Origin of the sequence: Nonomuraea sp. 3N208, from assembly GCF_052245935.1 — a bacterium.
Lineage (GTDB): Bacteria > Actinomycetota > Actinomycetes > Streptosporangiales > Streptosporangiaceae > Nonomuraea.
The window spans coordinates 1-55874 of sequence record NZ_JBQQBR010000003.1 but is presented as its reverse complement, the minus strand read 5'-3'; the positions used below and the strand labels follow the sequence as shown (position 1 = coordinate 55874).

At 70.0% G+C, this 55874-nt stretch carries 56 protein-coding genes and 1 pseudogene (1 of these 57 running past the window's edge); 30 read left to right on the top strand and 27 right to left on the bottom strand.

The window, feature by feature from the left end:
* The 3 genes in view from ACTWPT_RS04780 to ACTWPT_RS04770 are tightly spaced (at most 8 nt apart) and all read right to left on the bottom strand, a layout consistent with a single transcriptional unit that may run on beyond the window.
* Nucleotides 1-685: the 5' portion of an N-acyl-D-amino-acid deacylase family protein gene (locus tag ACTWPT_RS04780; protein ID WP_443176000.1), read on the bottom strand. The gene continues 890 nt to the left of window position 1, outside the view; the window shows 685 of its 1575 coding nt (coding positions 1-685); the start codon lies at nt 683-685; its stop codon lies beyond the left edge, outside the window.
* 8 nt (nt 686-693) lie between these two features.
* Nucleotides 694-4263: a DUF4153 domain-containing protein gene (locus tag ACTWPT_RS04775; protein ID WP_443175999.1), complete on the bottom strand. Its 3570-nt coding sequence runs from the start codon at nt 4261-4263 to the stop codon at nt 694-696.
* Nucleotides 4260-4943, bottom strand: coding sequence for a response regulator transcription factor (locus ACTWPT_RS04770; protein ID WP_443175998.1), 684 nt, complete (start codon nt 4941-4943; stop codon nt 4260-4262). Before ACTWPT_RS04770 ends, ACTWPT_RS04775 begins: the two co-directional genes overlap by 4 nt.
* A gap of 72 nt (nt 4944-5015) precedes the next feature.
* On the opposite strand from ACTWPT_RS04770, the gene ACTWPT_RS04765 reads away from it, so the two are divergent.
* The 3 genes from ACTWPT_RS04765 to ACTWPT_RS04755 all read left to right on the top strand — a co-directional run bounded on the left by ACTWPT_RS04765 (nt 5016) and on the right by ACTWPT_RS04755 (nt 7381).
* Nucleotides 5016-5900, top strand: coding sequence for an arylamine N-acetyltransferase family protein (locus tag ACTWPT_RS04765; protein WP_443175997.1), 885 nt, complete (start codon nt 5016-5018; stop codon nt 5898-5900).
* Nucleotides 5901-6004: 104 nt separating this feature from the next.
* On the top strand, nt 6005-7072 hold the full coding sequence (locus ACTWPT_RS04760) for a protein kinase domain-containing protein (RefSeq protein WP_443175996.1): 1068 nt from the start codon (nt 6005-6007) through the stop codon (nt 7070-7072).
* A 114-nt stretch (nt 7073-7186) separates the two neighbouring features.
* Nucleotides 7187-7381, top strand: a complete 195-nt coding sequence (locus tag ACTWPT_RS04755; protein WP_443175995.1) for a hypothetical protein — start codon at nt 7187-7189, stop codon at nt 7379-7381.
* A gap of 21 nt (nt 7382-7402) precedes the next feature.
* Here ACTWPT_RS04755 and ACTWPT_RS04750 read toward each other — a convergent pair whose 3' ends face one another.
* Together ACTWPT_RS04750 and ACTWPT_RS04745 are read right to left on the bottom strand one after the other, a co-directional pair.
* The gene (locus ACTWPT_RS04750; protein ID WP_443175994.1) at nt 7403-7714 is read right to left on the bottom strand and encodes a DUF3817 domain-containing protein; all 312 of its coding nucleotides are present in this window, start codon (nt 7712-7714) and stop codon (nt 7403-7405) included.
* A 3-nt stretch (nt 7715-7717) separates the two neighbouring features.
* Entirely contained in the window at nt 7718-8500 is a 783-nt protein-coding gene (locus tag ACTWPT_RS04745; RefSeq protein WP_443175993.1) for an SURF1 family protein, read from the bottom strand.
* A gap of 105 nt (nt 8501-8605) precedes the next feature.
* Between ACTWPT_RS04745 and ACTWPT_RS04740 the strand changes: the two genes are divergently transcribed.
* Entirely contained in the window at nt 8606-8779 is a 174-nt protein-coding gene (locus tag ACTWPT_RS04740) for a hypothetical protein (RefSeq protein WP_443175992.1), read from the top strand.
* Between the two features lie 96 nt (nt 8780-8875).
* Complete coding sequence (locus ACTWPT_RS04735) at nt 8876-10330, top strand: flavin-containing monooxygenase (protein ID WP_443175991.1); 1455 nt, start codon at nt 8876-8878, stop codon at nt 10328-10330.
* A 1-nt stretch (nt 10331) separates the two neighbouring features.
* On the opposite strand, the gene ACTWPT_RS04730 is transcribed toward ACTWPT_RS04735, so the two are convergent.
* Nucleotides 10332-10871 (bottom strand): TetR/AcrR family transcriptional regulator, encoded by a 540-nt coding sequence (locus ACTWPT_RS04730; RefSeq protein ID WP_443175990.1) that lies wholly within the window; start codon nt 10869-10871, stop codon nt 10332-10334.
* 5 nt (nt 10872-10876) lie between these two features.
* Nucleotides 10877-11491, bottom strand: coding sequence for a LysE family translocator (locus tag ACTWPT_RS04725; protein WP_443175989.1), 615 nt, complete (start codon nt 11489-11491; stop codon nt 10877-10879).
* A 102-nt stretch (nt 11492-11593) separates the two neighbouring features.
* On the opposite strand from ACTWPT_RS04725, the gene ACTWPT_RS04720 reads away from it, so the two are divergent.
* Both ACTWPT_RS04720 and ACTWPT_RS04715 read left to right on the top strand, forming a co-directional pair.
* On the top strand, nt 11594-14353 hold the full coding sequence (locus ACTWPT_RS04720) for an AAA family ATPase (protein WP_443175988.1): 2760 nt from the start codon (nt 11594-11596) through the stop codon (nt 14351-14353).
* A gap of 92 nt (nt 14354-14445) precedes the next feature.
* Nucleotides 14446-15390, top strand: coding sequence for a helix-turn-helix domain-containing protein (locus ACTWPT_RS04715; RefSeq protein ID WP_443175987.1), 945 nt, complete (start codon nt 14446-14448; stop codon nt 15388-15390).
* On the opposite strand, the gene ACTWPT_RS04710 is transcribed toward ACTWPT_RS04715, so the two are convergent.
* Nucleotides 15387-16499, bottom strand: a complete 1113-nt coding sequence (locus ACTWPT_RS04710) for a hypothetical protein (RefSeq protein WP_443175986.1) — start codon at nt 16497-16499, stop codon at nt 15387-15389. The genes ACTWPT_RS04715 and ACTWPT_RS04710 overlap by 4 nt on opposite strands.
* A 278-nt stretch (nt 16500-16777) precedes the next feature.
* On the opposite strand from ACTWPT_RS04710, the gene ACTWPT_RS04705 reads away from it, so the two are divergent.
* Nucleotides 16778-18058 carry a BtrH N-terminal domain-containing protein gene (locus tag ACTWPT_RS04705; RefSeq protein ID WP_443175985.1) on the top strand — a complete coding sequence of 427 codons (1281 nt, stop codon included), beginning with the start codon at nt 16778-16780 and terminating at the stop codon, nt 18056-18058.
* A 177-nt stretch (nt 18059-18235) separates the two neighbouring features.
* Nucleotides 18236-18973: a methyltransferase domain-containing protein gene (locus ACTWPT_RS04700; RefSeq protein ID WP_443175984.1), complete on the top strand. Its 738-nt coding sequence runs from the start codon at nt 18236-18238 to the stop codon at nt 18971-18973.
* 17 nt (nt 18974-18990) lie between these two features.
* On the opposite strand, the gene ACTWPT_RS04695 is transcribed toward ACTWPT_RS04700, so the two are convergent.
* The 4 genes from ACTWPT_RS04695 to ACTWPT_RS04680 all read right to left on the bottom strand — a co-directional run bounded on the left by ACTWPT_RS04695 (nt 18991) and on the right by ACTWPT_RS04680 (nt 21678).
* The gene (locus ACTWPT_RS04695; RefSeq protein ID WP_443175983.1) at nt 18991-19371 is read right to left on the bottom strand and encodes a BlaI/MecI/CopY family transcriptional regulator; all 381 of its coding nucleotides are present in this window, start codon (nt 19369-19371) and stop codon (nt 18991-18993) included.
* Nucleotides 19372-19523: 152 nt separating this feature from the next.
* Nucleotides 19524-19742, bottom strand: a complete 219-nt coding sequence (locus tag ACTWPT_RS04690; RefSeq protein ID WP_443175982.1) for a hypothetical protein — start codon at nt 19740-19742, stop codon at nt 19524-19526.
* 44 nt (nt 19743-19786) lie between these two features.
* Entirely contained in the window at nt 19787-20938 is a 1152-nt protein-coding gene (locus tag ACTWPT_RS04685; RefSeq protein WP_443175981.1) for an alginate lyase family protein, read from the bottom strand.
* Nucleotides 20939-21279: 341 nt separating this feature from the next.
* Complete coding sequence (locus ACTWPT_RS04680; RefSeq protein WP_443175980.1) at nt 21280-21678, bottom strand: hypothetical protein; 399 nt, start codon at nt 21676-21678, stop codon at nt 21280-21282.
* Nucleotides 21679-21929: 251 nt separating this feature from the next.
* Here ACTWPT_RS04680 and ACTWPT_RS04675 point away from each other — a divergent pair, with 251 nt between their 5' ends.
* From ACTWPT_RS04675 to argG, 3 genes are all read left to right on the top strand, one after another.
* Nucleotides 21930-22757: a class I SAM-dependent methyltransferase gene (locus ACTWPT_RS04675; RefSeq protein WP_443175979.1), complete on the top strand. Its 828-nt coding sequence runs from the start codon at nt 21930-21932 to the stop codon at nt 22755-22757.
* Between the two features lie 438 nt (nt 22758-23195).
* The gene (locus ACTWPT_RS04670) at nt 23196-24218 is read left to right on the top strand and encodes a LacI family DNA-binding transcriptional regulator (RefSeq protein ID WP_443175978.1); all 1023 of its coding nucleotides are present in this window, start codon (nt 23196-23198) and stop codon (nt 24216-24218) included.
* Between the two features lie 80 nt (nt 24219-24298).
* Nucleotides 24299-25744 (top strand): argininosuccinate synthase, encoded by a 1446-nt coding sequence (argG, locus tag ACTWPT_RS04665; protein ID WP_443175977.1) that lies wholly within the window; start codon nt 24299-24301, stop codon nt 25742-25744.
* A gap of 73 nt (nt 25745-25817) precedes the next feature.
* Here argG and ACTWPT_RS04660 read toward each other — a convergent pair whose 3' ends face one another.
* The gene (locus ACTWPT_RS04660; protein ID WP_443176294.1) at nt 25818-25997 is read right to left on the bottom strand and encodes a hypothetical protein; all 180 of its coding nucleotides are present in this window, start codon (nt 25995-25997) and stop codon (nt 25818-25820) included.
* Between the two features lie 16 nt (nt 25998-26013).
* Nucleotides 26014-26187: pseudogene (locus ACTWPT_RS04655) on the bottom strand (HTH domain-containing protein); the annotation flags it as partial.
* 7 nt (nt 26188-26194) lie between these two features.
* On the opposite strand from ACTWPT_RS04655, the gene ACTWPT_RS04650 reads away from it, so the two are divergent.
* Both ACTWPT_RS04650 and ACTWPT_RS04645 read left to right on the top strand, forming a co-directional pair.
* Nucleotides 26195-26884: a GNAT family N-acetyltransferase gene (locus tag ACTWPT_RS04650; protein ID WP_443175976.1), complete on the top strand. Its 690-nt coding sequence runs from the start codon at nt 26195-26197 to the stop codon at nt 26882-26884.
* Nucleotides 26885-26962: 78 nt separating this feature from the next.
* Nucleotides 26963-27580: a protein-L-isoaspartate(D-aspartate) O-methyltransferase gene (locus ACTWPT_RS04645; protein WP_443175975.1), complete on the top strand. Its 618-nt coding sequence runs from the start codon at nt 26963-26965 to the stop codon at nt 27578-27580.
* A 24-nt stretch (nt 27581-27604) separates the two neighbouring features.
* On the opposite strand, the gene ACTWPT_RS04640 is transcribed toward ACTWPT_RS04645, so the two are convergent.
* The 5 genes from ACTWPT_RS04640 to ACTWPT_RS04620 all read right to left on the bottom strand — a co-directional run bounded on the left by ACTWPT_RS04640 (nt 27605) and on the right by ACTWPT_RS04620 (nt 32556).
* Nucleotides 27605-28324 carry a hypothetical protein gene (locus ACTWPT_RS04640; RefSeq protein ID WP_443175974.1) on the bottom strand — a complete coding sequence of 240 codons (720 nt, stop codon included), beginning with the start codon at nt 28322-28324 and terminating at the stop codon, nt 27605-27607.
* Complete coding sequence (locus tag ACTWPT_RS04635; RefSeq protein WP_443175973.1) at nt 28321-29220, bottom strand: carbohydrate ABC transporter permease; 900 nt, start codon at nt 29218-29220, stop codon at nt 28321-28323. Before ACTWPT_RS04635 ends, ACTWPT_RS04640 begins: the two co-directional genes overlap by 4 nt.
* On the bottom strand, nt 29217-30137 hold the full coding sequence (locus tag ACTWPT_RS04630) for a carbohydrate ABC transporter permease (RefSeq protein ID WP_443175972.1): 921 nt from the start codon (nt 30135-30137) through the stop codon (nt 29217-29219). Before ACTWPT_RS04630 ends, ACTWPT_RS04635 begins: the two co-directional genes overlap by 4 nt.
* Before the next feature lie 75 nt (nt 30138-30212).
* Complete coding sequence (locus ACTWPT_RS04625; RefSeq protein WP_443175971.1) at nt 30213-31511, bottom strand: ABC transporter substrate-binding protein; 1299 nt, start codon at nt 31509-31511, stop codon at nt 30213-30215.
* 37 nt (nt 31512-31548) lie between these two features.
* The gene (locus tag ACTWPT_RS04620) at nt 31549-32556 is read right to left on the bottom strand and encodes a hydroxyacid dehydrogenase (RefSeq protein ID WP_443175970.1); all 1008 of its coding nucleotides are present in this window, start codon (nt 32554-32556) and stop codon (nt 31549-31551) included.
* A 188-nt stretch (nt 32557-32744) separates the two neighbouring features.
* Here ACTWPT_RS04620 and ACTWPT_RS04615 point away from each other — a divergent pair, with 188 nt between their 5' ends.
* The gene (locus ACTWPT_RS04615) at nt 32745-34688 is read left to right on the top strand and encodes a DUF2264 domain-containing protein (protein WP_443175969.1); all 1944 of its coding nucleotides are present in this window, start codon (nt 32745-32747) and stop codon (nt 34686-34688) included.
* Between the two features lie 3 nt (nt 34689-34691).
* Here the strand turns inward: ACTWPT_RS04615 and ACTWPT_RS04610 are convergent, their stop codons facing one another.
* The 3 genes from ACTWPT_RS04610 to ACTWPT_RS04600 all read right to left on the bottom strand — a co-directional run bounded on the left by ACTWPT_RS04610 (nt 34692) and on the right by ACTWPT_RS04600 (nt 38410).
* Complete coding sequence (locus tag ACTWPT_RS04610) at nt 34692-35822, bottom strand: substrate-binding domain-containing protein (protein WP_443175968.1); 1131 nt, start codon at nt 35820-35822, stop codon at nt 34692-34694.
* Nucleotides 35819-37759 (bottom strand): heparinase II/III domain-containing protein, encoded by a 1941-nt coding sequence (locus tag ACTWPT_RS04605; RefSeq protein ID WP_443175967.1) that lies wholly within the window; start codon nt 37757-37759, stop codon nt 35819-35821. The genes ACTWPT_RS04610 and ACTWPT_RS04605 overlap by 4 nt, the downstream gene beginning before the upstream one ends.
* A gap of 177 nt (nt 37760-37936) precedes the next feature.
* Nucleotides 37937-38410, bottom strand: coding sequence for a MarR family winged helix-turn-helix transcriptional regulator (locus ACTWPT_RS04600; protein WP_443175966.1), 474 nt, complete (start codon nt 38408-38410; stop codon nt 37937-37939).
* 227 nt (nt 38411-38637) lie between these two features.
* On the opposite strand from ACTWPT_RS04600, the gene ACTWPT_RS04595 reads away from it, so the two are divergent.
* The 8 genes from ACTWPT_RS04595 to ACTWPT_RS04560 all read left to right on the top strand — a co-directional run bounded on the left by ACTWPT_RS04595 (nt 38638) and on the right by ACTWPT_RS04560 (nt 45986).
* Complete coding sequence (locus tag ACTWPT_RS04595; protein ID WP_443175965.1) at nt 38638-38892, top strand: dsRBD fold-containing protein; 255 nt, start codon at nt 38638-38640, stop codon at nt 38890-38892.
* A 111-nt stretch (nt 38893-39003) separates the two neighbouring features.
* The gene (locus tag ACTWPT_RS04590; RefSeq protein ID WP_443175964.1) at nt 39004-39567 is read left to right on the top strand and encodes a hemerythrin domain-containing protein; all 564 of its coding nucleotides are present in this window, start codon (nt 39004-39006) and stop codon (nt 39565-39567) included.
* Between the two features lie 56 nt (nt 39568-39623).
* The gene (locus ACTWPT_RS04585; protein ID WP_443175963.1) at nt 39624-40562 is read left to right on the top strand and encodes a sigma-70 family RNA polymerase sigma factor; all 939 of its coding nucleotides are present in this window, start codon (nt 39624-39626) and stop codon (nt 40560-40562) included.
* Nucleotides 40563-40619: 57 nt separating this feature from the next.
* Nucleotides 40620-41198 carry a dihydrofolate reductase family protein gene (locus ACTWPT_RS04580; RefSeq protein WP_443175962.1) on the top strand — a complete coding sequence of 193 codons (579 nt, stop codon included), beginning with the start codon at nt 40620-40622 and terminating at the stop codon, nt 41196-41198.
* A 298-nt stretch (nt 41199-41496) separates the two neighbouring features.
* On the top strand, nt 41497-42774 hold the full coding sequence (locus ACTWPT_RS04575; RefSeq protein WP_443175961.1) for a pectate lyase: 1278 nt from the start codon (nt 41497-41499) through the stop codon (nt 42772-42774).
* Nucleotides 42775-42882: 108 nt separating this feature from the next.
* A complete protein-coding gene (locus ACTWPT_RS04570; RefSeq protein WP_443175960.1) occupies nt 42883-44466 on the top strand; it encodes a right-handed parallel beta-helix repeat-containing protein in 1584 nt (527 codons plus the stop codon).
* 208 nt (nt 44467-44674) lie between these two features.
* Nucleotides 44675-45190 (top strand): methylated-DNA--[protein]-cysteine S-methyltransferase, encoded by a 516-nt coding sequence (locus tag ACTWPT_RS04565; RefSeq protein WP_443175959.1) that lies wholly within the window; start codon nt 44675-44677, stop codon nt 45188-45190.
* A gap of 67 nt (nt 45191-45257) precedes the next feature.
* Nucleotides 45258-45986 (top strand): 2OG-Fe(II) oxygenase, encoded by a 729-nt coding sequence (locus ACTWPT_RS04560; RefSeq protein ID WP_443175958.1) that lies wholly within the window; start codon nt 45258-45260, stop codon nt 45984-45986.
* A gap of 120 nt (nt 45987-46106) precedes the next feature.
* Here ACTWPT_RS04560 and rpsR read toward each other — a convergent pair whose 3' ends face one another.
* Nucleotides 46107-46334 (bottom strand): 30S ribosomal protein S18, encoded by a 228-nt coding sequence (rpsR, locus tag ACTWPT_RS04555; protein WP_443175957.1) that lies wholly within the window; start codon nt 46332-46334, stop codon nt 46107-46109.
* A complete protein-coding gene (locus tag ACTWPT_RS04550) occupies nt 46331-47473 on the bottom strand; it encodes a CobW family GTP-binding protein (protein ID WP_443175956.1) in 1143 nt (380 codons plus the stop codon). Before ACTWPT_RS04550 ends, rpsR begins: the two co-directional genes overlap by 4 nt.
* 73 nt (nt 47474-47546) lie before the next feature.
* On the opposite strand from ACTWPT_RS04550, the gene rpmG reads away from it, so the two are divergent.
* The 5 genes from rpmG to rpmF are packed head-to-tail and all read left to right on the top strand — an operon-like array spanning nt 47547 to nt 48658.
* Complete coding sequence (rpmG, locus tag ACTWPT_RS04545; RefSeq protein ID WP_433002009.1) at nt 47547-47711, top strand: 50S ribosomal protein L33; 165 nt, start codon at nt 47547-47549, stop codon at nt 47709-47711.
* Entirely contained in the window at nt 47708-47953 is a 246-nt protein-coding gene (locus ACTWPT_RS04540) for a type B 50S ribosomal protein L31 (RefSeq protein ID WP_443175955.1), read from the top strand. The genes rpmG and ACTWPT_RS04540 overlap by 4 nt, the downstream gene beginning before the upstream one ends.
* Entirely contained in the window at nt 47953-48189 is a 237-nt protein-coding gene (gene rpmB, locus ACTWPT_RS04535; protein ID WP_327588338.1) for a 50S ribosomal protein L28, read from the top strand. Before ACTWPT_RS04540 ends, rpmB begins: the two co-directional genes overlap by 1 nt.
* On the top strand, nt 48189-48488 hold the full coding sequence (rpsN, locus tag ACTWPT_RS04530; RefSeq protein ID WP_443175954.1) for a 30S ribosomal protein S14: 300 nt from the start codon (nt 48189-48191) through the stop codon (nt 48486-48488). Before rpmB ends, rpsN begins: the two co-directional genes overlap by 1 nt.
* Before the next feature lie 2 nt (nt 48489-48490).
* Entirely contained in the window at nt 48491-48658 is a 168-nt protein-coding gene (gene rpmF / locus ACTWPT_RS04525; RefSeq protein WP_443175953.1) for a 50S ribosomal protein L32, read from the top strand.
* 77 nt (nt 48659-48735) lie between these two features.
* On the opposite strand, the gene ACTWPT_RS04520 is transcribed toward rpmF, so the two are convergent.
* The 3 genes from ACTWPT_RS04520 to arsM form a co-directional block, all read right to left on the bottom strand.
* Complete coding sequence (locus ACTWPT_RS04520; protein WP_443175952.1) at nt 48736-52074, bottom strand: S8 family serine peptidase; 3339 nt, start codon at nt 52072-52074, stop codon at nt 48736-48738.
* A 319-nt stretch (nt 52075-52393) separates the two neighbouring features.
* Complete coding sequence (locus tag ACTWPT_RS04515) at nt 52394-53083, bottom strand: TetR/AcrR family transcriptional regulator C-terminal domain-containing protein (RefSeq protein WP_443175951.1); 690 nt, start codon at nt 53081-53083, stop codon at nt 52394-52396.
* A gap of 86 nt (nt 53084-53169) precedes the next feature.
* A complete protein-coding gene (arsM, locus tag ACTWPT_RS04510; RefSeq protein WP_443175950.1) occupies nt 53170-54090 on the bottom strand; it encodes an arsenite methyltransferase in 921 nt (306 codons plus the stop codon).
* A 254-nt stretch (nt 54091-54344) separates the two neighbouring features.
* On the opposite strand from arsM, the gene ACTWPT_RS04505 reads away from it, so the two are divergent.
* Complete coding sequence (locus ACTWPT_RS04505; protein ID WP_443175949.1) at nt 54345-54785, top strand: ArsR/SmtB family transcription factor; 441 nt, start codon at nt 54345-54347, stop codon at nt 54783-54785.
* Nucleotides 54782-55507, top strand: coding sequence for a cation transporter (locus ACTWPT_RS04500; RefSeq protein WP_443175948.1), 726 nt, complete (start codon nt 54782-54784; stop codon nt 55505-55507). The genes ACTWPT_RS04505 and ACTWPT_RS04500 overlap by 4 nt, the downstream gene beginning before the upstream one ends.
* Nucleotides 55508-55874: the final 367 nt, after the last annotated feature.

Below are 55874 nucleotides of genomic sequence, written 5' to 3'. Positions count from 1 at the left end.
CGTACGGGAGACCGCCGAGCGGCTCGCACAACGCGGCCAGCTCCTCGGCGGTGGCGTAGCGGCCCGGCAGGTATTCGAGCCCGCTGGACAGCCCGGCCGCGCCCTCCGACAGGCCGCGCTCGACGTGCCGGAGCATCTTCGCCAGGTCGTCCGGCGCGGCCGGATCCGGGGACGGGCCCATGACGTCGTAGCGGATGGTGCCGTGGGGGAGCAGGTAGGCGGTGTTGAGCGCCACCGCGCGGTCGTAGGAGGCGAGCAACTCGCCGACGCTCAAGGGTCCGTCGAACGGCAGCATGCGCTCATCCGATCCGGCGCCCGACGGGGGGCGTTCGGCGGGCGGTCCGTTGACGGCGGCGAAGTAGCGTGACGCGTACGCGACGGTCTCGGCCGACCCGGGCGCGAAGGACAGCCCGTCCTGCCCGAGCACGAACGTCGTCACCCCCTGCCGCAGCGCCGCCTGCTGCACCGCCGGGTCGAAGACGGCCGCGTCGCCGTGGGCGTGGCAGTCCACGAAACCCGGCGCGACGAACCGTCCCGCCGCGTCGATCACGGTCTCCGCCTGCGCACCGTCCAGCCGGCCGACCGCCGCGATCCGATCGCCGCTGATCGCCACGTCCGCCCGGTACGGCGGGCCGCCCGTCCCGTCGAGCACCCGCCCACCGCTGATGACTACGTCGAACCTCACCTCAAGATTCAATCAGAGCGCGACGACACCCCCGCGCAGACGGCCGACTTGTCGATCGGCTTGGCGGCCAGCAGATCGCGGGCTTGGGCGCGGGCCACGTTCCAGCCGTTCCACGGGTCGGGCCGATCCAGCCCGTTGGCCCTGACGACGTCGGCCAGCACGCAGCTGCGCTGCGGCTCCGGCAGCCGGTCCAGGGCCGGTACCGCCTCCGCGCCGAGGTCCCCCAGGTAGTCGGAGTCCATCTTGGCGACGCCGCGCTCCTCCACCTGCGTATACGCGACTCGCAGGTCGGGGTTCACGATCGCGAACGCGCCCAGGCCGATCCCGGTGACCAGGACGATCGTCCGCGGCAGCCAGCCGGAGCCGCGGCCCGCGAGGCGTACCGCCCCGGCCAGCAGCACCAGCGCGAACACCGCGCCGAGCCACCAGACCGTGGCCTGCACGCTGATCCGCAGCCTGGACAGGCCGTAGGCCTCGGTGTAGAGGTTCATGCGGTGCAGGGCCGAGGCCAGCACCACCATCGTCAGCCCGCAGAGCACGCCGAGCAGGCAGGCCAGCATCCAGCGCTCGCGGCGTTCGGTCCTGAGCAGCCCGCCGGCCACCGCGACGATGCCGAGCACGAACATGCTGACCACCACGAGCTGGAAGAACCCCTCCCTGGCGTACTCCGCGTAGGTCAACCCCGCCGTCTTCAGCACCCACGTGTTGCCGCCGAACAGCGCCGTGATCTGCACGGCCACGAACGACGCGAACAGCAGGTTCACCGCCGTGAGCGGGACCATCCAGACGCTCTTGCTCACCGTGAACTTGGTTTCCGGGCCCACGGGGTCGACCACCGGCCGGAGCGCGACCAGCACCACGGCCGCCAGCAGCACGGCGAAGACCGCGAACAGGAAGATCCGCACCGGCGCCGACTCCGCCCAGTCCGGCGCCGCGGTCAGCCGCTCCACGTAGGAGGCGAACACCGCGTCCGCCGAGCTGAACAGCAGCCCGAACACCAGCAGCAGCACCGCCGTGATGCCCAGTGCGGCGAGCATCGGCATGATGCGCCGCCTGGCCGTCAGCTTCTTCATCGGGACGGCCAGGAACCACGGCACGGGGCCCAGCGCCAGCAGCACGGACACGCCGCCCCTGATCACGCCCAGCCACCCGCCACCCGCCCCCGACACGGCCAGCGCGCCCAGCCCGGCTCCCGCCACGAGCAGGATCGCCACCAGCCAGTCGGCGTCGCGCACCGCCGCCATGGCGATCAGCCAGTACGCCATCAGTCCGAACGCCACCGTCCACGGCGTCATCCGCCGTGCCACCGCCGGCAGTGCCGCCGCGCCCAGCACCATGGACACCAGCACGATGCCCAGCCCGACCTGCGCCTCGGGCAACGCGACCGCCGCGAACACCCCGGCACCGGCCGCGGCGGGCAACAACCATCGGGGCGGCTCGGGCAACTCGGGCCTCGGGAACAACGGCGGCGGCACGTACGGCGGCGGTGGCGCCTGCCCCCGGTACGGCTCGGTCGGCTGGCCCCGGTACGGGTCGCCCGCCTGCCTCGCGTGCACTGCCCTTTGGCCCACGGGCTGCCCTGCTCCTTGGCCGGTTACCTGTCCGGCCGTCTGCCTGATGGGCTCGCCGCTCGCCTGCGCCACCAACCGGCCTCCCGCCTGGGTCTCTGTCCGGCCCGCCACTTGTCCTGCCGCCTGGATGCCTGGCCGGCTCGCCACCTGCCCTGTCCCCTGACCGGCCTGGATGCCTGGGCGACTCGCCACCTGCCCTGCCGCCTGGATGCCTGGCTGACCCGCCATCTGGCCTGCCGCCTGACCCGGCACCGGCGCCATCGCATGGCCTGCCTGTGCCATGGGCTGGGTGGCCGCATGGTAGGCCGATTGGTAGGCCGTAGCCGCCGCCCGGCGTGCCGAGCCGGCGCCCATGGCCGCGCCGATCGCCCCCATGATCGCGGTGCTCATGACGAGCGTGACCAACGCCATCCCATCCCCGACGGTCAGGCTGACCAGCACGGCGGCGAACATGCCGACCAGGAAGCCGATCAGCACCCCGATCACGCCACCACCGATCATCCTGGCCAACGCGTTGCCCGGCGACAGCGGCATCGGCGTGACCAGCGCCGCCCCGGCGAATGCACGACGATCGGCCGTGCCTGCGGCGTGACCTTCCGCCATCGCGGTGGCCGCGACGAGACCGGCCTCGACGGCGCCGTCGTTCGGGGCGCTCGGGTCGTTCGAGGCGCCTGCGACGTTCGCAGCACGCCCGGCGTTCGCGGCCCCGCCGTCCGCCACCGCGACCCCCTGCGGACGGGCGCCCGCCGCCGCGCCCTCGTCCGAGCCGGCGCCTGCCGCCGCGTCCCGGTCCGCGCCGGCGCCTGCCATCGAGAGTCCGTCCGGGCCGGCGCCTGCCACCGTGAGCCTGTCCGGATCCGCCCCCGCGGTCATCGGGCGGGGCGCTGATGCGACGAGCCCGGCAGCCGAAGCACCGGACCCCGTCACGGCGTCCCCCTCGCGAGGCACCGCGGCCGGATCCGGCCGCGTGTCCTGCGCCGGCTGCTGCTGCTCCGCCTCTAACGGCGCGTCAGCCATCGTCGTCCTCCCTGGTAAATCGACGACCATGCGGCACCCCGCACCATCGTCGATGCGAATGGAACCCCCGTGCAGTTCGACGATCTCCTTCACGATGGCGAGCCCCAGCCCCGCACCCCCGGAGTCGGCCGCCCGCCCCGCGTCCAGCCGGGAGAAGCGCTCGAAGACGCGCCCTCTGGCCGAGACCGGGATCCCCGGCCCCAGGTCGGCGACGATCATCCGCACCCCGGACCCCTCCGCCGCCCCGTTCACGGTCACCACCCCGTTCGGGGGGCTGTGCCGTACCGCGTTGTCGAGGAGGTTGGCGAGGACCTGCGCGAGCAGGTCGGGATCGGCCCTCACCGCCAGATCGCCCGGCACCTCGGCCCGGATCACGACGTCCTCGCGGGCCAGCGCCGCCTCGCGCACGGCCTGCTCGATCAGCGGCGCCACCTCGATGGCCTCGGCCTCGATGAGCCGTGCCCCCGAGTCCAGCCGCGACAGGTCCAGCAGCTGCGCCACGAGCCGCCCGAGGCGCTCGGTCTGGGCGAGCGCGGTCCGCATGGTGACGGGGTCGGGCGCGGAGACGCCGTCCACGACGTTCTCCAGTACGGCACGCAGCCCGGTGATCGGGGTGCGCAGCTCGTGGCTGACGTTCGCGACGAGCTCGCGGCGCTGTCTGTCCACCTCGCCGAGGTCGGCCGCCATCGCGTTGAACGCCCTGGCCAGCTCGCCCACCTCATCCCGCGAGGTGGCGCTGACCCGCAGCCCGTAGCGGCCCTTGGCGATCGTCTGCGCGGCGCTGGCCATCTGGCGCAGCGGCTTGGTCATGCCCATGGCCAGGACCTGCACCATGATCAACGCCAGGACGACGGCGACCGCGATGCGTACCTCGCGGGACAGCCCGGAGTTGAGGCCGACCTCGTTCACGACGAAGGCCGTCCCCACGGCCAGCACGATCACGATGCCGAGCTTGACCTTGATCCGGCCGAGGAAGTCGAGCGGCCTCATTGCCGCACCAGCGCGTAGCCGACGCCGTGCACGGTCCGCACCACGTCGGAGCCCAGCTTGCGGCGTAACGCCCGGACGTGGCTGTCCACGGTCCTGGTCGCGGCGGCCTCGGAGAAGCCCCATACATCGGCCAGCAGCCGGTCGCGCTCGAAGACCTGCCCGGGCCGCTCGGCCAGGCGGCGCAGCAGGTCGAACTCGGTCCTGGTGAGCTGCGCCTCGATCCCGCGCACGAACACCCGGCGGGCGGCGGTGTCGATCTCCACCTCGCCCACTCTGATCACGGTGTCCTCGACGGCGAGCTGGGCCGCCCGCTCCACCCTGCGCAGCAACGCGTGGATCCGGGCCACCAGCTCACGCATGCTGAACGGCTTCGCCAGGTAGTCATCGGCCCCCACCCCGAGTCCGACCAGCACGTCGGTCTCCTCGCCGAGCGCGGTCAGCATGAGCACCGGCACCGGCCTGGCCGCCTGCATCCGGCGGCACACCTCCAGCCCGTCGATGCCCGGCAGCAGCCGGTCGAGGATCACCAGGTCGGGGTCCGCCTTGCCGTACTGGATGAGGGCGTCCTGCCCATCGCCGGCCACTCTGACGTCGAAGCCCTCGGCGGCCAGCCGATTCCGTACGGCAAGCGCGATCGTCTCATCGTCCTCGACCACGAGGATGCGTCGCTGCTCTGCCACGTACGAAAGACTAGAAGCGCCCTGTGCAGGCGACTACCTCCTTAGTGTGCACATACGGTGCAGACTTGGGCGGTGAACACTGCCGGATACCTCCGCCGAATCGGCCTGCCCAGCCTCCTCAACGCCCCCGTCAGCGCAGAGAACCTGCGCGCGCTGCACATCGCGCACATCGAGAAGGTCTCGTACGAGGCCCTGGAGATCTGGCTGGGCCGCCCCACCACCGTCGATCCCCTCGAATCCGCCGAGCGCATCATCAGGGGCCGGGGCGGCTACTGCTTCCACCTCAACGGCGCCTTCTCCGCGCTCGCGATGGCGCTCGGCTACGACGTGACCAGGCACGTCGGCGGCGTGCAGAACCGGGGCGGCGAGCCCGGCATCACCGCCAACCACCTGGTGCTCACCGTGCGCGGCCTGCCGTCCGGCGACAATCCTGGCGGCGAGTGGCTGGTGGACCTCGGTCTCGGTGACGCGCTGCACGAGCCGCTGCCGCTGGTAGCGGGCACGTACCGGCAGGGACCCTTCGAGTACGTCCTGCGCCCGTCGGAGATCGCGCCCGGCGGCTGGCGGTTCGACCACGATCCGAGTGGTTCGTTCCAAGGCATGGATTTCGATCCGGCCCCGACGGACATGTCCGCGTTCGTGGAGATGCACCGCGATCTGACCACGTCCCCGACGTCCGGATTCGTCCGGGTGGCCGCGGTTCAGCGGCGGGACGCCTGGGGTGTGGACAGCCTGCGCGGGCTCGTCCTGTCCCGCATCGGCGTCGGCGCCAACTCGGTCACGCTGAGCACGGCACGCGACTATTACGCGGCGCTGGCGGACGTGTTCGCACTGCCGCTGGACGACGTGAGCGCCGAGGAGAAGGACAAACTCTGGCGCAGGTTGCACGACGCGCACGAAGCCTGGCTGGCCGGCGGTGAGGGAGTGCCGTCGCCTGGAGGAGCGGCGGGAGCGTAGCGACCAGAGCGGGGGAAGGCGGCGGCGTCTGGCGACCGAACCCGCCTCACGAAGTGAGGCCATGAACAGGGCGTGATGGCCAGGGGGTGCGGACGGAGGCTATCGTGCACCTCGAAATGGGAGAGACCAGGAAGCTAGCCGGAAGATACCGGCTGCTCAACCCCTTGGGCGCGGGCTCTGTGCGCCTGGCCTTCGACGAGCAGGGACACCGCGACGTCGCGGTCAGGCAGCTGCGGATCCCCCCCGAGCTACGTGACGCGGCGCTGCACCGGGCGCGCCGAGCGATGGAGCTCCGGCACGGCTCGATCGTGCGGGTGCTCGACGTGGTGGTCGAGGACGATGCGCCGTGGGTGGTCATGGAGTTCGTCTCGGGGTCGTCGCTGGAGCAGACCGTGCGCTCGCGCCGCCCCCTCCCCGTCATGCAGGCGGCCAGGGTCGGCGCCGGCGTGTTGTCCGCGCTCACGGCCGCGCACGCGGCGGCGATCGTGCACGGGCACGTCGAACCCAGCAATGTGCTGCTCACCAGGACAGGCCGGGCGGTGCTGACCGGGTTCGGGTTGCCGAGCCGCAGCACGTGGCCGTCGGCCGACCTGTGGTCGCTGGGCGCCACGCTGCACTTCGCGGTCGAGGGCAGGCCGCCGGGCCAGGCGCCTGCCGAAGGCCCGGACCCGCTCAGGTCGCTGGTCAGGGCGACGCTGCACCCCACGGGACCGCCACCGGTCGAGGTGATCCGCGACACGCTCGAACGGCTGGCCCTGGACCAGCCGCTGGATTCGCTCATCGAGTCACTGGGGCCGCTGCCGCCCGCCGAGGTGGCCGCGATCGGCCTGGCCGCGCTGGACCGGCTCCAGCGCGGGATCCACGGAGGTGTGCAGCCAGGGAACGTTCTAATGGACGCGCATGGCCGGGCGACCTTGCTCCCGTCGCTGAGGTCGGGCACCCTGCCCGCGTACACGCCTCCCGAGGGCGTCCAGAGCCCGGCGGCTGACCTGTGGTCGCTCGGGGCCACGCTCTTCGCCGCCGTCGAGGGCACGCCGCCCGCTCCGGGCGCCTCGCTGGGCAGGGCGGGTCCACTGGCCCCGATCCTGGTCAGGCTGTTGTCGGGCAACCCGGCCGACCGCCCGTCACTCGACGAGCTGCGCCGCGAGCTGGAAACCGTGGCACGCCATTGAGATACATCGCGAGTGGGAACCAAGACATAGGCTCACTCGTTGGATCCACGACGCAGAATGTGAAAGAGGCGGGGCGCGCGCTCCGTGCTCGGAGAAGCTCGGAGGAAGTTGACTATGTCGCCAATCCAGAAGTACGCCATTGGCGCGGGCGCCGCGGTTCTGCTCTCACTGATCATCTTCGGGTGGGGGACGATCACGCTGCTGGTCGTCCTCGGCGTGATCGCCGCCCCGGTGGTCGGCTATCTCATGCTCGACCCGTCGCAGCGCGAGCGGCTCAAGAGGGCCCGCAGGCGTGGCCTTGGCCGCTGATTCCCGGCCGGCGGGGGCCGTTCAGGCCTCCGCCGCGGCCAGCGCCGACTGCACGCGCTGGGTCACCCTGCGCTCGATGTAGAACGACAGGAACGGCACCGTGCCGCCGAGCATGACGCCGAGCATGTACGGCCACGTCCAGCGTGCCTTCATGCCCAGATTCATGACCGTGATCAAATAGATCATGTAGAACCCGCCGTGGATCGGCGCGGTGATCTTCGACATGGCCGGGTTGCCGAAGCCGTAACGCAGCACCATGGCGACGCAGAGCACGAGCAGCATGACGCCGACCACATAGGCGAGCACCCGGAAGGGCTTCAGTGCCGATTCCACGATTTAACCTTCCAGAGCCATCTGAGGGGACTTGGCGCGGTCCCGATCCGCCCGTACGGCGTCGCGGACGAAGTGGAACCACATGAAAACGGCGAATCCAGCAAAGATCCACCAGTTGGCGGCATATGCCAGATTACGCCAGGTCAGCGTGCCACCGACCTCCGGCGGCGCCACCTTGACCTGGGTCAGCGAACCGGACGGCGGCTGCGCCACCACATAACCGGTGCGTACCTTCTGCCCGGTCCACAGGTTGATCAGCTCGCCCGTGGACACCGTCTGGACCTGACCGGCCGGCAGGCCCTCGGAGCGCCGCTGCACGCTGTCGGTGCCCTGTTGCGGCCGTAGCCGTCCGTCCACCGCGACCCTGCCCGGCGGCACGGCCGACACCGCCGGGTCGTCGCTCTTGGCGGCCCAGCCCCGCACCACCGGCATCAGCGTGCCGTCGTCGAGCCTGAGCGGGGTGAGCACCCAGTAGCCGTCGTCCTGCGAGGCCTTGCCGCCGGGGGCGTCGACGTCGGCCCGCCGGTCGGCCACCAGCAGCTGGCGATCCGCCTCGTAAACGCCCTCCGCCGTGACCCTGCGGCCGACGACCTCTCCGTTCATCTGCGCGCCCACCGGAGCGAGCGCGGCGACCGTGACGGGCTGCGGATCCGCGGCGGCGCGAGGCTTTCCCGAATCTTGGAAAACGCCGAGCTGCCAGCGTCCCAGCAGGATGAACGCGATCAGGACCCCGATCGTGAGCAGGTGCAACCCCATCACGCGGGGTGAGAGAAGGGTCCTGAGCATGCTTCAAAACTATCCGCCGAATGGGGTGGTCTCCTCATCAGGGGTTGTCTACAGATCCCGCCAAACAGCACAAACGGCGCAGCCGATCACGCTAGGCTGCTGGCCATGTCTGACCAGCACATCGACCCCGCGGGCAACACCCAGGCCTTCCGAGCGTTCGCGCACGCGCGTGAGCAAGAGGCCGCGGCGAAGCCCAAGAAGTCGCCCCTGCTGCCCATCATCGCGATCGTCGCGGCGATCGTGGTCATCGGCGTCGCCGCCTTCCTCTTCCTCCGGTAGGCCCGAGCCCAGGACGACCCGCCACGACGCCGTGGCGGGTTTTCGTGGTTGCCCCGCATGGCCTACATTGGACAGAGAGTCCAATAGGAGGTCCTCGTGGGCGACCCAGGGTTAGTGATCATCGGTTCCGGCTTCGCCGGGATCTGCATGGCCATCAAGCTGAAGGAAGCCGGCTACCACGACTTCGTCATCCTGGAGAAGGCCGCGGAACTGGGCGGCACCTGGCGTGACAACACCTATCCCGGCTGCGCGTGCGACGTGCCGTCGCACCTGTACTCCTTCTCGTTCGAGCTCAACCCCGGCTGGTCCCGGATGTTCGCCCCGCGGCAGGAGATCCAGGCCTACCTGCGCTCGTGTGCGGACAAGTACGGTGTGACCCCACACATCCGGTACGGCAAGAAGGTCGCCGCCCTCGAGTACGACGACGGCCGCCGTGGCTGGTCGGTCACTACAGATGACGGCGACACCCTGCGGACGAACGCGGTGGTCTCCGCCATTGGCGCCCTCCACATCCCCAAATTTCCCGAAATTTTGGGACGGGAGTCGTTCGCCGGGCCCGCCTTCCACTCCGCCGAATGGGACCACTCGGCGGACCTGACCGGCAAGCGCGTCGCCGTCATCGGCACCGGCGCGTCCGCCGTCCAGTTCGTCCCCCAGATCGCCCCGGCGGCGGCCCACGTGACCGTCTTCCAGCGCACGCCTCCATGGCTCATCCCCAAGCCCGACTTCGCCTTCCCGCCCGGCGCACGCAGGCTCCTCCGCCTGCCTGGCGCGACCAGGACCCTGCGCAACGCCCTTTACTGGGCCCTGGAGACCAGGGCCCTCGGCTTCGCCGTGCACCCGCGCCTGATGAAGCCCCACGAGAAGCTGGCGCTCAGACATCTGGAAGCGCAGGTCCCCGACCCGGAGCTTCGCCGCGCCCTCACCCCCGGCTATCTGATCGGCTGCAAGCGCATCCTTGTCTCCAGCGACTATTACCCGGCCCTGACCAGGGACGACGTCTCACTCGTCACCGACGGGATCACTGAGATCCGCGAGCGCTCGATCGTGGACGCCGCAGGCGTCGAACACGAGGTGGACGTGATCATCTATGGCACGGGCTTCAAGGTGGTGGACGCGCTGGCCGACCGGCACATCGCCGGCCGCGGCGGGCTGACGATCCAGGAGGCATGGAAGGAGGGCGTCGAGGCCTACTACGGCATCGCCACCGCCGGTTTCCCGAACCTGTTCTTCCTGCTCGGCCCCAACACCGGCCTCGGGCACACCTCCGTCGTGTTCATGATCGAATCGCAGGTCCGCTACGTCGTCGAATGCCTGCGGCTGCTCTCCAGGACCCAGGCCAGGGCCCTCGACGTCCGCCCGGAGGCGCAGCGGGCGTTCAACCGGCGGCTGCGCGCGCGGCTCGACCCGCTGGTGTGGAACGCGGGCGGCTGCCATTCCTGGTATCTGGACGAGCATGGAGTGAACCGGACGATCTGGCCGGGCTTCACGTTCGAGTACTGGGCGCGTACCAGGCGGGTGCGGCCGGACGCGTACGAGCTCGTCTACTGACTCAGACGCCGTCGAGGAGCGCCGCCACCGCCTCGTCGGCGAAGTCGTCCGTCATGCGCAGGCCGCGGAACACCGCACGCATCCACACGGCTCCTGCCAGCAGGTCGACGATCAGCATCGGGTCGACCGACTCCTTCAGCTCGCCCCGCCGTACCGCACGTTCGAAGATCTCCCGTTCGCGGGCGAACCGGTCGGCGAAGAAGCGTCGGGCGTCCAGCTCCGGGTGGCGGACGGCGGCGGCCAGCGCGGCGACGGCGATGTCGCTGGCCGGAGGCTCGGTGAGCAGCCGTTTGACGGACTCGACCAGCGCCACCAGGTCGCCGCGCAGGCTGCCCGTGTCCGGGGTGTCGAACCCCAGCACGTCCGCCTCCACCAGAGCCGCCCCCAGCAGCGCCGCCTTCGACGGCCACCACCGGTAGATCGTCGTCTTGTTGACGCCGGAGTGCTCGGCGACCCCCTCCACGGTCAGCCCGTAGTAGCCCTTCTCTGCGACCAGCCGCAACGTCGCATCGAAGATCTCCTGCTGCTTCCTCGGCGCCATACGGGTCATTTTCTCCCGGTGAACGCCGTGGCCACGCCCAGGCCGAGGTACACGACGCCGCTGACGTACCGCAGGGCCCTGGTCCGCGTGCTGAGGCGGGTGCCGAGGGCGCCGGCCGTGCACGCGTACACGATGTCCGACAGCAGGCCCAGGAGCAGCAGCGTCAGGCCGAACACCACCACCTGCAGCGCGGGGGAGCCCGCGCCGGGATCCACGAACTGCGGCACGAACGCCAGGAAGAACAGCGCCACCTTGGGGTTCAGCACGTTGACCAGCACACCTTCGAGGAAGACCTTGCGCAGCGGCTGCGGGGGCGGCGTCCGGCCTTCCTCCTGCCGGCCGGTGAACGCGCGGATCCCCAGGTAGACCAGATAGGCGACGCCGGCCCACTTGACGACGGCGAACAGCGTGGCCGACCGCGAGATCACGTACGACAGACCCGCCGCGGCGGCGGCGATGTGCACGAGCGTGCCGGCCTCCACGCCGAAGGCGCTGGCCAGGCCCGCCGCCCGTCCCTGAGCGAGCCCTCTGGCCGTGATGTAGAGGTGGTTCGGGCCGGGGATGATAACCAGGGCGAGCGAGGCGCTGACGAATAAGACGTACGTCGTGGGAGAGATCACGAAATCACAGCTTAGAGCGGCTTTGGTACGCCTACGAGAGCCAATGAAAGGCTAATCTTCTGGACCAATCGCCTGTCGGTGCGGCGTGGCATAGTTGCACGCGTGAACGGTCTTCTCGTCGGGCGCTCAGCTGAGCTGGCCAGACTCGTGCGGGTGCTCCAGTCCGCCATCGAGGGCACGGCCGGCGTCGCGCTCGTCGGCGGGGACGCGGGCATAGGCAAGACCCGGCTGGTCTCCGAGCTGGTCGAGCAGGCCCGCGAGCGGGGCGTCCACGTGCTGGTCGGCCAGTGCGCCGAGCTGGGTGACGCGCTGCCCTACCTGCCGCTGGCCGACGCCCTGCGCGGCGCGCAGCCGCCCGTGCGCGAGGCCGCCGCCGCGCATCCCATGCTGGGCCAGCTGCTGCCCGGCACGGAGAGCGCGCCCTCGACCGGGCTCACCCAGCAGCGGCTGTTCGGCTCGCTGCTCGGGCTGCTGGCCGACGTCCAGCCGGTGCTGTTCGTGATCGAGGACCTGCACTGGGCCGACCGCTCCACCCGCGACCTGCTGGTCTTCCTCAGCCGCATGGTGCAGACCGAGCAGGTCTGCGTCGTGGGCACCTACCGCACCGACGACATCCACCGCCGTCACCCGCTGCGGTCCGTGCTGGCCGAGCTCAAGCGCCTGCCCACGGTGACGAGCGTCGAGCTGGGGCCGCTCGGGACGGGCGACCTGTCGGACTACGTCGCCACGCTGGGCGAGGTCGACGCCCGCGAGCTGGGGGAGATCGTCACGCGGGCCGACGGCAACCCGTTCTACGCCGAGGAGCTGTTCGCGGCTGTGGCGGAGGGCGACAATCTGCCCGACGGGCTGGCCAGCCTGCTGATGTCCCGGGTCGAGGTCCTTCCCGAGCCCGGCCAGCAGGTGCTGCGGGCCGCCGCCGTGGCCGGGCGGCGGGTGGAGGACGAGCTGCTGCGGGAGGTCTCCGGGCTGCCGCTGGCCGAGTTCGAGGAGGCGGTCAGGGAGATCGTCTCGCGCGGCCTGCTCAGAGTCGACGGCGTCGGCTACACCTTCCGCCACGCGTTGCTGCAGGAAGCCGTCTACACCGATCTGCTGCCCGGCGAGCGCACCCGGCTGCACGCCGCCTTCGCCCGCCTGCTGACGTCGCCGGCCGAGCTGGCGCACCACCACCTCGCGGGCCACGACCTGCCCGGCGCGCTTGCCGCCTGCGCCGCGGCCGGCCGGCTGGCCGAGCGGCTGGGCGCTCCCGCCGAGGCGCACAACCACTACGACCAGGCGCTGAGCCTGTGGGACCGGGTGGAAGGCGCGGAGGAGCTGACAGGGGAGAGCCGGATGGCGTTGGCGTTCCGCAGTGCCGTGATGGCGGCCGACAGCGGCGACAACCACCGGGCGGTCGTCCAGCTCCGTGCCCTGCCGCAGACGTCCGAGGTCAGCGAGCGCCTGGCCTACTACCTCTACGAGTCCGACGATCAGCCGGGCGCCGTGGCGGCGGCCCAGCACGCGGTGGAGAGCGCCGAGGACCAGGCCGCCCTCGCCCGCGCGCTGGCCACCCATGCCCGCACGCTGATGTGGAGCTCTCGCCACCGGGAGGTGGAGTCCCTCGCCACCAGGGCGCTGGAGACCGCCCGCGCGGCCGGAGCGAAGGACGCCGAGGCGGGCGCGCTGATCGCACTGGCCTCCTACCTCGAGCTCCAGGGCGACGTGGACAAGGCCCACGACCTGCTCGAGCTCGCCTCCGGGGAGAGCTCCGGCGATCTGGCCATGGACCTGCGGGCCCGCTTCCATCACGCCCGGATCCACTACGAGCAAGGGCTGCTGGCCGCGGCCGCCGAGATGGCCGACGAGGGCATCCACATGGCCTTCGAGACAGGGCTCAAGTGGAGCATGTACGGCACAGATCTCCGGTTCCTGCGATTCCTCATTCACTACGTGGCGGGCGAATGGGACCAGGCGGAGACCGTGGCCGGCGGTTTCCCCGTGCGGGTCGGCACGATTCGTGAGGCGACCCTGTCGTCGTTCGCGCTGTTCGTCGAGGTGGGGCGGGATCTGCCCGCGGTCGAGAGCCGGCTCGGCTGGCTGCGGCCGTTCTGGTCCGACGAGCTGGTCGGCTATATGTCCAGGGGTCTGGCGGCCGAGCATGCCCTGTGGCACGGCGATCCCGCCGCGGCGCTGGAGCACGTGCGGGAGGTCCTGGCGACGCTGGTCCGGGGTGACAACGGCGTGGTGCGGGTGGCCGCCGTCGGGCTGTGGGCGCTCGCCGAGCTCGGCACCACGGAGGGCGCCGACGACCTGGTGGAGCGCGTCCGCTTCGCCGTCGAGCGCGGCCCCACCGGCGAACGCGGGCATCTGGGGCCCGAGGGGATCGCGTGGGCGCTGCGGGCCGAGGCGGAGTGGCACCGCGTGCACGGGCGCCACGACGTGGAGTTGTGGCGGAAGGTCGTCTCGGCGTTCGACTTCGGCTTCGTGTACGAGGTGGCCCGGGCGCGCTGGCGCCTGGCCGAGGCGCTGCTCGCGACCGGTGACCGGGCCGCCGCGCAGGAGGAGTGGGAGCTGGCGAGGGAGGCGGCGGGCAAGCTCCGGGCCGCGCCGTTGGAGAGTGCGCTACTGGAGTTCGGGCGGCGGGCCCGGTTCGGCGGCGGTCAGGGCGACGGCGGCCCGCGGCAGGGCGACGGCGGATTGACGGCTCGGGAGGTCGAGGTGCTGCGGCTGGTCGCCGAGGGCCTCACCAACCGGGAGATCGCGGAGCGGCTGTTCATCGCCCAGAAGACGGTGAGCGTGCACGTGTCCAACATCCTGGGCAAGCTGGAGGTCTCCACCCGCACCCAGGCAGCCGCGGCAGCACGCCAGCGGGGCCTGCTGACATAGTGCGGCCTCTGTGCATCAGTGCACAGACACGACCCGCGACGGGGCGGACAATCGCGGAGATGTACGCGAACTCTTCGGGGGAGGGAGCGAGCATGCGCGTGCACTATCGCGCGGAGGACGCGCCGGTGTCCTCACGCGTCGACTACTGGCAGGAGATCGTCAATCGGTCCGTCGCCCCGATGGACCTGCGTTACGCCTGCGAACCCGCCTTCAGCGGCGAGCTCGTGCAAGGCCGGCTCGGCCGGGTGAACGTGACGGAGTTACGCGAGCGCAGCCCGGGCGAGGCCCGTGGCGGGCCGTGCGAGCGGCTCGCCGGCTCGTACAGAGTGTTCATGACGACACACGGGCACACCATCGCCTACCGGGGCGGCAAGGAGATCCAGCTGTCGCCGGGGGAGTTCGTCCTGACGGAGTTCTCTCGGCCGTACCGGTGTGTGTTCCAGCCTAGGCGGGCCATCTGTGTGTCGTTCCCGAAGGAGCTGCTGCCGCTGCCCGAGCACGAGGTGGCGGAGCTGCTCGACGTGCCGATCCCCGGGGATGAGGGAGTGCCCGCGCTGGTCACGTCGCTCATCGAGCGGCTGCCCGGCTGCCTCGACGACGTGGCGGGGGCCGCCGACGGGGTACGCCTCAGCATGGCGATGCTCGACCTGCTCGGCATCGCACTGGCCGCTCGCATGGACCGTGCAGCCCCGCCGGCGGGCCGCACGCGGGCGCTGCTGATCCGCATCCAGGCCTTCGTGGAAGAACGGCTCGGCGACCCCGGCCTGTCCCCGGCGGCCGTCGCCGACGCCCACCACATCTCGCTCCGCTACCTGTACAAGCTCTTCGAGGCGGAAGGGTGCGGCGTGGCGGACTGGATCAGGCGTCGCAGGCTGGAGCACTGCCGCCGCGACCTGCTCGACCCCGTCCTGGCGGAGCGGCCGGTACGCGCCACGGGAGCACGCTGGGGCTTTCCCGACGCGGCACAGTTCACCAAGTTGTTCCGCGCCGCGTACGGGCAGCCGCCGGCCGAGTTCCGCCGGGCGTCGGGCCGTTAGCTGGTGATCGTCAGGTCGCGCAACAGGAAGTAACTCGCGTGGTCGGTCTGCAGGTACGCGTGGAACTTCTCGGCCCGCGCCTTGGCCGACCTGTCCGCGGTGACGATCGTGATGATCACGTACTTCTTGGACGCCCCCGACCGGATCTTCCCGTACGCATACCTGGCGTGCGACTTGTCCTGGCGCCACGTCACCGCGTCCGAGGTGAGCTTGGCCAGCCGGGTGGCGGTGTTCTTGGCGGCCTTCTCGTTCGGGAACGACATCATGAGCTGCACCGCCTTGAGGTGCCCGCCGTACGCCGAGTACGCGACCTCGATGGCGCGCTCGCAGTCGTACTTGGCCAGCACGCCCTCGCCGTCCACCGGGTCGCAGGAGTCGTACGTCCAGCCGCCGACCTTGTTGGCGTTGAACTTGACGCCGCCCAGACCGAAATTCCAGTCGTCGAATTCGCTGTGCGTGAGCGGTGAGCCCGGTTGGGCCCGGTTCGACGTGGGCGTGGGGTCGGTGGGGGTCGTGCTGGGCTCGGACGTAGGCGGGTCCGACGGCGTGGCCGACGGCGGGTCCGACTGCTGGGGCGGCGTCGCGGAGGCGGACGGCGCGGCGCTCTGCAGGGCCACGGTGGTCCCCGGGCCGGGGGAGTTGAGGAAGACGATCGCGCCGATCGCGCCGCCGCCGAGGAGGAGCGCGCCGAGGGCAACGGACAACCCGATGATCAGTCCGTTGTTGCGCTTGGGCGGGGGGCCGAACTGCTGGCCGGGGCCGTACGGATTGGGCTGCGGGTAAGGGTTCTGGGGGTACTGGCTTTGGGGGTACTGGCCCTGCTGGCCCTGCTGTCCCTGCTGGCCCTGTGGGCCCTGCGGGCCGTAGGGGTTCTGCTGGCCCTGCGGGTTCTGCTGGCCGTAGGGGTTTTGGGGCCCATACGGCGTGCCGCCACCGTCTTGGCCGTACCCGGCCTGCGGGACCGTTTGCCCTGGCTGGGGGCCGTAGCCTGGTTGCGAGGGCGGCGGGCCGTACCCCGGTTGGCCAGGTCCCTGCGGTGCTCCCTGTGCCTGCGGGCCCCACGGTCCTTGTGGCTGGTGGGGCTGCGGAGGCTGTGGAGGGTATGCCATCCCCCCATTCTGGTGCAGTCCATAACCTTGTGCCCCAATTACCCCACCAAACATATGCGGGCTGGCCGGGCGCGGAGGGCTGTACTAGGATCCGGTTCGTGGCGGTGCTCTCCCGCCAAACCCCCTGAGCGCGTCCCCACGCGACGCGCCGACCGCGGGGGCAAAGGGGACGCAAGGAGCCTCGGGAGCGGTGGTCTGACCGGCAGGCGATGCTTTCGCGGCCGCCACGGGCCGCGGGCGTGGGCCGGGTCCTGGCGATGGCCGCAGGGAGAGCCGTCATGACCAGCAAGAAGCAACTCAAGGCACGCATCCGCGCGCGGATGGCCAAGACCGGCGAGAGCTACACCACAGCCCGCGACCATGTGCTGGGCCGGGCCGAGACGCACTCCGACGCGGGCTGGCGGTTCGCCGGCGGCCGGGACCCGTCCAGCGCGGCGATCACCGTTGTCCTGGTCAACCAGGGCGCCTCCGTGAGCGAGCCGCTGGTGTTCCTGGCCGGCGGGGGCATCGGCGCGGGCTACATCCTGTGGGAGTTCAAGCACGACCAGTCCCGCCATGTGACCCTGGGCTTCCGCAACCAGTGGCAGTACCACGACCGGTGGATGGCCAAGACGCTCGGCCGGCTCGGGGTGCCGTACGAGGAGCACCGCACGGCCGGGGCCCGGGCCGCCAGTGACAGGCTGGCCGCGGAGCTGGAAGCCGGGCGGCCGTGCGTGATCCTGCCCGACCGCTACCACCTTGGCTATTGGCAGCTGCCCGCCGCGCTCAACGGGCATGGCGGCGGTCCTGTGGTGGCCTATCGGCGCGACGAGAGCGGCGTGTATCTCGACGACCGGGGTCAGGCGCCGATCCGCATCCCGAAGGAGCGGCTCGACGCCGCGCGGGCGCGCGTGCCGTCGTACAAGAACGTCCTGCACGTGCTCGGCGAGGCCAAACTGGACGAGGCGACGCTGGCGGACGCGGCCCGCGAGGGGCTGCGGGACTGCGCCGCCCACCTGTCGGCGGCCTCGGACTCGTTCTCGCTGCCTGCCTGGCGGAAGTGGGCGCGGCTGCTGACCGACACCCGCAACGCCAAGGGCTGGCCGACGGTCTTCGCCGACGGCCGCGGCCTGGCCGACGCCCTGCTGTCGGTGTGGGAGGGCGCCGAGCCGGTCGGCATGGACGGCGGGAACCTCCGCGAGCTGTTCGCCGACGCGCTGGACGAGGCCGCCCTGCTGCTGGCCGAGCCGGAGCTGGCCGGCCTGGCCGACCGGTACAGGGAGATCAGCGCCCTGTGGCACGGGCTGGCCGAGGCTGCGCTCCCGGCCGAGGTGCCGGAGTTCGCCCGGGTCCGCGAGCTGACCGCGGCGATCAAGGAGAGCGTCATGGCGGACGGCAGCGCGGGCGGCGAGGAGGCGGCCGAGAGCGGCCGGCTGTTGTGGCAGGCGCGGGCCGCCGCGAACGATTCGCTCGCCGCAACCGACAAGGCCGCGCTCTTCGCCGATCTCAGCACCCGCCTGGGCGCCATTTACGAGGCGGAGACGGCCGCGATCGCCCACCTGGGAGCACTCACCCGCTGAGCGGCGCCATGAGCTTCCGCGCGGATCCAGAAAGGTTCGGCGCGTGTTGTCGATTCCGGCCGGCCCCACCGCTGGTGCTGTACGAGCTCGATGGCCGACAGGTGATCATCAACCTTGCCAAGATCCGGTGATCGTGCCGTTGACTTCAAGTCGGCTTGAAGTCGCATGCTGTCTGCCATGTCCACAACAGAACTCATCCAACTGCTGGACGTCGCCGACGCCATGCCGGCCGGCGCCGCGCTGCGTGCCCGCTCGTACGAACTGCTCGACCTCCAGGACGGGGCGGGCGTGGTGGACGTGGGCTGCGGCGCCGGCCGGGCGGTCGGCGAGCTGGCGGAACGCGGCGCGCGGGCGATCGGCGTCGACCTCAGCGAGGAGATGATCGCGGTAGCCCGCAGCCGGTGGCCCTATGCCGACTTCCGCCTCGGTGACGCCTGCGACCTGCCGCTCGCGGACGGCGAAGTGGCCGGGTACCGGGCCGACAAGGTCTTCCACGAGCTCCCCGACGTCGCCAAGGCGCTGACCGAGGCCAGGCGGGTGCTCGTCCCGGGTGGGCGGGTCGTGCTGATCGGCCAGGACTGGGACACGCAGGTCATCGACTCCGACGACCCGGGGCTCACCCGCGCCATCGTGCACGCCCGCGCCGATCTGACCGCCAATCCCCGTGCCGCCCGCCGTTACCGCAACCTGCTGCTCGACGCCGGATTCGAGGACGTGGCGGTGGAGGTGCACACGGCCGTCTTCACCGACGCCACCATGGTGCCGCTGCTCGCGCGGACCGCCGCGGCCGTCCGTGCGGCCGGGGCCATCACCGCCGAGCAGGAGAGCGTCTGGGTGGCCGAGCAGGTCGAGCGCGCCCAGTCCGGCCGCATGTTCCTGGCCTTGCCGCTCTTCATGGCGGCGGCCCGCGCGTAGCGCGCTCGACCAGAGCGTCAGGACGCTGGTGGCTTGCCCTTGCGCGGGAACACCTGCAGGGCCGCCTCCAGCGCGGTGGTCTCCTCGGGGGTGAGCCGTTCGAGGAAGTGCACGAGAGTGGCGGCCTGATTGCCGCTGCCGGCCAGCGCGCTGCGCATCAGGTCGGCGGTGTAGGCCTCCTTCGAGGCGACCGGCTCGTACACGTAGGCCCGGCCCACCGCCTGGCGCTTGAGCAGGCCCTTGGTATGCAGCTTGTCCATCACGGTCATCACGGTGGTGTAGGCGATGTCGCGCTCCTGCCGCAGCTCCTCCAGCACCTCACGGACGGCGGCAGGCCTGCGTCTGGCCCACATCCGATCCATGATGGTGGACTCGAGCTCGCCCAACCCGCGCATCATGCCGTCGATGCTACCGGCCGTCGTAGTCGCGCGCCGTAACCGCGACGGGAGCGGGGCGGCCAGCCCACAGACGACTAGCGCGCGTAGTAGTAGCCGCGGACCTCGGGACATTTCGGGCGGGCGGGGGCTACCCTTCCCAGGCGGCGAACTGGTCAGCCGTGCCCTCGATGATGGCTCATCACCCTGGCCGAGCTCAACCAGACGGAGACCTCGTTGTAGACATTCGCCGGACATCGGTACGCCCGATGCCTCGGTAGAACAGCCAAGACCGTCCAGCCGGAGCTGATCGCGGTGGCTGGGCCGAACTGGTTGCCGCCTTCGCTGTTCCAGACGGTCAGCGTTCCGGTGGCGGCCGAGAAGATGTCGGCCACGCCGTCGGAGTGAAGTCCGGCGTGGCCGATCCACTCATCGCGGCTTAGCGCGGGTTCTTCGCGTGGGTGAGGGTCTCCCAGGCCAGGAAGCGCGAGGCACCGACCGGGCGCTTCTGCTTCACCCACTTCGCGGCTTGGGGCATGTCGTATCCGAAACGCTGGTGCAGCGCGTTGTAGCCGACTTCGAGGTTCGGCCCGAGGCCGAGGGTGACCTTTCCGCCGCACAGCCACGATGGCACCGTCGCGCCCAGTTGCAGGCGAGCGTGGAACTCCATCGCGAATCGCAGCCGGTGCTTGGCCTCGGCGTACAGGTCCACGCCCTGGTGGCGGGCCGTCTCCGCGACGTGGGAGATGGCCGCGATGCCCCATCCGGTGTGCCCGAAGTCGCGGCAGGTTTCCTGGGCCAGGCCGTTCACGAACTTGGTCTGCCCGTGCCAGTAGTCGATGATCTCGGCTTCGGTGTCGTGCTTGCTGTTCGGCGGCGCTTTGGGCAGCGAGCCGTCCGTCGCGAGGTAGATGTAGGCGGGCAGCCGGCCGCGCCAGGTCGTGACCGCTCGGTCGAAGGAGGCGCGGTCGTCCAGGTGCACGGCGATGCCGATGGCGGCATCGGTCATGATCAGTTCCCAGTTGCCTTGGTTGTTGGGCTTTCCGGCGATCACGGTCGGGAGGTAGACGGTGCGCAGCTTGTCGGCGAACCGGCCGGCCTGGGTCCAGCCGGTGTAGGTGTGCTTGATGAGTTCGGCGGCGCGGGAGAAGTTGGCGCCCGCAAAGCCAATCTGTAGCGGCGCGTTGCTCCCGGTGTGCTCGGTGATCACGGCTGACCAGGCGTCCATGATCTGGATCGCCTTCTTGGCGTAGCGGGAGTCCTTGGTCAGGTACCACCGCAGGGCATGCGTGTAGGCCGCATTGGCGTCCTCACGCTCGTCCGAGCAGCCGTGGTCGGGGTTCCCGTACATACCGCACTCCACGACGGCGCGGGGCTTGGCCGTGTAGGACAGCGAGGCATAGGAACTGCGTTGCAGAGCTTCCCAGGCAGACTTCCACGGTTCGTTGCCGAGGTTGGCTTTGACGAAGTCGAGCTGAGCACGGCTGACCAGGACGCCGGGATGCTTGAATGCGGCCGCCTGCGCGGGCTGCGGGGTGGATAAGGCGGCGGCCACGAGCATGGTGGCGGCGAGAGGGCGAGCGAGACGCACGGGTTTCCTTCCAGGCGCGGACGTCCATTCAGCCAGTCGCCGACTCGGGTGTCAACTCAGCTGTCAACCCTTTCGCGCCGTGGACATCGGCCGCTATACCGCCGCATACCGTACCCACGGTTGGACACCCGGCCGGGCAATCGTGGAGGCCTAACGTGCTCAGCCGACAGCGACGGTGACGGTGCCGAAGACGATGCGGTGATCCGAGCAGGATCCCGCGGGGTAGTTATCGGTGGCTGGTATCCCCGTGCAGGTTGTGGCGATGCTGAGCTGAGGGAGTCGCCCGCAAGAACTGAAGCCGACGCGATCGTGCGCCGCTAGGCGATCGTCCCTCGCCGGGTCTAGTAGATGCGGTACTTCTTGCCGCAGTTGTCGAACTTGTCGGCCCAGCAGGTGAAGGTGTAGATCTTCTTGATCCCGTGGCCCTTCCAGCTGCCGGTGGCCTTGCCGTCCCAGGAGTGGTTGAAGCGGTGCCAGGAGCCGTTCTTGTAGTACTCGAACCACACCCAGCCCTTCTTCCCGCCGACCTTGTCGACGCCGTACCAGGTGGTGTGCACGGCGCCGCGGTGGTTGAACGTCTTGCCGAAGGTGTAGGCCTTGTGGTCGCTGGAGAAGAACTTGCCCCAGCTGACCGTGGTGGTGCTGGCGCTGTGGGTGGCGGCCTGGGCCGCGGGGGTCAGCGCGAGCGCGGTGACGGCCATGGAGCCGGCGAGCGTGACGGCGGCAAGGGTCTTACGCATGATGGGTGCCTCCCCGTTCTCGGATGTGTGCGCCGGTTGATCCGGCAGCAGGGACATTACGGAGATCCCGCGCGGCTCTCTGTGCAGGAGTCCACACATCGGAGGTGATCAGTCCCACACATCCGAACCCGGTGGTCAGACGATGTCTCCCCGATGTCTCCGTCCTCCGTTCCACCTCATGTCACGACATGGAACGGCCTTAGTGGTGAGGGCGCCTCGGTCCGAGACGGCGCCTGGAAACGGGAGGAATCATGGACACCTCGCAAGCCGCGGCGCGCCCCGACCTCGCCGCGCTCAAGGAGCGCCAGCGTTTGGGGTGGGAGTCCGGCGACTACGCACGCGTCGGCGTCACCTTGCAGATCATGGCGGAACGTCTGGTGGAGGCGGCCGGCGTACGGGCCGGTCAGAGCATCCTGGATGTCGCCTGCGGCCAGGGCAACGCGGCCATGGCCGGCGCGCGGCGCTTCGCCGCCGCGACCGGCGTCGACTACGTGCCCGGCCTGCTCGTCCAGGGCCGCGAGCGGGCCGCGGCCGAGCACCTGGAGGTGACGTTCACGGAAGGGGACGCGGAACGGCTTCCGTGCGCCGAGGCGTCCCACGACGTCACGCTCAGCACGGTCGGCGTGATGTTCGCGCCCGACCAGGAGCGGGCCGCGGCCGAGCTGATGCGGGTGACGCGGCCGGGCGGGACGATCGGGCTGGCCAGCTGGACACCTGACGGACTGGTGGGCGTGCTGTTCCGGACGATCGGGAAGTACGCGCCACCCCCGCCGCAGGTCAGGTCCCCGATGTTGTGGGGCACGCCGGAGCGGCTGCGAGAGCTGTTCGGCGACGAGGTCGAATGGGTCGCGCTCGAGACGCGGACGTTCGAGTTCTGCTACCGCTCGCCCGAGCACTTCGCGGAATGGTTCCTGGCGAACTACGGGCCGATCCACCGTCTGGCGGGCACCCTGGACGAGGCCACGCGGGCGAGTTTCGCCGCGGACCTGGCCGAGGTGCCCAAGAAGTTCAACCGGGCCGACGACGGGACCGTACTGGCGGCCGGCGAATACCTGGAGGCCATCGGCATCCGCCGGTGACGCGGACGCTCATCGTCCTGGGAACTCGACCGCGCCGCTGACGCGGATCGCTCATCGTGCGGCGGGTGCCCACCACACGCAAGTGGGGCGGGCGTGGCGTGTCGAACGGCGCAGGGTCGAGCCGCGTGAGGCGCTGGCGCCTGGACGCGAGTAAACCGTTTAAGGGCAACACCGCAGACGCTCGCGCTGCAACGACCTGGCCGAAACTCCATATGCAAAAGAATCAGGCCACAAATAAACCTCTCGTGGCAGTGTGAAATTGGTAAAATGTCACGCACGGGTTGCAGGGAGATCGCCACATCGAGTGCGCTCGCCATCGCCGCATCACAGGGCCCCGGCGATGGAGTGGTCTTGGGTTCCCGACTGGTCGTTGATACAACGTGCATAGGGAAGCCATGGTCGCCGGTTGCCCTGAGCGGGTGCGTGAGGGAGGAATGGATGCCGAGCAGATCGCCGATCAGATCCCGGCGGACCACGCTGGCCACCGTCGCCGCCTCGGCTGGTCTGTCCGTCGCCACCGTGTCCAAGGTGCTCAACGGCCGCAGCGACGTCGCAGCGGGCACCCGGTCGCGGGTGGAGTCCCTGCTGGTGGAGCACGGCTACGTCCCCCGCTCATCGCGCCGGGATCAACCCGTGCGGTCGGCCACTGTCGAAGTGTGGGTGGACGGGAAACTCAGCGCCTACGCCACAGAGATCATCAAGGGCGCGATCGAGGCCGGCGCCGAGTCGGGTGTGGCGGTCGTCGTCTCCCATGCGAAGGCCGACGGCGACACTTCCTGGGTTCGCGACCTGGTCGCGGCCGGGCGGCAAGCAATGATCACCCTCGCCTGCGAGCCCACCCCGATCCACCTCGCCGCGCTGTCCCTGGCTCAGCTCCCGGTGGTCGTCGTGGACCCGATGAACCCGCCGCTCAGCCCCATGAGCAGCGTCGGCTCCACCAACTTCGCCGGCGGTCTGTGCGCCACCGAGCATCTGCTGGCCCTCGGTCACCGCCGCATCGCCTACCTTGGCGGCCCCGCGAACGCGGCCTCCAATCAGGCGCGCATGCAGGGTTACCGCGCCGCGATGGAGGCCGCGGGCGTGGCCGTACCCCCTGAATACGTCCGCACGGCGGGCTTCTGCTACCCCGACGGATTGGGGGAAGCGACCGTGCTGCTCGACCTGCCGTCCCCGCCCACGGCCGTCTTCGCCGTCAGTGACGAGTGCGCCATCGCCGCCATGCAGGTCGCCAGGGCTCGCGGACTGCGCATCCCCGAAGACCTCAGCATCGTCGGTTTCGACGACACCGAGATCGCCACCATGACCTCGCCCCAGCTGACGACCGTACGCCAGCCGCTGCGTGAGATGGGGATGGTCGCCCTGCGTACGGCGATGCGCCTGGCCTCCGGCGAGAAGATCGAGTCCCACCACATCGAGCTCGCCACCGAACTCGTCATCCGCAAATCGAGCCTGGCCGCCTGACCTCGTTGACCTGAAGACAGGTGCGACGGCCGCACAGCCGCTTTGCATGGTCATGCATTGATGTGTATATACTTCTGCTCGTGTCCAAGGTACTCACCTCCCTGCCTGTCGGTGAACGTGTCGGCATCGCCTTCTCCGGCGGCCTCGACACTTCGGTAGCGGTCGCGTGGATGCGCGAGAAGGGTGCAGTGCCGTGCACCTACACCGCCGAGATCGGCCAGTACGACGAGCCTGACATCGCCTCGGTGCCCGGTCGTGCCACGGCGTACGGCGCGGAGATCGCGCGGCTGGTCGACTGCCGTGCGGCCCTCGTCGAAGAAGGGCTCGCGGCGCTGGCCTGTGGAGCTTTCCACATTCGCTCCGGCGGCCGCACCTACTTCAACACGACCCCGCTCGGCCGGGCCGTCACGGGCACCCTGCTGGTGCGCGCGATGCTCGAGGACGGCGTGCAGATCTGGGGCGACGGCTCTACCTTCAAGGGCAACGACATCGAGCGGTTCTACCGTTACGGCCTGCTCGCCAACCCCTCCCTGCGGATCTACAAGCCGTGGCTGGACGCCGACTTCGTCAGCGAGCTCGGCGGTCGCAAGGAGATGTCGGAGTGGCTGCTCGCCCACGACCTGCCGTACCGGGACAGCACGGAGAAGGCCTACTCCACGGACGCGAACATCTGGGGCGCGACCCACGAGGCCAAGTCGCTCGAGCACCTCGACACGGGCGTCGAGATCGTCGAACCGATCATGGGCGTGCGGTTCTGGGACCCCGAGGTCGAGATCGCCGCAGAGGACGTCACGATCGGCTTCGAGCAGGGCCGGCCGGTCACCATCAACGGCAAGGAGTTCCCCTCCGCCGTCGATCTCGTGCTGGAGGCCAACGCCATCGGCGGCCGGCACGGCCTGGGCATGTCCGACCAGATCGAAAACCGGATCATCGAGGCCAAGAGCCGGGGCATCTACGAGGCGCCGGGCATGGCGTTGCTGCACGCGGCGTACGAGCGGCTGGTCAACGCGATCCACAACGAGGACACCCTCGCCGCCTACCACGTCGAGGGCCGGCGACTGGGCAGGCTGCTGTACGAGGGCCGCTGGCTGGACCCGCAGGCGCTGATGGTGCGCGAGTCGCTGCAGCGCTGGGTCGGCACGGCGGTCACCGGCGAGGTGACCCTGCGGCTGCGGCGCGGCGAGGACTACTCCATCCTGGACACGTCCGGACCGGCGTTCAGCTACCACCCGGACAAGCTCTCCATGGAACGGACCGAGGACTCCGCCTTCGGGCCGGTCGACCGCATCGGCCAGCTCACCATGCGCAACCTCGACATCGCCGACTCCCGCGCCAAGCTGGAGCAGTACGCTCGGCTGGGCATCGTCGGCAGCGCCCACCCGACGCTGATCGGCGCCGCACCGGCGTCCCCGACCGAGCTGATCGGCGCCATGCCGGAGGGCGGGGCCGAGGCGATCGCCTCCACTGGCGAGGTGCCCGGCGACGAGCTGCTGGATCACGCCGCGATGGAGTTCGGCACCGACTGACCCTAGGGGTGCTCACCCGCCCCTAGCAGCCGCTGCCCAAGTACACGTGCGGCCTCCTGGACTTCGGGGCACCTCACTCGATGACCCGCTCCTGCGACCCGGCCTCGGAACGGTAGCCGAGCCGCACCCGCCGATGGTTCGAGCAGGCCCGCACGAGCGTGGTCGTGGTCGTCGGGTCGGGCCGGGCGGCGGCGCGGTCGGGGGCGGGCGCCGTAGGGCCCGCGGACGGACTCGATCGGGATGCCGGCTTCACGGAGGATGCCGACATACCGCCGGGCGGCTCGCTCCGAGACGCCGAGCTTGTCGGCGATCCGGTCCGCGGTAATGCCCGGGCTGCCCTGGACCAGTTCGAGTGCCAGCAGTGCCCGTGCCGTGGGGCTCGCGTCGGGCTTCACGCTATCTCCGCAATCCGGTAGCAGAACGTCCGGAATGGAACCTAGCATGCGGGCCATGACCGAGGACACCACCCTTCACGAGCCGGCGATGACGGCAATTCCTGCGCCGATCCCGGCCGAGCGGGTGACCATCGTCCCCGCCAACGAGGCGTCATGGGACGACCTCGCCACGATCTTCGGCACCACCGACGCGGGCCGGTGCCTGTGCCAGCGGTTCAAGGTCGTCGGCTGGATCTGGCGTGACTCCACGCAAGAGGGGCGGACCGCGATGCTCCGCGCGCAGACCGCCTGCGGCGACCCGGACGCGGGGGCGACCAGCGGTCTGGTGGCCTACGTCGACGACGAGCCCGCGGGCTGGGTCGCGGTCGAGCCGCGGACGGCGTATCCCAAGCTGCGTACCTCTCGGGTCCCGTGGACCGGCCGTACCGAGGACAAGGACGACGACGGGGTCTGGGCGGTGACCTGCTTCGTGGTCCGCAGGGGCTACCGGGGCCGCGGCCTCACCTATCCCCTTGCTCAGGCCGCGATCGACTTCGCCCGTGAGCACGGCGCCCGTGCGCTCGAGGCCTACCCGATGATCACCCAGCCGGGCAAGGAGATCACCTGGGGCGAGCTGCACGTGGGGGCACGTCAGGTCTTCGAGGACGCCGGGTTCAAGGAGGTCAACCATCCCACGGTCCGGCGGGTGGTCATGCGGATCGACTTCGACCATGAGGACGGCAGGCGGGATGCTCCTTCTTCGTAACGGGACGGGGCACACGCCGCGCCACCGCTTTGGGCCCTGAGCAGGTGTGATTCCCAGGTGCCTGGGGAGCGGAAGGTCATGGGCAGGAATCTGGTGGAGATCATCCGGCAGATGGGGATGACCGACCCCCGCCTGCTGGCCGCGGTCGCCGCCACGCCGCGCGAGCACTTCGTGCCGCCGCGCTCGGCCGGGCGTGCCGAGCAGGACACGCCGATCCCCATCGGCCACGGGCAGCCCACCTCGCAGCCGTCCCTGGTCGCCCAGATGATCGACGCGCTGATGCTGACGGACGAGGACACGGTGCTGGAGATCGGCACCGGGTACGGCTACCAGACCGCCCTGCTGGCGCACCTGGCGGATCGCGTGTACTCGGTGGAGCGCTACGCCGACCTGGCCGAACACGCACGGGCCAATCTCGCCGCGGTGGGCGTGACCAACGCCGAGGTGGTGGTCGGCGACGGCACCGCCGGCCTGCCCGAGCACGCTCCCTTCGACGCGGTCGTCGTCTCCGCCGCGGCCGCCGCGGTGCCCGCCCCGCTCATTGAGCAGCTCGTGGAGGGCGGCCGCCTGGTCATGCCCATCGCGGCGGGTGTGGCCGACATCGTCACGTTGTACGCCAAGAGGCACGGCCGCCTGGAACAGCAGCGAACGGTGACGCCCGCGCAGTTCGTTCCCCTAGTCGGCAAGCACGCGTGAGGCGGCTCACCTGGCGGGCGGTTCTCAGGGCCGCGACGCGGTGGAATCCGGCAGGACCGGGGCGACGACGAACCTGGTCGTGGCCCACGCCACGTACAGGAGTGGCGAGCACAACACCAGGAGGCCGATCACCGGCTTGACCAGGATGACGGCCGCGGCCAGCATGAGCACGGCGATGCTGGCCGCGGCCAGGTACCAGCGCCGCGCCATCAGGTAGAGGCTGGGGCGCACGAGGTCGATCAGTCGTACGGGCTCGCGCCGGGGCTCGGCAAGCAGCACCAGCGAGGCCCAGATCACGGCCGCGACCAGGGCCGCCGCCGTGGCGAAGAACGGTGCGAGCGCCGGTCCCCAGGCGGTGTGTGCCACGATGACGGCGTCCACGGTCAGCATGCTCACGGCTGCGGCACTGGCCACCCAGAGCAGCAGCGCGCGGGCGGCGCAGCGGCGGTAGCCACTCCAGAACGTACGGAAGACGGCGGTCGAGCCGTCGCCCAGCGCCCTGAAGCAGCTGAACGCGCCGGCCAGCGCGGGCCCGCACAGGGACGACAGCACGGCGAAGAACGGCCACGACGCCAGCGGGTCCCGCACGATCGCGAGTGCGGCCAGGAGCGGTGCGCAGGCGACGACGAGCAGGACGTTCGTCATGAGACCGACGTAAACGGTGGAGAAGACCTTCTCGTACGTCGCCTGTTCGGCCGGGCGGAGCAGGCGGCGAACCGCCGACCCGGCGCCGTGCCCGCTCATCCCTTCAGCCCGCTCGTCGCGATGCCGCGGATGAAGTACCGCTGCCCCAGCAGGAAGATGACCAGGATCGGCAGCACCGACAGCACCGCGCCGGTCATCATCATCGCGTAGTCGGCGTCGTACTGCCCGACGAACGAGCGCAGGCCGAGCTGCACGGTCCACAGCTCGTTGTCCGTCAGGTAGATGAACGGCCCCATGTAGTCGTTCCAGGTGTTGACGAAGGTGAGCAGGGCCAGGCTGGCGAGCGCGGGTTTGGACAGTGGCAGCATGATCCGCCAGTAGATGCCGTACTCGCTCAACCCGTCGATCCTGGCCGCTTCGCACAGGTCGTCCGGGATGGACATGTAGTACTGGCGCATGAGGAAGACGCCGAACGCGCCGAACGCCTGCAGCAGGATGATCGCCCAGTAGGTGTTCGTCAGCTCCGCCTGCTGCATCATGATGTACTGCGGCACCATGTACGCCTGCCACGGCACGGCGATGGTGGCGATGTAGGCGAGGAACAACGCGTCCCGGCCGGGGAATCGCACCTTGGAGAACCCGTAGGCCGCGAAGCTCCCGGTGAGCAGCTGCAGCAGCGTGATCGTCACGGACAGGAACGCCGAGTTGCCCAGGTAGGTCATTAGCGGGATGCGGTCCCAGATCTCCACGAAGTTCGACCAGCGCAGCTCCTGCGGGATCCACTGCATGGGGATCGCGAAGACCTCGTTGTCGCGCTTCAGCGAGGACGACACCATCCAGGCGAACGGCACGAGCACGAGCAGTGTGACGATGGTGAGCGAGAGGTAGGCCAGCGCCTTGCGGATGGGGCTCCCGCCGGAGCGGTCCCCGTCCTCCGGCGCCGCCGGGGGGCGCGGCCGGGCGGCGGCCGGGGGAGCATCGTGCAGCGCGGTCATCGGGCGCTCCTCCGCTCGTTGATACGGAACTGGACGACGGTGACGGTGAGCACGATGACGAACAGCACCAGGGCGACCGCCGACGAGTAGCCGAACTTTCCTTCGATGATGCCTTCCCGGTAGACGAGCTGGGCCAGCACCAGCGTGCTGCGGCCCGGGCCGCCGTCGGTCATGACCACGATGAGGTCGAGGACCTTGAAGCTCTGGATCGTCAGCATGACGACGACGAAGAACGTCGTGGGCCGCAGGCACGGCAGGGTGATGTTCCAGAACCGCTGCCAGGTGCTCGCGCCGTCCACACGCGCCGCCTCGTAGTACTCCTTGGGGATCGTCTGCAGCCCGGCCAGGTAGAGCACCATGTAGTACCCCATGTCCCGCCACACACTGGTGACGATCACGGCCGGCATCGCCCAGTCCGTGCTGGCCACCCACTTGGGCGGGCTCGCCACGCCGAGCGCTTCGAGCACCTGGTTGATCGGTCCCGCCGTCGGGTTGAACAACGTGTTCCACACGATCGCCACGGCGACCAGCGAGGTGATGTACGGGAAGAACGCCGCGGTGCGGAAGAACGCCACCCCGCGCAGCTTCCGGTTGAGCGCGAGGGCCAGGCCGAGCGCCGCCACCAGCGTCAACGGGATGTGGCCCCCCGCGTAGTAGAGCGTGTTGCGCAGGGCGACGTGGAAGTTCTCGTCAGCCCACAGCCGCTGGAAGTTCTCCAGCCCCACCCACTCCGGCGTGCCGTAGGAGTCCCAGTCCAGGAACGCCAGCGCGAACGCCGCGAGCATCGGCAGCAGCGTGAACAGGGCGAAGCCGATGAAGCTCGGGAGGATGAAGCTCCACCCGACGAGGATGTCGCGCCAGGCCCGCCGGCGGCGAGGCGGGGCGGTGGGCGCCGGTTGTGTTGCAACGTGAGCCATGGCCATCCTTCTCCTGCAGGACATGCGGCGACACGTGGCGGGCCTGGAGGTCTCCGGGCCCGCCAGGGCCGGTCCTTAGTTGAGCACTTCGCTCTTGACGCGCTCGTTCATCGACTTGATGCCGTCGGCGGCCGACTTGTCGCCGACCATGATGAGCTCGTGCTCTTCCCTGAGGATGGTGTCGATGTCGGAGGTGTTCTCGCTGACCGGCATCTCCAGCGTGACCTTGTCCGGCTCGAACGCGTTCTTGGACACCTCGTCGGTGGGCATGCCCTTGAGCGAGAAGTACGCGCTGGTGATCTCCGGGCTCTGCAGCGCCGGCACCACGCCCACCTTACTGATCGCCTCGGCGCCCGCCTTGCCCGCGGCGAACTGCACGAACTTCTTGGCCGCGTCAGAGTGCTCGGCCTTCTTGTTGACGGCGAAGGCGGTCGGCGAGCCGAAGGTCGTCACGCCCGAGCCGCCCGGGCGCTGCGGCATCGGGGCCAGCGCCCAGTCGACGTCGGTCTTGCCCTCTGCCTTGGCGGCCATGAGAGCGGCGATGTACCAGGTCCCCATGGGCAGCATGGCCGTGGCGCCGGTTTCGAACAGCGTCTTGTAGTCCGACTTCTGCGCCATCGCGGTGCCGAAGTCGAGGGTCGCGCCGGCCTTCTGCAGCCCGAGCGCCACCGCGTACTGGTCATTGAAGAAGGAGTAGTCGCCGCTGAGCTGGTCGCCACCCGTCTGGGCCGCGGAGATGGCCTGCACCACGGACCGCCAGGTGTGGTGGTAGGTGCCGTAGACCTTCTTCCCGCCCTCGGTCTTGGTGAGCTGCTGCGCGAGCTTGGCGTACTCGTCCCAGGTGAGGGTCTCGGGAGCCTTGACCCCGGCCTGCTCGAAGTAGGTCTTGTTGTAGTAGAGCAGCCAGAAGTCCTGCCGATACGGCAGCGCGAAGTACTTGTCACTGACGTTGAAGGCGTCCAGGCCCGCCAGCTTCGCGGCGTCACCCGACTTGGCCAGGTCGGTGATCTCCTGAAGCTGCCCGCGGCTGGAGTAACGCGAGTAGTCGGTGACGTTCTTCATCGTGATCACGTCGGTCTTGTCGCCACCGGCGAGCATCGTGGTGACCTTCTCGGCGTAATCGTCGGCGAGGATGTCCACCGGCTTGATCTTGATGCCTGGGTTCGCCGCCTCGAAGGCGTCGAAGAGGGCCTTGAACTCGGGGGTCTTGGCCATGTTCCACACCGTGACGCTGAGCGTGACGTTCCCGTCGCCGCCGCTCGCCGGCTCCGACGACCCGCCGCAGGCGGTGACGGCGAGCGAGAGTGCGGCCGCGACGGCCAGGGTCTTCACAAGGGGGTGGCGCACCCTTACTGACGTGTTCGAAGCGATCATTGCTCCGGTCTCCTTTCTCTTGAGCCGGTCTCAGGGCTCAGGCGCTCACCATGAAGTCGTCGGGGGTCACGGCCGCGCGGGGCGGCTGACCGGACAGGTAGCGTTCGAGCTCGTCGAGCGCGCTCTCACTCATCCGCCGGGTCTCCGATCCCAGAGATCCGGCGATGTGGGGGGTGATCATGACGTTGGGCAGGTCGTACAGCAGTGAGGTGGCGGGCAGTGGCTCCGGGTCGGTGACGTCGAGGATCGCGTCGAGCCGGCCTTGGGCGCACTCCCGCTCCAGGGCGGCGGTGTCCAGGACGGCGCCGCGCGCGGTGTTGATGACGGTGGTCCCGTCACGCAGGAGAGCGAGTTCGGGCGCCCCGATGAGGTGATGGGTGGACGGCAGCTCCGGGACGTGCAACGTGAGCACGTCACAACGCGGCAGCAACTCGGGCAGCGGGAGCAGCCGGGCGCCCAGCGCGCTCACCGCGGCGGGGTCGGCATAGGGATCGGCGACGAGGACGTCCACCTCCAGACTGCGGAGCCGGTCGACGACCCGGCGTCCCACCCGGGAGAAGCCGACGACACCGATCGTGCGCCCGCGGTTGGTCAGCTCCCCGCGACCCGCGGCGAAGGACCAGTCCGCACGCAACCGGCGCGCGTCCTGGGCGAGGAACGGAGCCTTCTTACCGGCGAAGATGACCGCGGCCAGAGTGAACTCGGCCACCGGGATCGCGTTCTCGTCGGCGGCGTTGGTGACGAGGATCCCGCGCCGCCACACCTCGTCGGTGACGAACGTGCGTACCGTCCCCGCGCAGTGGAAGATCGCCCGCAACCGTGGCGCGGCGGCCAGCCGCTCGGTCGTCAGCGGTGGGCAGCCCCACGAAGTCACCAGCACCTCGACGTCGCGCAACCGGCGGCGCACGGAGGGTGCGTCGAGGTCGGCGGTCACGATCGGATCGCCCACCTCCACCAGATCATGCAACCGGCGAAGCTGCGGCTCGTGGAACTGCACGCTGAACTTCGCGGGGTCCATGACCAGCAGGGCGGGAGGTCGTCTCACCAGTGTCCTTTCGGCGGGCAAGCGCTTACCAGTGCCGCTGATCATGTCTGATCATTACAATCACGTCAATACCTCGTTAATCAGAACGATCACGTTATCTGATCGATATTGATCGATCTCGTACCAAAGTGCGTTCGACGTGGTACGAAACGGTGACGTTAACGGCGCGATCACGATCAGGAGGAGCCATGCTCTCGCTGCGGGAGTTCGACGACCGGCGGCTCTCGCCCTACACCGGATGGACCAGGAACCACTGGGCGGCACTCGCCGACCATCTCCTCCTGTCCGCCCGGCGGTACGCATCGGCCTCGCACGCGCGCATCTCTTTCCCCGGCCCGCCGGGCGGATACGGGTCCGACGTCGACGCGCTGGAAGGGTTCGCGCGCACGTTCCTGGCAGCCGGGTTCCGGGTGGCGGGAGAGAACGGGCGTGACCCGCTGGGCCTGATGGAGTGGTACGCGCAAGGGCTCGCCACCGGGACGGATCCCCGCTCACCCGAGCGCTGGGTGCGCCTCGACGAGCACGGCCAGGCGAAGGTCGAGGCTGCGTCCCTCGCACTGGTGCTCCACCTGACGAGGCCGTGGTTGTGGGACCGGCTCGACCCGATCGTGCAGGAGCAGGTCGTCGACTACCTCGCGCCCGCGATCGGATCGGACTACCCGCCGATCAACTGGATCTGGTTCCAGATCGTGGTCGAGCAGTTCCTCGCCTCCGTCGGCGGCCCCTTCGAGCGCAAGGACATCGAGGAAGGGCTCGCGTTCACCGACGGCTTCGCCAGGGAGAACGGCTGGTACGCCGACGGCGCCGAACGCGCCTACGACCACTACGCCGGATGGGCGCTGCAGTTCTACCCGCTGATGTGGAGCGAGATGGCGGCCGGGGATCCGGCGGCGGATTCACGGCGACCGCTCTACCTGGAGCGGCTCGAACGCTACTTGCACGACGCCGTCCACCTCGTCGGCGCGGACGGATCCCCGCTGGTCCAGGGACGCAGCCTGACCTACCGGTTCGCCGCCGCCACCCAGTTCTGGACCGGCGCCCGGGCGGGGATCGCCACGCCGGCCCCCGGATTGCTGCGCCGTGCCGCCTCCGGCATCGCCCGCCACTTCACCGAACGCGGGGCGCCGGATGAGGACGGTGTCCTGACCCTGGGCTGGCACGGAGCCTGGCCCCCGATCGCCCAGTCCTACTCCGGTCCCGGCTCGCCGTACTGGGCGGCCAAGGGCTTCTTCGGCCTGTCCCTGCCGGACGACCATCCGGTGTGGACGGCCGTGGAGGAGTCGCTGCCGGTGGAGTCCGGCGACTACCACCGAGTCGTCCGCGCGCCGGGCTGGCTGGTCAGCGGCACCCGCGCCGACGGCGTCGTACGGGTGATCAACCACGGCACCGACCACTCCCACCCGGGGACGCACTTGACCGACTCGCCCCTGTACGCGCGGCTGGGCTACTCGACCGCCACCTCGCCCGTGCTCGCCGGTGAGCACGCCGCCGACCCCTTTGATCAGTCGGTGGTGCTCCTGGACGAGGACGGGCGGTCGAGTCACCGCACCGGGTTCGAGACGCTCCTCCTCGACCGCCTCCCCTCGGGAACGACGATCGGTGCCTCACGCTGGCAGGCCCACTGGGTCACCGCGGAGGGCGACGCTCGCGGGGACCACGGCTACGGGCGGCCCGGGACGGTACGCCTCGGGCCGTGGCTGGAGCTGATCTCCGCCGTGCGCGGGCCCTGGGAGCTGCGCCTGGTCCGGATACGGGCCACCGGGGTGGAGCCCGGTCGGCTGCGCGTCGGCGGATGGCCGCTCCCCGCCGCCGAACCGGTCCAGGGCGATGTCTCCGCCGTGACGAACGGCACCATGCACGCACGCGTCATGGCAGGACCGGGGCTGGACCTGTGCGGCGTGCTCTCCGCCGAGGACTCCTCGCCGCTCGCCCCGTGGACGCTCGTGCCCTGGTGCGCCACCATCGCGCCGGCGCGGCCGGACACGTGGTACGACGTGGCGGTGTTCCTCGGCGGTCAGGAGCCGGACCGGTCGCCGGTCCTGGCCTGGGACGGCCCCGCGGTCGCCCACGTGACCTGGCCGGACGGGACGGACGACCTCCTGGACACCTCCGCCGTGTTCAGCGGGCCGTGAGCACTATGACGCCGAGGACGAGCGCACGATCAGGCGTGGCTCGATGACCATGCGGTGGGTGGGGCGCTCCGGGTCGGTCAGGCGCTCTGCGAGCAGCCCGAAGGCCGCCCGCCCGATTGCCGTCTTGGGCGGGCGGACAGCGGTCAACGGCGGGTCGCACAGCTCGGCCACCTCGTCGTCGTAGGTCACGACGGCGAGATCGCCGGGCACTCGGATGCCGCGCTCCTGGCAACGTTCGACCAGGTCGATCGCCTCCGGGTCCGAGTGGACGAGCAGCGCCGTCGTCCCAGAGGCGACGCATTGGTCGATCACACTCTCGGCCGTCTTAGGCCAGTCGGGGTGGAACTGATCGACCGTCCTGACGTCCAGCGTGTCGTCCAGCGGCAGGCCGAACTCCTCGCACGCCTGCCGCCAGCCACGCCGCACGTGCGGGCTCGTGGGGCTCGGGATGGTGGTGACCAGTCCGACCCGCCGGTGACCGAGCTCGACCAGGTGCCGCACGGCCATCCCGGCTCCGAGCGCGTGATCGCTGACCACCGACTCCATCGCCTCGTGGTAAGAACCGGAGACGGCGGTGCGCTCGATGAGCACCATGGGCATGTCGGCTTCCTGCAGCCACCGCACCAGCTCCTTCCCCTCGTCGCCAGTCGTGGTGGGAGCGACCAGGAGGCCGTCCACGCCCACCGCCTCGACCAGCCGGGAGAGGTGGCGGCGCTCGTCGGTGGCCCGGTAGGTGGCGCCACGCAGGATGACGCGCGCGCCCGCCGACGCGGCGGCTTCACGGACCCCGCGGATCACGTCGGGCCAGTAATAGTTCAACGACGGCACCACCATGCCGATCGTGACCTGTGGCTCCTCCGCGTCTGCCGCGTCGGGTGCCGGCGAGTCCTCCGTTTCCGAGGCGCCGGCGAGCGTCTCGGCCACCGGCCCGTCGTGGAGCACGGCGCCGCCGCGTACCCGGCGGATGAGCCCCTGGGACGAGAGCAGCGCGATGTCGCGCCGGACGGTGATGGCCGAGACGTCCAGCTCGGTCGCCAGCTCGTTGACACGCACGACGCCGCGCCGGCGCAGCAGCTCCACCATCTGGGCGCGGCGCTCGTCCGGCAGCGCACCCGGCGAATCGGACACTGTCATTCCCACACCCCCACTCGGACCTCGAAAGCGCCCCGCGCCGTGCCGGGCAGGCGCAGCTCCAGCCTGGTCAGGCGCTCGCCCCACACCTCGGAGAGCATGGGATCTTCCAGCCTTCTGACGGTGAGCGTGGCCGTCGCGGCCCCAGGGTCCCACGCGAGGCGCACCGCCCGCGTGCCGCCCGGCGGCCGGATGACGACCTGCTCGGCGAGCGGCTGATCCACCTGCCCGTTCAGCAGGAAATGCAGCACGCTGGGGTCGCCGTCACCGGTGAAGGCCCAGGCATCCCCGACCGTCACGCGTGACGCGCCCCGATCAAGCGCCACCGTCCGCCACCACCGCTCCAGCTCAGGTACGGGATAAGCGGCGGCCAGATCCATCCGCACCTCGAACCGGCCCGGCTCGTCCACCATTTCGACGTCACGGGCCCGGAACCCGTGCCCCTGCCCCTGCGGGGCGCCGCGTACCTCGGGAACGTTGTGCCAGCTGCTCTGCATCGTCCAGATCGCGTAGCGGTCCGGCCCGAACGTCTGCGCCGTGTACGTCGGCCGTCCCGCGTCGACCAGCACGGGAACCCCGTCCACGGCGACGACGACGGACCCGACGTCATTGTGGTTGTGGTGCTCTCCGTTGTGCCCGCCCTTGACCGCGAGCGCGAGACCGTGCGCCGTACCGCCCGCCGTACGCGCGAGGCCGACCTGCGTCCCCGGCAACCAGACCCCCGCGGCAAGAGGCGGCTCGCCGCGCCCCGCACTCTGCCACTCGAGGTCGGCCAGCTCGCAGAGCGCCCGCCCGAGCTCGGCGGTGGCCGAGACCGCGCCCGCACGCTGCGACTCCGCGTGCCGGCGGGCGTCGGGCTCGCCGAGCCGGCGAGCCCAGCGGTGCGGCACCTGCCACGGCTGGCCGGCCGGCGGCCGAGCCCGCGCGTCGGCCAGGTTCAGATACCACGGCCCGCCCAGATGCATGCGGTACGGGAACCGGACCGTCTCCCGCACGACCGGTACCGACGCGGCGTCGAGCAGTCCCGACGTGGCGTGCGCCAGAAGATCGAGCGCCTCGAGCGCCCGGCCTGCCCCGTTCCACCAGTATTCGTAGCCTTCGTCCACCGAGCCGTCAGCCGGCAGCGCCGCGAGGTAACGATCGACGCCCGCCACCGCCCAGGCAACCTGGCGCGCACGCTCCAAGCCCGGCTCGGCCAGGCGGAGCGCGGCCACGAGCACGTTGCCGCAGATCCACGGGCACCAGTTGTGCACGTCGCCGTCCAGCCCCAGCCAGTGCCAGTCGCGCCGCCGGATGAATGGGTCGAGCACCCGCACGCGTACTTCGGACCGCATACGCTCCCGCAACCCCGGGTAACGCTCGGCCAGCCGGTCGCCGAGCACCTGGTCGGCCCATGCCAGCTGGGCGGCGACATCGGCGGCGCCCAGATCGAGGCACGGTGCGGCCACATCGGGGAGCACGGTCCCACGGGGCCGGCACGTGTCCTCGTGCGCCGGCCAGCACCACGAGCTCTGCTCGCACAGCTGCACGATTCCGTCGGCGGCCTCGTCCAGCCAGCCCTGCTCGCCGCTCGCCGTCGCCATCAGCACCGCCCGGGTCAGCCGGTCCTGGCGTTCGAACACCTGGCTCTCGTATCCGGTGCGGTTGCCGTCCCGGAAGTAACGCGCGTACTGCGAGGCCAGCGGCTGCGGCCAGGGTGTGCCCAGCTCCGCCTCCGCCCGCTCCCGCACCGCGACCAGGACGCCGGATCTCGAGACCCGACCCCAGTCGGGGTGCCCGGCGGCCGGCACCGGCAGTGCCGTTTCTGGCGGCAGCAGGCTCCGGACCAGGGCCTCCGGCGATATCGCAACACGCCAGGAGGCGCGCAGCGGACCGATGGCCCCGTCTCCCCGCCCGCTCTCCGTCCGGTCGCCCGGGGAGCCGGTTGCAGTGTTCGTCATGGTCCTCCTCGCGACGCCCCCCATAGTAGCGATCGAAAGTGATCGAAGTTGAATCAAATAGGTTTTTATTGGGGCAATTGATCGGAGTCTTCAATCCTGGCGGCGACGTCGCACGAATGGAGCGCACACCACGGCGACGATCCCAACGCTGAACGTGTGCCGTGACGGTGTGACGCATTACCCCAGGTCAGCGAGGACGGAGGCGAGACGTTTGAGTGCCGGCAGGCTGGCCTGGATCTGCGCCCGTTCGGCAGGCAGCAGTCTGGAGGTCCCCGCCGCGAGGTCGCCGGCCCACACGCTCTCCAGGAGCGTCTTGATCCGCAGGCTTTCCGCCGTGGGACGCAAGGTGACGCATCGCTTGTCGGCGGTCTCGCGGCCGCGGGTCACCAGGCCGAGGGCGACCAGCTCGCGCAGCGCGGTGCTGACGTTGCTCATCTGCCGGCCGAGGCGCGCGGCGACCTCGGCGACCGTGATCCCGGGATGGTCGTCGATCACGCGCAGGATGTCGAGCACCCCGCTGGACAGCGGCGGGATGCCGGTGCCTTGGTGGGATCTCCGGCGCACATGGGAGGAGATTTCGAGCAGGGCGACAGCGAGAGCCCGATGGTCGACGACCTCGGCCTGCGGGGTGTCCGTCCTGCGAACCTCCATATCCCCAGCATAGGAAGCGCCTGGCCTGCCGGGGTGTCGCCTGCCGCATTCTGGACCTGGCGCCGGGGCGCTGGGCCGACGTACGACGAGCGGGAGCTCCGCGAGACGGCGCTGTGGCGGATGTGCCTGCGGCGCCCGGGGCCGCACTGCCCGGTTACCTCCGAGAGCCGCGTTTGCCCACATGACCTGGGGTAGCGCGACAGTGAGGTACCAATGAGGTGAGACCCATGGCCGACAGACAATGGTCCATTCAGATCGACATCGCCGAGTCCGGCGATCTTGCCACCGCGTACGTCACCTTGACCAGCCCAGCCGACGTGCGGTTGACCGGGTGCGGCGAAGCCCACCGCAACCCGGCTGACCCGCCTGCCCCGCAGATCGGTGAAGAGCTGGCCGTCGGCCGCGCACTGATCGATCTGACCGGCAAACTGCTGGGCGTGGCGACCAAGGACGTCCGCGAGAACGTCCGGTCGGCCACCTGATGCTCCGACCAGCGCCCTGACCTCGGTCCAGGAGTCCTCGGCGTACGGCTCTGCGGTGCGCCGGCCAGCCTCTTACCGCCGTCAAGCGCGACATCACGAAGGAGCCCGTTGATGAACGGACAACAGGATATGATCGCGGTGCTGGTCACCGACCACCGCGAGGTCGAGGAGATGTTCAGTCGGCTGGAGCATATGGTCGGCCGGATCGATGAGAAGGCCGAGCTCCTGGCGGAGCAGGTGGTCATCGAGTTGGTGCGCCACTCGGTGGCCGAGGAGGCCTACCTGTATCCGACGGTGCGCGAGCACGTGCCGGGTGGCGATTCGCTGGCAGATGAGGAGATCGCCGAGCACGCCGCGGCCGAGCAGACGATGAAGCAGCTGGAAGGGTTGGAGTCGTCCGACACGGAATTCTGGCCCACGCTGGAGCGGTTGATGAGCCAGATCCGCCACCACATGCAGGAGGAGGAGAACGACCTGTTCCCGCGGCTGCGGCAGGCCTGTCCCGAGGCCCAGCTCCTGGAATTGGGCGGCCAGGTGATGCGGGCCAAGAAGATGGCCCCTACCCGTCCACACCCCGCCGCCCCCGACACCCCGCCGGCCAACAAACTGCTGGCCCCTGGAATCGGGCTGGTCGACCGCATACGCGATGCACTTACCGGCCGGGGTCGCTCCTGATCGAGTCATCGCAGGCGCCGGGCAGGCTGACCTGACATATGCGCCATGATGGGTTCGTGGACTTCGAGCCTTACCGTGGTGAGCTGGTGGCCTACTGCTACCGGATGCTGGGCTCGTTCCACGAGGCCGAGGACCTGGTGCAGGAGACGATGCTGCGCGCGTGGAAGGCCCGCGACCGCTACGACCACACCCGTGCGTCCGTGCGGACCTGGCTCTACCGGATCGCGACCAACGTGTGCCTGACCGCGTTGGAGGGGCGTGCGCGGCGGCCGTTGCCGTCCGGGCTGGGAGCGCCGAGCGACGACCCCGGAGCACCGCTGACGCCGGCGCTCGACATCCCCTGGCTACAGCCGTTTCCCGACGCGCGGTTCGACGTGGGGGCGCGGGCCGACCTGCGGCTGGCGCTGGTGGCGGCGATACAGGTCCTGCCGCCGCGGCAGCGTGCCGTGCTCGTGCTCCGCGAGGTGCTGGAGTTCAGCGCCGCGGAGGTCGCCACGCAGCTGGGGACCACGGCCACGGCCGTGAACAGCGCCCTGCAGCGGGCCCGCGGCGCCCTCGAGGCAGCAGGCGACGTCGGCGAGGTCGCCGAGCCGGACGATCCCGAGGTACGCGCAGTGATCCAACGGTACGTGCGGGCCTTCGAGGCGGCCGACGTCCCCGCGCTCGTGCGGCTTCTCACGGACGAGGCGGTCTTGGAGATGCCGCCGGTGCCGTTGTGGTACCGGGGCAGCCGCGACTACGGCCTGTTCATGCGCCGCGTGTTCGAGATGCGGGGGACGGGCTGGGGCATGAGGCAGCTCACCGCGAACGGGCAGCCCGCGCTCGCCGCGTACGCGCCGGAGCCGGGCGGCGGGCGTCGGCTGCACACACTCCAGGTCTTCACGGTCACCGGTGCTCGGGTCGCGCACAACGTCGTGTTCGCCGATCCACGCGTGTTCAAGGCGTTCGACCTGCCCGAACGGATTCCTTCCGACGAATTTCGCCAGGCGCGATGAGCCGGGCCGATGCCGCCGGTACGTACGGGTGAGCATCGAGCGAAAGGAACACCCATCGTGAGCGTCATCGTCATTCAGTTCATCACTCTGGACGGGATCGTGTCCGACCCTGACGGGTCCGGGGGCACGCCGACCGGAGGGTGGGCATTCCGGCACGGTCCCGAGGCCGTCGCCGGGGACAAATTCCAGCTGGGCAGCACGCTGGATGACGGCGTCATGCTGCTGGGGCGCAGGACCTGGCAGTTGTTCTCCCAGCTCTGGCCAGGGCGCGACGACCCGTTCTCCGCGCGGATGAACGCCGTGCCGAAGCTGGTCGCTTCCCGTACGCTGACAGACGCGTCGGCGTGGGTGAACTCCCAGGTCATCGACGGCGACCTCATGGACGCCGTGAAGTGTGAGCGGCGCGACGTGATCGTCGCCGGCAGCCTGAGCGTCGTGCATGCGCTGATGGCCGCGGACCTGATCGATGAGTACCGGCTATTGACCTTCCCCACGATCCTGGGCACCGGCGACCGGCTCTTTCCGGCCGACGGCCCGGCCACGTACCTGGAGTGCCGGTCCGCAGAGCAGGCCGGCGCCGCCGTCCTCGCGCGGTACGGCCGGCCGCCTCGCCCTGGAGCAGACGCCGGCGCATGACGCGCCAACCGGCCCGCTGACCCTGCGGTGAAACTTTCACCGTACGTTGCAACTTGGGCAGGTGCTCGGCATGCGGCTTGACCTGGCCGGATGACGAGCCGGCCGTTCGCGCCGCCATTGAGGGCTTCTCGCCATCGACCGCCCTGTGCTTCACTCCTCCAACGCCTCGGAAAGCGCTTACCGTAAGTCGGTAAGCGCATTCCGAGTGGTGTCCGCATGGCGCACGCCCGCACGGCGTCACGCCGTCATGCCGTCGTGTCTCAGGTTCGGCAAGCACACCTCATCGAACGGAGTTGAAGTGCGGAAACGCAGAAGTCCCTCCATCAGGCTGGCCATCACGCTGACCGCCGGTCTCATGATGACCGGTGGGCTGACGGTCTTGGCCGCCATGCCTGCTTCGGCCGCTCCCTCCAACGGCAACTACACGCTGGCCAACACCGGCAGCGGCCTGTGCGCCGCCGTACCCGGGCAGAGCACCTCCGACGGCGTTCAGCTCGTTCAGACCACCTGCGCCGGCACGGCAGGACAGGTCTTCACCGTCACCGCCTCAGGCGGCGGTTACCAGATCAAGGCTGCCCACAGCGGCAAGTGCCTCGGCGTCCGCGACGCCTCCACCAGTGCCGGCAAGCCGGTCCAGCAGGAGACCTGCACCGGGGCCGCCTCACAGACCTGGCAGCTCACCGCCTCAGGGTCCAACTACCGGGTGGTCAATACCAACGGCGGCAAGTGCCTGAACGTCAAGGACAACTCCACCGCGGTCAATGCCCTGCTCCAGCAGAACTCCTGCGACTCGGTGGCCACCAAGCAATGGGCGCTGCGGGCCGCCGGCGGCAGCACCTCGCCCGACCCGACCCCGACCGCCACCCCGACTGTCACCCCCACCGGCGGCTCTGGCGGTGGTGACGGCAGCGGTGCCTGGCCGAGCGACACCGGCAGCGTGCATCAGACGACGACCCGCAACACCGGGTCGTTCTTCGACGGTGGGATGAAGCGTTACTACGGCATCGGCGACGGCGGTCAGAGCGAGAGCCAGGATCCGATGTTCGTGGTGCCCAATGGGGGCACGATCCAGAACGTCATCATCGATGCCCCGGCCGGTGACGGTATCCACTGCGAGGGTTCGTGCACGATCCGCAACGTGTGGTGGAACGACGTCGGTGAGGATGCGGCCACGTTCAAGTCCTCCAGTTCCTCGGCGACGTACCTGGTGGACGGTGGCGGTGCCAAGTCGGGTGCGGACAAGGTGTTCCAGCACAACGGCGCCGGCACGGTGACGATCAAGAACTTCCAGGTGCACAGTTCCGGCAAGTTGTACCGGGCCTGCGGTAACTGCTCCACGTCCTATCAGCGGCACGTGGTGATGGACGGTGTCACGGCGCGGACTACCAAGGTGCTGGCCGGGATCAACACGAACTGGGGCGACACCGGGCGCTTCAGCCGGATCACGGTGTACGGCAGCGCCGTGATCTGTGAGAAGTACCGAGGTGTGCCGAAGGGCAGCGAGCCGGTGAAGATCGGCGAGGGCGCCGACGGTGTGAACTGCCTCTACTCCTCGTCCGACATCACCTACCGATAGAGGCCTCCGGTAGGCGGGTGCGGCCCGCCTACCGGCATCGGGCCGCACCCGCCATGAGGGCGCCGCGTGCCTGCGCCCGCGGCGCCTGACCGACACCATCGGAGAAAGATGATGAGACTGAGACCGTTCATCGCATGCGCCGCCCTGGCAGCAGGCGCGATCGTGGTGTTACCCGCTGCCACGGCGGCGGCGACCACTCGCTATGAGGCGGAAGCCGCTCCCGCGACGTGCGACGGCACCATCGACTCCAATCACTCCGGCTACTCGGGGACCGGTTTCTGCAACGCCGGCAACGCTGGGGGCGCGGCGGCGCAGTTCACGGTGAACGCGTCGGCCGCGGGCGCCGCGACGGTGGCGGTCCGCTACGCCAACGGGACCACGACGAGCCGGCCCGCCAGTCTCGTGATCAACGGTTCGACCGTGCAGTCGGTGTCGTTCGAGGGCACCGGCGCGTGGTCGACGTGGGTCACGAAGACGTTGACCGTTTCGGTGAACTCCGGGAGCAACACGATCCGCTTCAGCCCGACGGCTTCAAGCGGCCTGCCGAACATCGACTTCATCGACTTCACCACGGACGGCACACCACCGCCGGGCAACACCCTTTACGTCGCGACCGACGGCAGCGACAGCAACGCCGGCACGCTGGCGCAACCGCTGCGGACGATCCAGCGCGCCGTCGACCTCGCGCAGCCGGGGCACACGATCCTCGTCCGCGGCGGCACGTACGCTCCGAGCACCAACATCCAGCTGCTGAAGAACGGCACCGCGAGCGCCCCGATCACGATGACCAACTACAACGGCGAGCGGGTCGTCATCGACGGCGAGAACATGCCGCACACCCCGGCCCCGGTCGGCGGCAGCATCCCCCGCCCGGAACGCGGCGCGATCCACATCGAGGGCGATTACTGGCGGTTGATCGGCCTGGAGATCATCCACGGTCCGTACGCCGTCTTCGGCCTGGACACCAACAACAATGTCTTCGAGCGACTCATCACAAGGGACAACTACGAAAGCGGGCTGCACCTCCAGGGCGCGTCCAGCGGCAACCAGATCATCAACCTGGACGCGTACGGCAACCGTGATCCCCGCAACAACGGTGAGAGCGCCGACGGTCTGGCCATCAAGGAGGGCTCCGGCTCGGGCAACGTGGTGCGTGGCGCCAGGTTGTGGAACAACTCCGACGACGGCCTGGACTTCTGGGAGTTCCTGTCCCCGGTGACGGTGGAGAACAGCATCGCCTACGGCAACGGCTTCAACCGCTGGAACCTGCCCGATTACACCGGTGACGGCAACGGGTTCAAGCTCGGCGGCGGAGACGAGGATCTGCCGGCGGCACACGTGGTCCGCAACAGCATGGCCTGGGACAACGCCACCGGTGGTTTCATCGACAACGCCAACCCCGGCCAGATGGTGATCGACCACTGCACCGCCTGGGACAACCCCGGCACCGGCTTCGACTTCGCCGACGCCGACGCGACGCTGACCAAGAACCTCGCCGTCGCCAACGGCACCAACGTGTCGCTGGGCGCCAACTCGAGCGGTACCGGCAACTCGTGGAACATCGGCGGCAGCTGGTCCTTCACCAGTACCGACCCGAGCACCATCACGGGGCCGCGCAACGCCGACGGCTCGATCCGCACCTCCGCCTTCCTGCATCCCTCCAACGGCGCCGACGTCGGAGCCCGGCTCTGACAGCCGCCCACTGACCCGGGGCGGCAGCGTCACGTCCGATAACCGCCAGACCATCGCTGTGGCCTGCCCTAACGTTGATGAGAGCAGGTGCGAGGCAGTGCGCACCCCGCGCATGCGGCCACCGCAGCGTGATGTCTGAATGCCGCCGAGATCTGTGGCGGCGGTGGTGTCGAACAAGACACAGACGCGACGAAGGAGAGTGCGGACGGTGAGTATCTACGCGACGATCGACAGCCCGCTGGGTGAGCTGCTGCTGGTGGGTGAGAGGTCCACGGTCGCGCGCGGAGGAGTCGCGCTGGCGTCGGTGTCGTTCCTCGAGGCGGCCGGCGCGCCGGACGTCCAGCCGCAGTGGGACCGCGACCACGAGGCGTTCGCGGAGGCCGAGCGCCGGCTGCGGGAGTACTTCGCGGGCGAGCGCAGCGGCTTCGACCTGGACTACGTGGTGCCACGCGGGACGGCGTTCCAGGAGAAGGTGTGGGCTGCGCTGGAGAGCATCCCGTCCGGCAGCACGACCACCTACGGCAAGCTCGCCGAGCAGGTCGGCGCGGCCCGCGACCGGATCCGCGCGGTGGGCGCCGCCGTTGGCGCCAACCCGCTGCTGATCGTACGGCCGTGCCACCGCGTGATCGGCGCGAGCGGCGCGCTGACCGGGTATGCGGGCGGCGTCGAGCGCAAGCAGTTCCTCCTGGCTCACGAGGGCGCGCTGCAGCTCCTGCCCGCGTGACCGCACGACGGTGGGCCCGCCGGTCCGGGCCCACCCTCATCACCGCGAAAGCGACTGGAGGACCCTCATGGTGACTGCGACGACGCAGGCCCATCCGCGCGAACGCGTGGCCGCCGCCGATTGGGCCACCCTGGCCGAGGAGATGAACGCGCACGGCTGCGCGCTGACCGGCCCACTCCTGACCGCGGACGAGTGCCGCAGCATCTCCGCGCTCTACGACGAGGCCGCACTGTTCCGATCCACGATCGACATGGAACGGCTGCGGTTCGGCCGCGGCCAGTACCGCTACTTCCACCGGCCCTTCCCCGCCCTGGTCGAGGAGCTGCGGCAGGCGCTCTATCCGCGGCTACTGCCGATCGCCCGCGACTGGGCGGCCAAGCTCGGCAAGCCCGCTCCCTGGCCGGACACCTTGGACGATTGGCTGGACATGTGCCACCAGGCCGGGCAGACCAAGTCGACGCAGATCCTGCTGCGCTATCGCGACGGCGACTGGAACGCGCTGCACCGCGACCTGTACGGGGACCTGGTGTTCCCGATGCAGGTCGTGGTCGGCTTGGACGAGCCGGGCAGCGACTACAGCGGCGGGGAGTTCCTGCTGGTCGAGCAGCGGCCCAGGGCCCAGTCACGCGGCACGGTGACGTTGCTGCCCCAAGGCCACGGTCTGATCTTCACCACCCGCGACCGCCCCGTGGCCTCGGCGCGAGGCTGGTCGGCCGCACCGGTGCGGCACGGCGTCAGCACGGTACGGCGCGGCAGGCGGCACACACTCGGCCTGGTCTTCCACGACGCCGCCTGACGCGCCGACGTGACCATAGCGGTCGCGGCCGGTACCCGGCCGTACGCGGTCTGCATGGCCGGGGCCGGTGTCACGGATGGGGCGTGCGCCGGGGCATCCCGACAGGGACGGTAAGCGGCATCATGCGCTGGGACGAGAGGCGTAGGGAAGCAAGGCCATCTCGCGGGCGGTCTTGATGGCCTTGGCGATCTGGCGTTGCTGCTGAACGGTGATGCCGGTGACCCGGCGACTGCGGATCTTGCCCCGGTCGGAGACGAACTTGCGCAGCAGGTTCGTGTCCTTGTAGTCGATCTGGTCGACGTGCAGGAGCGGGTTGGGCTTGCGGCGCGGGACGCGGTGGTTCTTCACACGTTCTCCCTGAGAGTGAGGATGGCGGCGAACGGGTCGTCGTAACGGGTCCAGGCGTCGAGACCGGCGCGCTCCTCCGCCTCGGTGAGCAGGCAGGAGTCGAGCAGCGCGCGGAAGCGGTCGATGTCGAGGTCGGGGCCGGTGAAGACCAGGTGCTGGACGCGGTCGCCGCGCTCGGGGTCCCAGTCGAGGGCGGCGGCCAGCCGGCGGGCGGGGGAGACCAGGTCCCAGGCGGCCTCCGGCAGCGCGGCGAGCCAAGGGCCGGCGTCCTCGACCGAGACGATCCCGGCCACGGAGTCCCAGGCCAGCAGCTGGTCCGGCCGGGTGGCCAGCCAGAAGCGGCCGCGTGCGCGTACCGACTCGACGACCAGCTCGTCGACGGCCTCGAAGAGGCGGCCGGGATGCAGCGGGCGACGGCTGCGCCAGACCATGGTGACGATCTCGTCGGTCTGGGCGTCGTAGGGCAGCTGGGCGGTGGCGGGATCCACCCGTTCGGCGAGCTCTCCGGTGCACAGGGCCGCGCCGGTGACCGGCGGCAGGGCGTGGACGGTGTGGATAGGGCTGATGGGGGCCAGGTGGGCGAGCACTCGCCGCGACAGGTCCTGATCGTCCTCGTCGCCGCCGTGCAGCACCAGGCCGGTGGCGTACTCGAGCTGCCGGGCCAGGACCTCGGCCAGGTAACGCCGGTCCCCGGCGGCCGCGGGCTTGCCGACCTCGCTGAGTGGCTCGCCGCGGGTGATGTCCTCGGGCATGTCCTCGGCGTCCAATGCAGTGAGAACGGCGGTGAGCCGCAGCACGTCACGGGCTTCGTCGCAGTCGACGGCCTCGGCCACCGAGCGCGGCTCCACGGAGTCCCACAGGTCCACGACCAGCAGTGCCGAGCGGGGCGCCAGCATGACGAGCTGGGGGAGCAGGTCCTCGCGCACGGTGCAGGTGACGCAGCCGTGGGCGAGCCGCACCTCGGCCGTGTCCAGCACACCTGTCGTGTCGCGGACGCTGCGCTGGACGCGCCCGTGGGTGACCTCGCGCAGGTCGTGGTGGATGGCGACGGAGCCGGGATGGTCGGCAAGCAGCTGCTCGACGGCGGCGGTGCGGGCCGCGCCGTGGAGTCCCGCGACCAGGACGACGGGGGTTGGCACTGAGCCTCCAGTTGCGGTGATGAAAATCGTTGTCGTTATCATGGCACATCGCCGCAAGCAGAAAGGAGCCGCTGTGGCCAGAAATGAGCTGCGCCCCGTGATCAAACTCCGATCCACGGCAGGCACCGGCTACACATACGTGACCAGAAAGAACCGCAGAAACAACCCCGACAGGCTCACCCTCCGCAAGTACGACCCGACCATCCGCCAGCACGTGCTCTTCCGGGAGGAGCGATGAAGAAGGGCATCCACCCCGAGTACCGCCCGGTCGTCTTCCGCGATCCCGGCGCGGACTTCGCGTTCCTCACGCGCTCCACGATGACGAGCGACAAGACGATCGTGTGGACCGACGGCAACACCTACCCGGTGGTGGACGTCGACGTGTCCTCGGCGAGCCACCCCTTCTACACCGGCCGCAGCCGCGTCCTGGACACCGCCGGGCGCGTCGAGCGGTTCAAGCAGCGTTACGGAAGGACCTGATGTCCGCACACTGCCAGCTCACCGGCGTCAAGCCGGTCTTCGGCAACAACGTCTCCCATTCCCACCGGCGCACCCGGCGCCGCTGGAACCCCAACATTCAGCGCCGCCGCTACTGGCTGCCCAGCGAGGATCGCTTCGTCCAGCTCACGGTCAGTGCCCGCGCGATCAAGACCATCGACAAGATCGGCATCGAGCAGGCCGTCGCCCGGATTCGGGCCCGAGGAGAGAAGGTCTGATGGCCAAGAAGAGCAAGATCGCCGCCAACGAGCGGCGCAAGGCCGTGGTCCAGCGCTACGCGGAGCGGCGGGCCGCGCTGAAGGAGATCGTCCGTACCGGCACCCCGCAGGAACGGGACCAGGCTGTGCGCGAGCTCGCCCGCCAGCCTCGCGACGCCAGCGCCACCCGCGTGCGCAACCGCGACTCCGTCGACGGCCGCCCCCGCGGGCACCTGACCAAGTTCGGCCTTTCGCGGGTGCGCTTCCGCGAGATGGCCCATCGCGGGGAGCTGCCCGGCATCACGAAGGCGAGCTGGTAACCATGGCCGTACCCAAGCGCAAGACCTCGCGCAGCAACACCCGCCACCGGCGCAGCCAGTGGAAGGCCACCGCGCCCGACCTGGTGCCGATCACCTTGAACGGCCGGCAACTGCTCGTGCCGCGCCCGCTCGTCCGCGCCTACCAGCGTGGGTTGATCACCATCGATTGAGGTGACCCGGTCACCGGCGCGCGCACGAGCGCCTGGTGCAGCCGCGGGCGGTGGTGCCGCCCGCGGCCGCCGTCAGATCATTGGACGGTTATCTTGTCCACTTCGACGGTGATTCCCCGGACCTGCGGTGTGGAGGTGGCCGTCGTCACCTTGCCGACCCCCGTGCTGACCCCCTTGACCTTCATCGAGTACGTCAGGGTGCCGCCGGGAACCGCGGGTGTGCTCCGGACGACGAGGTCCTCGGTGGGCGGCCCGGTGATCTGGTCGCCCGCGGTGCCCTCCTCGTTCTCGGCGCCCACGGTCAGGCCGTAGCTCGCCGGAGGCGCGCCGGGGAGGTTGGCCGGGTCGTAGGCGTAGCTGACGTCCTCGGCGCCGTTGAGCCCGATCCACTGCTGGAACACCTTGGTGTCGGTGGTGCCGAAGAGGTTCAGCCGCCACTCCACCACCAGCCAGCGGTTGGGTCCGTCGGTCAGGATCGTGGCGAGGATGCCCGGGGCGCCGGTGCCGTCGAGGTCGGTCCAGTAGGGGGCGAGCACGCCGTTCGGGCGCGCCGGGTCGGGCAGCGTTTGCGGGGTGAACGTGATGTCGCCGGACGTGGCGCCGCCCGCGACGCTGTAGCCGTTGGAGGTCACGCCGAGCCTGGTGTAGCTCTGGCCGGCGAAGGTGAACGCGGGAAGGGTGAAGTTCACCGCCTGCTCGTCACCGACCGGGATCGGGGTGACGCCGAAGGAGTCCAGCGGGACGTACCCGGCCGGTCCCGCGCCCGGTGCGATCGTCGGCCTGGCGGGCTGCCTGGCGGCCAGCGTCGCCTTGGTGGTCGCGACCTGAGTGCCGATCTTGTTAGCTCCCGTGACGCTGTTCAGGCGCAGGCGGGAGTCGAGCGTGCTGAGTGCGGTCACTTCCGCGTTCTGGAGCGTGTTGTTCTGCACGGTGACCGTGCAGGTGGACTCGCCGGTGTTCCTCGCGATGGTGTCCGGCGCGCAGGTCTGGTCGACCGGCACCGCGCCCTCCTTACGGAAGAACGCGACCGGCAGGTGCAGCGCGCGGGAGCCACCGACCTGCTTGAGGTCCACCTGACCGAAGTACTGCCCGTCGGGCAGCTCGGGCGCGGTGATGACCACGCTCAGCTTGGCGCTCTTGCCTGGCGCGACGGAGAAGCGCGGCGGCAGCACCGTGATGTCGGCGCCACTGACGGTCTTGCCCGAGGTCGTGAACGTGAGCGTCCTGTTCGTCACGTTCGTGACCGTGCGCTTGGCGGTGATGACGCCCGGCATGGTGGGGGCGTTCACCGAGGGCAGGTTGAGGTCGATCCGGTTGAGCGGGTCGGCGGCGGAGGCGACGAAGCGAGCCGCGCTCTCGTCCAGCGTCAGTCCGGGGTCGCCGGCCTTGTTCAGGTCGATGCGCCCGCCACCCATGTCGAACGGGTCCGCCGGAGTGGTCCGGTCCTGCTTGGTGACCGCGGTCTTCGCCGTGGTCTCCAGCGCCGACTTCACCTGACCGGGTGTCCAGCCGGGATGCAGGGCGAACAGCAGCGCGGCCGCCCCCGCCACGTGTGGCGCCGACATCGAGGTGCCCGAGATGACCTGATAGAGGTTGCCCGGCGGTCCTTCGATCGGCGATTCCGGGGTCGGGGTCATGCCCGCCATGATGTGCAGCCCGGGCGCGGTGACGTCCGGTTTGAGGAAGTCCCCGCCGGGGCCGCGCGAGGAGAAGTGCGTGATCGCGTCGCCCTGCCAGCTGCTCTTGGCGCCCTGGGTGAAGGACGCGGCCGCGTCCGGGTGCGCGGACAGGAAGCTCAGCAGGGTGTCGGCCTCCGGCTTGTCGACGTGCACCGACGGGATCCAGTGGGCGTCGGTGAAGACGTCGAACGGGAAGCTGTTGTAGAGGATCATCCCGGCCGCGCCGCCCTGCATGACGTTGTAGCCCTTCAGCACCCGATTCGGGCCACGTTCGCAGGCGACGATCTTGCCGGTGAACAACCCGGCGGGCGCCGGGGCGTCACACAGCGGCCGTGAGTACGGCGGCGCCGAGGCGAGCACCACGGGCAGCGGCGAGCCGATCCCCGGCGTGATGGAGGCACCCTTGATCGTCGCCGTGGCACCGCCGCCGGTCAGCGTGATCGTGGACTGAAACGTCCTGGTCTGCGTGGAGGCGGCCACCGTGGTCGTCCAGGGCCCGAGGTGGTCGGTGGTGTCCGGGCCGGGCCCGGAGTTGCCCGCCGACGCCGAGACCAGCACGCCTGCCGCGTACGCGTCGAGGAACGCCAGCTCCACCGGATCGCTGTACGGGTCGCTGCCGCCGGAGATCGAGAAGTTGATGACCCGCACGCCGTCCAGGATGGCCCGCGCCACCGCCTGCGCCGAGTCCGAGGGGAAGCAGCCCTCCGCGCCGCACACCTTGTAGACCGAGACCGCGGCGCCGGGCGCGATGCCGTGGATGGGGCCCCGGCTGATGCCCAGCGGGTTCGCGTCGGCCACCGGGCCGCCGGCAGATGTGCTGGCGGTATGGGTGCCGTGGCCGTTGGAGTCACGGGCGCTGTCGGGATAGACCTCGCCGCCGAAGACCGCGTTGTACGTCTCCAGGAACGGCTGCCCGCCGATCAGCTTGTTGTTGCAGGTGAACGGGTCGTTGGCGGGAGTCGTCGGGTTGTCGCCGAAGTCGCAGACCCGTGACGTGCCGTCCTTGGTGGGGCCGGGATCGGGCAGGCCGGACCTGGTGGCGAAAGACGGGTGCTCGGGCCAGGCGCCGGTGTCCAGGACCCCCACGATCACGCCCTTGCCGGCCGATTCGCTGCCGCCGAGCCGGTTGTAGACGGTGCCGGCGCCGATGAAGGCCGGGCTGGAGTCGGTGAGCAACTGCTGGGGCTTGTCCTCCTGTACGGCGACCGCGCCGGGCAGCTTCAGCACCTCGGCCGCCTTGTTGCCCGGGATGCGGAGCGCGATGCCGCCGTACACCGTCCTGATCCGCTGGCCGACCACGGCCCCGGGGACGTTCCTGGCCAGCTCGCTCAGGAAGGCGTTCTCGACCTCCTGGATGTGCTCGCCGTACCGCCTGGCCTCGGCGCTCCTGGTGTCGAGAGCCCTGCCCGTGACGGCAGGGCTCGTACCCGGCAGACCGGGCAGGCCGCCCTGGTAGGCGGCCAGTGAGTCGTAGTCGAGCTTGACCACGACGTTGACCGGCGTCGGGGACGTGTTGCGCAGCAGAGCCTGGTCGCTCTTGGCGAGCTTGCCGGTGGGGGACTTGGCTCCGTCGACGACCTCGGCGGGGGTGAGGGGAGTGGCCGTCCACTGTTTGGCCGGCGGGGACGGTGTCGGGGTGGCCAGGGCCGTCGCCGGGCCCATGGCCACCGCGACGCTCAGGCCGACGGCGACCGGGACAAGCCGCCGCGCGCGGGATAAGAGGGTGCTGGATGACACGAAGTACCTCCTCGTCGAGGGGCTGCGTGGACTCGCCAGGCCCTCGAGGAGGCGTCATGTCACCCCGGTTCAGTGGCGCACCGGAGAGATCACTGACCCTCCCCGGCGGGTGACGAGCGCAACGGGCGCCCGTAGGGGCGCTCGGTTCCGAACCGGAGTGTAAGCAGAGATCATCTGACCGGGAACCCTACTGACTTGCCAGAATCCTGTCGGCAATCCGGCACATTTCGCGATCGACACCGACCCCTTTCTGTTGCTGTCACACGGGGGCGTCATGCCGCGCGTGGCGTACACGTTGCGCAACCTGCGTTCCACTCGTTCAGGGGCGCCCATAGGCGGCGAGGAACACCTCGGCCGCTCGGTCGGCGATGTGTTCGAGTTCGTCGGCGGCCGGCCGCGCCGCGGTGCCGGCGAACATCACTTGGTTCATCGGCTTGTACATGACGAGCCCGGCGAACTGGTAGGCGGCCAACGTCGGGTCGGGAAGCTCACGGAGCATCCCGCGGTCGGCCAGCTGCGTCATCGATTCGCCCAGCAGCACCAGCGCCGGGTGGAAGGCGCCTTCGAACCAGGCCGCGGAGACGTCGGGGAACCTATCGGCCTCGGCGATGACCAGGCGTCGCAGCTGGAGAACGTCCGGCTGCGTGAGGCTGTCGAGAAGGCGCCGAGCGAGGTCACGGAAGGCCTGCCGCACGTCGGCGGCCTCATCGAGAGTGTTCGCGTAGGCCTGCGCGAGTCCTTCCACCAACTGGACGGTGGTGCCGAGAATGATCTCGGCGAAGAGATGTTCCTTGTCCTCGAACTGCTTGTAAACGGTTTGCTTGGAGACCGCGGCCCGGGCGGCCACCTCGTCCATGCTGGCGCCGAGGTAGCCGTGTCGCAGGAACACCTCGGTGGCCGCATTCAGGATCGCCCGCCGTTTCCGCGCGGTACGACCCTCCTCGGCGCCGGCCGCGCCCTGCCTCGGCTTGACGGCCCCCGGCTGGTCGGTGCCCAGTAGTCGGTCCACTATGCCTCCTCGAACCCGCGAGAAACCATACTAGACAGTTCCGTACTGGGAACACCACCAAGACCGGCCCCGCCTTCGAGTACGAGTCAGCTCTGGCAGCCGCACCCGCCGGCGGTCTTGGCCTGCTCGACGGTGAGCGCCGGATCCTCGGCACGCTCGCCAGGGGTGCAGCAGGCCGACACCCCGCAGCAGGATCCGCGAGCTCCGTCGCGCCGGGGCGTGGACTGCGTCACGCTGGTCGTCGCCGGCACGCCCTGGCCGGCCTCGGCGGGCTTGACGGCGCGGACGATGGCCGAGTGCATGCCGTCGGCGACCTGGTGGGTGGAGGTGATGGTGATGTCGGTGAAGCCGGCCGCCTGCAGCCCGGCCCGGTATTCGGCGAACGACAGGGCGCCGGCGATGCAGCCGACGTAGTCGCCGCGCTCGGCCCGCTGGGCGGGGGCGAGGGCGTCGTCGGCGACGACGTCGGAGACGCCGAGGCGGCCGCCGGGCATCAGCACCCGGTAGGTCTCGGTGAACACCGCGTCCTTGTCCACCGACAGGTTGATGACGCAGTTGGAGATGACCACATCCACGCTGGCGGCCGGCAGCGGGATGGACTCGATCGTGCCCTTGAGGAACTCCACGTTCGCCGCGCCCGCCCTGGCGGCGTTGGCGCGCGCCAAGGCGAGCATCTCCTCGGTCATGTCCAGCCCGTATGCCTTACCGGTCGGGCCCACCCGGCGGGCCGACAGCAGCACATCGATGCCGCCGCCCGAGCCCAGGTCCAGCACCCGCTCGCCCTCGCGCAACTCGGCGACGGCCGTGGGGTTGCCACAGCCCAGGGAGGCCGCCACCGCCTCGGCGGGCAGACCCTCGCGCTCGTCGGCGGCGTACAGGGCCGCGCCGAAGCCCTCCTCGATCTCTTGCGGTCCGCAACAGCCGGCTCCTCCGGCAGTGACCGCCGTCGCGGCCGCCGCGTATCGCTCGCGTACCTGCTCGCGCAGTTGAACGGACTGCTCGCTCATCACACGCTCCCGTCTGGAAGGGATCCGGGCTGACGCGGCTCGCCCTTGACCTGAACGGTGCCGCCGCCTTGTATCGATGTCTGTCAAATCAAGCATCGCGCGCTGCTTAGAAACATGTCAATATAGAAGCCTGTCGAATCAAAGGGCGTCGGTCCTCGACCCCGACGCCCGCCGCGAACAGTGCAGGAGATCGTTATAGGAGAATGTCACTGCAAAGTTGCCATGACATGTCGATATCGAACTATCATCGCTATATGGCGATTGATAGTGATGCCGGTCCGTGTGTCGGCGCGGACATCGCCGCCGGCATCCCCCCGGCGGCCGCGCTGTTCCACTCCCTGGCCGATGAGAACCGGCTGCGCATCGTGCAACGCCTGGCCCGCGGCGAGGCCCGAGTGGTGGACCTCGTCGCCGAGCTCGGCCTGGCCCAGTCCACCGTCTCCAAGCACCTGGCCTGCCTGCGCGACTGCCATCTGGTCGACTATCGCGCCGAAGGCCGCCAGTCCTTCTACTCCCTCACCAGGCCCGAACTGATGGACCTGCTCGCCTCAGCCGAGCAGCTGCTGGCCGCCACCGGCCACGCGGTCGCGCTGTGTCCCGCCCCCGCCCCCGCCCCCGCCCCCGGCTCCGTCGCCCGCCCGATCGGCGTCGCCGGCGTCCACCGCAGGCTGCCGGCGGGGGAAGTGGTGGCATGACCTCAGTCCACCTCTCCGGCCTGAGCCCCTCCCCGGCGCGGCGCGCGCTGCTGCAGCGCCGCGTCCGGCTGCTGGTGACCGCCACCATCACCTACAACGTGATCGAAGCCGCGGTGGCCATCACCGCCGGCACCATCGCGTCCTCCGCCGCCCTCATCGGCTTCGGCCTCGACTCGATCGTCGAGGTCGCCTCGGCCGCCGCGGTGGCCTGGCAGTTCTCCGCCGCCGACCACGAGAAGCGGGAACGGGCCGCGCTGCGCGTCATCGCGATCTCCTTCTTCGCGCTGGCCGCCTACGTCACCTTCGACGCCGTCCGGGCGCTGCTCGGTGTCGGGGAGGCCGAGCACTCTGCGGCGGGCCTGGTCCTGGCCGCCGTGTCGCTGGTCGTCATGCCGTTCCTGTCGCAGGCGCAACGCCGGGCCGGGCGGGAGCTCGGCTCCGCCTCCGCGGTGGCCGACTCCAAGCAGACCTTGCTGTGCACCTACCTGTCGGCGGTCCTGCTCGTGGGGCTGGCGCTCAACAGCCTGTTCGGCTGGTCCTGGGCCGACCCGATCGCGGCCCTGGTCATCGCCGCCGTCGCGGTCAAGGAAGGTCGCGAGGCCTGGCGTGGGGACGTCTGCTGCGCGGTCCCCGCCGACACCGTGTCCGGCGGCACCGTCTCCTCCGGGGCCGACGGGTGCGCCGACGGCTGCTGCTCATCCACTCAGGAGAACAAGCGATGATCGGACGCCCGCCGGTCCTCGTGCCGCCTATCGCGCCGCTGATCCCGGAGGCGTGCTGGTCGGGTAGCGGGCGGCGATTGAGGTTGACAAGCCGGACGGCGTACGTCATCCTGAAAATGCGACCCGGTAAGACGGGTCCACTTTAGCGTGGACAAATTAAATCAGAGCGAGTACGCTCGTGCTTCCACGCTGCCTTCTCGACAGCCCGCTCTGTTTGCTCACGTTGCGAGGTTGTCTGGTGTGCGTGTAGTCAGTCCGCCGCGAGCCCTCGGAAGGACATCTGTTGGCAGCCTCGCGCAACGCCTCCGCCGTACCCGCTGGTCCCCGTCGCGTCTCTTTTTCGCGTATCCAGGAGCCTCTCGAAGTT

Coding starts and splice junctions, on each gene's coding strand:
- ACTWPT_RS04775 (WP_443175999.1), bottom strand. CDS start 4,263: ATGAGGCCGCTCGACTTCCTCGGCCGGATCAAGGTCAAGCTCGGCATC.
- ACTWPT_RS04755 (WP_443175995.1), top strand. CDS start 7,187: ATGTCGCCAATCCAGAAGTACGCCATTGGCGCGGGCGCCGCGGTTCTG.
- ACTWPT_RS04745 (WP_443175993.1), bottom strand. CDS start 8,500: ATGCTCAGGACCCTTCTCTCACCCCGCGTGATGGGGTTGCACCTGCTC.
- ACTWPT_RS04740 (WP_443175992.1), top strand. CDS start 8,606: ATGTCTGACCAGCACATCGACCCCGCGGGCAACACCCAGGCCTTCCGA.
- ACTWPT_RS04730 (WP_443175990.1), bottom strand. CDS start 10,871: ATGGCGCCGAGGAAGCAGCAGGAGATCTTCGATGCGACGTTGCGGCTG.
- ACTWPT_RS04715 (WP_443175987.1), top strand. CDS start 14,446: ATGCGCGTGCACTATCGCGCGGAGGACGCGCCGGTGTCCTCACGCGTC.
- ACTWPT_RS04710 (WP_443175986.1), bottom strand. CDS start 16,499: ATGGCATACCCTCCACAGCCTCCGCAGCCCCACCAGCCACAAGGACCG.
- ACTWPT_RS04705 (WP_443175985.1), top strand. CDS start 16,778: ATGACCAGCAAGAAGCAACTCAAGGCACGCATCCGCGCGCGGATGGCC.
- ACTWPT_RS04700 (WP_443175984.1), top strand. CDS start 18,236: ATGTCCACAACAGAACTCATCCAACTGCTGGACGTCGCCGACGCCATG.
- ACTWPT_RS04695 (WP_443175983.1), bottom strand. CDS start 19,371: ATGATGCGCGGGTTGGGCGAGCTCGAGTCCACCATCATGGATCGGATG.
- ACTWPT_RS04680 (WP_443175980.1), bottom strand. CDS start 21,678: ATGCGTAAGACCCTTGCCGCCGTCACGCTCGCCGGCTCCATGGCCGTC.
- ACTWPT_RS04675 (WP_443175979.1), top strand. CDS start 21,930: ATGGACACCTCGCAAGCCGCGGCGCGCCCCGACCTCGCCGCGCTCAAG.
- ACTWPT_RS04670 (WP_443175978.1), top strand. CDS start 23,196: ATGCCGAGCAGATCGCCGATCAGATCCCGGCGGACCACGCTGGCCACC.
- ACTWPT_RS04650 (WP_443175976.1), top strand. CDS start 26,195: ATGACCGAGGACACCACCCTTCACGAGCCGGCGATGACGGCAATTCCT.
- ACTWPT_RS04645 (WP_443175975.1), top strand. CDS start 26,963: ATGGGCAGGAATCTGGTGGAGATCATCCGGCAGATGGGGATGACCGAC.
- ACTWPT_RS04640 (WP_443175974.1), bottom strand. CDS start 28,324: ATGAGCGGGCACGGCGCCGGGTCGGCGGTTCGCCGCCTGCTCCGCCCG.
- ACTWPT_RS04635 (WP_443175973.1), bottom strand. CDS start 29,220: ATGACCGCGCTGCACGATGCTCCCCCGGCCGCCGCCCGGCCGCGCCCC.
- ACTWPT_RS04630 (WP_443175972.1), bottom strand. CDS start 30,137: ATGGCTCACGTTGCAACACAACCGGCGCCCACCGCCCCGCCTCGCCGC.
- ACTWPT_RS04625 (WP_443175971.1), bottom strand. CDS start 31,511: ATGATCGCTTCGAACACGTCAGTAAGGGTGCGCCACCCCCTTGTGAAG.
- ACTWPT_RS04615 (WP_443175969.1), top strand. CDS start 32,745: ATGCTCTCGCTGCGGGAGTTCGACGACCGGCGGCTCTCGCCCTACACC.
- ACTWPT_RS04610 (WP_443175968.1), bottom strand. CDS start 35,822: ATGACAGTGTCCGATTCGCCGGGTGCGCTGCCGGACGAGCGCCGCGCC.
- ACTWPT_RS04605 (WP_443175967.1), bottom strand. CDS start 37,759: ATGACGAACACTGCAACCGGCTCCCCGGGCGACCGGACGGAGAGCGGG.
- ACTWPT_RS04600 (WP_443175966.1), bottom strand. CDS start 38,410: ATGGAGGTTCGCAGGACGGACACCCCGCAGGCCGAGGTCGTCGACCAT.
- ACTWPT_RS04595 (WP_443175965.1), top strand. CDS start 38,638: ATGGCCGACAGACAATGGTCCATTCAGATCGACATCGCCGAGTCCGGC.
- ACTWPT_RS04590 (WP_443175964.1), top strand. CDS start 39,004: ATGAACGGACAACAGGATATGATCGCGGTGCTGGTCACCGACCACCGC.
- ACTWPT_RS04570 (WP_443175960.1), top strand. CDS start 42,883: ATGATGAGACTGAGACCGTTCATCGCATGCGCCGCCCTGGCAGCAGGC.
- ACTWPT_RS04560 (WP_443175958.1), top strand. CDS start 45,258: ATGGTGACTGCGACGACGCAGGCCCATCCGCGCGAACGCGTGGCCGCC.
- ACTWPT_RS04540 (WP_443175955.1), top strand. CDS start 47,708: ATGAAGAAGGGCATCCACCCCGAGTACCGCCCGGTCGTCTTCCGCGAT.
- rpmB (WP_327588338.1), top strand. CDS start 47,953: ATGTCCGCACACTGCCAGCTCACCGGCGTCAAGCCGGTCTTCGGCAAC.
- rpsN (WP_443175954.1), top strand. CDS start 48,189: ATGGCCAAGAAGAGCAAGATCGCCGCCAACGAGCGGCGCAAGGCCGTG.
- rpmF (WP_443175953.1), top strand. CDS start 48,491: ATGGCCGTACCCAAGCGCAAGACCTCGCGCAGCAACACCCGCCACCGG.
- arsM (WP_443175950.1), bottom strand. CDS start 54,090: ATGAGCGAGCAGTCCGTTCAACTGCGCGAGCAGGTACGCGAGCGATAC.
- ACTWPT_RS04505 (WP_443175949.1), top strand. CDS start 54,345: ATGGCGATTGATAGTGATGCCGGTCCGTGTGTCGGCGCGGACATCGCC.
- ACTWPT_RS04500 (WP_443175948.1), top strand. CDS start 54,782: ATGACCTCAGTCCACCTCTCCGGCCTGAGCCCCTCCCCGGCGCGGCGC.